Source organism: Streptococcus mitis (assembly GCF_047459985.1).
Taxonomy (GTDB): Bacteria; Bacillota; Bacilli; order Lactobacillales; family Streptococcaceae; genus Streptococcus; species Streptococcus mitis_DZ.
On sequence record NZ_JASHHD010000010.1, the window covers coordinates 1 to 57,671 of the forward strand.

Annotated in this window: 55 protein-coding genes, 1 tRNA gene, 1 other RNA gene and 1 pseudogene (1 of these 58 running past the window's edge); 16 read left to right on the forward strand and 42 right to left on the reverse strand. The window is 40.5% G+C overall.

Translation table 11 applies throughout. From position 1 onward, the window contains the following. Window positions 1-4,585: Spy0128 family protein (locus tag QM959_RS06500; protein WP_414372195.1), on the reverse strand; the 4,585-nt coding region annotated here is incomplete at its 3' end. Between the two features lie 437 nt (window positions 4,586-5,022). Between QM959_RS06500 and QM959_RS06505 the strand changes: the two genes are divergently transcribed. Both QM959_RS06505 and QM959_RS06510 read left to right on the forward strand, forming a co-directional pair. Continuing rightward, complete coding sequence (locus tag QM959_RS06505; protein WP_414372197.1) at window positions 5,023-5,562, forward strand: IS110 family transposase; 540 nt, start codon at window positions 5,023-5,025, stop codon at window positions 5,560-5,562. Window positions 5,563-5,746: 184 nt separating this feature from the next. Continuing rightward, window positions 5,747-5,941, forward strand: coding sequence for a transposase (locus QM959_RS06510; protein WP_414372199.1), 195 nt, complete (start codon window positions 5,747-5,749; stop codon window positions 5,939-5,941). A gap of 343 nt (window positions 5,942-6,284) precedes the next feature. On the opposite strand, the gene QM959_RS06515 is transcribed toward QM959_RS06510, so the two are convergent. Next, window positions 6,285-8,267 carry a peptide ABC transporter substrate-binding protein gene (locus QM959_RS06515; RefSeq protein WP_247934431.1) on the reverse strand — a complete coding sequence of 661 codons (1,983 nt, stop codon included), beginning with the start codon at window positions 8,265-8,267 and terminating at the stop codon, window positions 6,285-6,287. Window positions 8,268-8,436: 169 nt separating this feature from the next. On the opposite strand from QM959_RS06515, the gene QM959_RS06520 reads away from it, so the two are divergent. After that, the gene (locus QM959_RS06520; RefSeq protein ID WP_414372201.1) at window positions 8,437-9,450 is read left to right on the forward strand and encodes a lactonase family protein; all 1,014 of its coding nucleotides are present in this window, start codon (window positions 8,437-8,439) and stop codon (window positions 9,448-9,450) included. 6 nt (window positions 9,451-9,456) lie between these two features. Continuing rightward, entirely contained in the window at window positions 9,457-9,657 is a 201-nt protein-coding gene (locus QM959_RS06525; RefSeq protein WP_414372203.1) for a hypothetical protein, read from the forward strand. Window positions 9,658-9,690: 33 nt separating this feature from the next. Here QM959_RS06525 and QM959_RS06530 read toward each other — a convergent pair whose 3' ends face one another. The 10 genes from QM959_RS06530 to guaA all read right to left on the reverse strand — a co-directional run bounded on the left by QM959_RS06530 (window position 9,691) and on the right by guaA (window position 19,416). Continuing rightward, on the reverse strand, window positions 9,691-10,110 hold the full coding sequence (locus tag QM959_RS06530; RefSeq protein ID WP_414372205.1) for a F0F1 ATP synthase subunit epsilon: 420 nt from the start codon (window positions 10,108-10,110) through the stop codon (window positions 9,691-9,693). A gap of 10 nt (window positions 10,111-10,120) precedes the next feature. Then, window positions 10,121-11,527, reverse strand: a complete 1,407-nt coding sequence (atpD, locus tag QM959_RS06535) for a F0F1 ATP synthase subunit beta (RefSeq protein WP_000094357.1) — start codon at window positions 11,525-11,527, stop codon at window positions 10,121-10,123. 85 nt (window positions 11,528-11,612) lie between these two features. Next, entirely contained in the window at window positions 11,613-12,491 is an 879-nt protein-coding gene (locus QM959_RS06540; protein WP_414372208.1) for a F0F1 ATP synthase subunit gamma, read from the reverse strand. 15 nt (window positions 12,492-12,506) lie between these two features. Continuing rightward, window positions 12,507-14,012, reverse strand: a complete 1,506-nt coding sequence (gene atpA / locus QM959_RS06545; RefSeq protein WP_414372211.1) for a F0F1 ATP synthase subunit alpha — start codon at window positions 14,010-14,012, stop codon at window positions 12,507-12,509. Window positions 14,013-14,026: 14 nt separating this feature from the next. Then, window positions 14,027-14,563: a F0F1 ATP synthase subunit delta gene (locus tag QM959_RS06550; protein ID WP_414372212.1), complete on the reverse strand. Its 537-nt coding sequence runs from the start codon at window positions 14,561-14,563 to the stop codon at window positions 14,027-14,029. Continuing rightward, complete coding sequence (gene atpF, locus QM959_RS06555; protein ID WP_247934437.1) at window positions 14,563-15,057, reverse strand: F0F1 ATP synthase subunit B; 495 nt, start codon at window positions 15,055-15,057, stop codon at window positions 14,563-14,565. The genes QM959_RS06550 and atpF overlap by 1 nt, the downstream gene beginning before the upstream one ends. A gap of 13 nt (window positions 15,058-15,070) precedes the next feature. Continuing rightward, window positions 15,071-15,784 carry a F0F1 ATP synthase subunit A gene (gene atpB / locus QM959_RS06560; protein ID WP_414372213.1) on the reverse strand — a complete coding sequence of 238 codons (714 nt, stop codon included), beginning with the start codon at window positions 15,782-15,784 and terminating at the stop codon, window positions 15,071-15,073. Between the two features lie 32 nt (window positions 15,785-15,816). Continuing rightward, window positions 15,817-16,017 carry a F0F1 ATP synthase subunit C gene (locus QM959_RS06565; RefSeq protein ID WP_247934438.1) on the reverse strand — a complete coding sequence of 67 codons (201 nt, stop codon included), beginning with the start codon at window positions 16,015-16,017 and terminating at the stop codon, window positions 15,817-15,819. 303 nt (window positions 16,018-16,320) lie between these two features. Then, window positions 16,321-17,607 (reverse strand): peptidase U32 family protein, encoded by a 1,287-nt coding sequence (locus QM959_RS06570; protein ID WP_414372216.1) that lies wholly within the window; start codon window positions 17,605-17,607, stop codon window positions 16,321-16,323. A gap of 246 nt (window positions 17,608-17,853) precedes the next feature. Continuing rightward, complete coding sequence (gene guaA, locus QM959_RS06575) at window positions 17,854-19,416, reverse strand: glutamine-hydrolyzing GMP synthase (RefSeq protein WP_414372218.1); 1,563 nt, start codon at window positions 19,414-19,416, stop codon at window positions 17,854-17,856. A 140-nt stretch (window positions 19,417-19,556) separates the two neighbouring features. On the opposite strand from guaA, the gene QM959_RS06580 reads away from it, so the two are divergent. Beyond that, window positions 19,557-20,255, forward strand: coding sequence for a GntR family transcriptional regulator (locus tag QM959_RS06580; RefSeq protein WP_414372220.1), 699 nt, complete (start codon window positions 19,557-19,559; stop codon window positions 20,253-20,255). 45 nt (window positions 20,256-20,300) lie between these two features. Here the strand turns inward: QM959_RS06580 and QM959_RS06585 are convergent, their stop codons facing one another. From QM959_RS06585 to QM959_RS06625, 9 genes are all read right to left on the reverse strand, one after another. Then, window positions 20,301-21,197, reverse strand: a complete 897-nt coding sequence (locus tag QM959_RS06585; RefSeq protein ID WP_414372221.1) for a DMT family transporter — start codon at window positions 21,195-21,197, stop codon at window positions 20,301-20,303. A gap of 8 nt (window positions 21,198-21,205) precedes the next feature. Beyond that, complete coding sequence (locus QM959_RS06590; RefSeq protein WP_414372223.1) at window positions 21,206-22,141, reverse strand: serine hydrolase domain-containing protein; 936 nt, start codon at window positions 22,139-22,141, stop codon at window positions 21,206-21,208. Further along, on the reverse strand, window positions 22,138-22,863 hold the full coding sequence (locus tag QM959_RS06595; RefSeq protein ID WP_414372225.1) for a CppA N-terminal domain-containing protein: 726 nt from the start codon (window positions 22,861-22,863) through the stop codon (window positions 22,138-22,140). The genes QM959_RS06590 and QM959_RS06595 overlap by 4 nt, the downstream gene beginning before the upstream one ends. A gap of 123 nt (window positions 22,864-22,986) precedes the next feature. Continuing rightward, entirely contained in the window at window positions 22,987-23,892 is a 906-nt protein-coding gene (gla, locus tag QM959_RS06600) for an aquaglyceroporin Gla (RefSeq protein ID WP_414309154.1), read from the reverse strand. 268 nt (window positions 23,893-24,160) lie between these two features. Further along, window positions 24,161-25,324, reverse strand: coding sequence for an ATP-grasp domain-containing protein (locus tag QM959_RS06605; protein ID WP_414372227.1), 1,164 nt, complete (start codon window positions 25,322-25,324; stop codon window positions 24,161-24,163). A 12-nt stretch (window positions 25,325-25,336) separates the two neighbouring features. Beyond that, a complete protein-coding gene (locus QM959_RS06610; RefSeq protein WP_414372228.1) occupies window positions 25,337-26,077 on the reverse strand; it encodes an esterase family protein in 741 nt (246 codons plus the stop codon). A gap of 20 nt (window positions 26,078-26,097) precedes the next feature. Next, a complete protein-coding gene (locus tag QM959_RS06615) occupies window positions 26,098-26,922 on the reverse strand; it encodes an alpha/beta hydrolase (protein WP_414372230.1) in 825 nt (274 codons plus the stop codon). A 135-nt stretch (window positions 26,923-27,057) separates the two neighbouring features. Then, entirely contained in the window at window positions 27,058-28,272 is a 1,215-nt protein-coding gene (thiI, locus tag QM959_RS06620; RefSeq protein ID WP_414372232.1) for a tRNA uracil 4-sulfurtransferase ThiI, read from the reverse strand. Window positions 28,273-28,280: 8 nt separating this feature from the next. Further along, window positions 28,281-29,423 (reverse strand): cysteine desulfurase family protein, encoded by a 1,143-nt coding sequence (locus QM959_RS06625; protein WP_414372234.1) that lies wholly within the window; start codon window positions 29,421-29,423, stop codon window positions 28,281-28,283. 138 nt (window positions 29,424-29,561) lie between these two features. On the opposite strand from QM959_RS06625, the gene QM959_RS06630 reads away from it, so the two are divergent. Next, a complete protein-coding gene (locus QM959_RS06630) occupies window positions 29,562-29,990 on the forward strand; it encodes a DUF6556 family protein (RefSeq protein WP_414372236.1) in 429 nt (142 codons plus the stop codon). 196 nt (window positions 29,991-30,186) lie between these two features. Further along, window positions 30,187-30,573: pseudogene (gene tnpA, locus QM959_RS06635) on the forward strand (IS200/IS605 family transposase); the annotation flags it as partial. 264 nt (window positions 30,574-30,837) lie between these two features. On the opposite strand, the gene QM959_RS06640 reads toward tnpA, so the two are convergent. From QM959_RS06640 to QM959_RS06655, 4 genes are all read right to left on the reverse strand, one after another. Beyond that, window positions 30,838-33,144 carry a DNA translocase FtsK gene (locus QM959_RS06640; protein ID WP_414372238.1) on the reverse strand — a complete coding sequence of 769 codons (2,307 nt, stop codon included), beginning with the start codon at window positions 33,142-33,144 and terminating at the stop codon, window positions 30,838-30,840. An 88-nt stretch (window positions 33,145-33,232) separates the two neighbouring features. After that, entirely contained in the window at window positions 33,233-35,185 is a 1,953-nt protein-coding gene (locus tag QM959_RS06645) for a fructose-specific PTS transporter subunit EIIC (RefSeq protein WP_414372240.1), read from the reverse strand. After that, window positions 35,182-36,093 (reverse strand): 1-phosphofructokinase, encoded by a 912-nt coding sequence (pfkB, locus tag QM959_RS06650; protein WP_414372241.1) that lies wholly within the window; start codon window positions 36,091-36,093, stop codon window positions 35,182-35,184. The genes QM959_RS06645 and pfkB overlap by 4 nt, the downstream gene beginning before the upstream one ends. Continuing rightward, on the reverse strand, window positions 36,090-36,830 hold the full coding sequence (locus QM959_RS06655) for a DeoR/GlpR family DNA-binding transcription regulator (RefSeq protein WP_414372243.1): 741 nt from the start codon (window positions 36,828-36,830) through the stop codon (window positions 36,090-36,092). Before QM959_RS06655 ends, pfkB begins: the two co-directional genes overlap by 4 nt. 161 nt (window positions 36,831-36,991) lie before the next feature. Between QM959_RS06655 and QM959_RS06660 the strand changes: the two genes are divergently transcribed. Further along, window positions 36,992-37,079 (forward strand) — tRNA-Ser (locus tag QM959_RS06660). Between the two features lie 79 nt (window positions 37,080-37,158). Here the strand turns inward: QM959_RS06660 and QM959_RS06665 are convergent. The 5 genes from QM959_RS06665 to QM959_RS06685 all read right to left on the reverse strand — a co-directional run bounded on the left by QM959_RS06665 (window position 37,159) and on the right by QM959_RS06685 (window position 42,123). Beyond that, complete coding sequence (locus QM959_RS06665) at window positions 37,159-38,493, reverse strand: Nramp family divalent metal transporter (protein WP_414372244.1); 1,335 nt, start codon at window positions 38,491-38,493, stop codon at window positions 37,159-37,161. Window positions 38,494-38,902: 409 nt separating this feature from the next. Continuing rightward, window positions 38,903-39,250: a transfer-messenger RNA gene (gene ssrA / locus QM959_RS06670) on the reverse strand. Window positions 39,251-39,311: 61 nt separating this feature from the next. Then, on the reverse strand, window positions 39,312-39,947 hold the full coding sequence (locus QM959_RS06675) for an SGNH/GDSL hydrolase family protein (protein ID WP_414372245.1): 636 nt from the start codon (window positions 39,945-39,947) through the stop codon (window positions 39,312-39,314). A gap of 1 nt (window position 39,948) precedes the next feature. After that, window positions 39,949-40,776, reverse strand: a complete 828-nt coding sequence (locus QM959_RS06680) for a Cof-type HAD-IIB family hydrolase (protein ID WP_261075804.1) — start codon at window positions 40,774-40,776, stop codon at window positions 39,949-39,951. A gap of 21 nt (window positions 40,777-40,797) precedes the next feature. After that, window positions 40,798-42,123 carry a CapA family protein gene (locus QM959_RS06685; RefSeq protein WP_414372247.1) on the reverse strand — a complete coding sequence of 442 codons (1,326 nt, stop codon included), beginning with the start codon at window positions 42,121-42,123 and terminating at the stop codon, window positions 40,798-40,800. A 174-nt stretch (window positions 42,124-42,297) separates the two neighbouring features. Between QM959_RS06685 and def the strand changes: the two genes are divergently transcribed. From def to QM959_RS06700, 3 genes are read left to right on the forward strand one after another with little or no spacing between them, the layout of a single operon-like run. Beyond that, window positions 42,298-42,909: a peptide deformylase gene (gene def, locus QM959_RS06690; RefSeq protein ID WP_001272952.1), complete on the forward strand. Its 612-nt coding sequence runs from the start codon at window positions 42,298-42,300 to the stop codon at window positions 42,907-42,909. A 44-nt stretch (window positions 42,910-42,953) separates the two neighbouring features. Further along, the gene (gene rlmB, locus QM959_RS06695) at window positions 42,954-43,682 is read left to right on the forward strand and encodes a 23S rRNA (guanosine(2251)-2'-O)-methyltransferase RlmB (protein ID WP_156012277.1); all 729 of its coding nucleotides are present in this window, start codon (window positions 42,954-42,956) and stop codon (window positions 43,680-43,682) included. A 47-nt stretch (window positions 43,683-43,729) separates the two neighbouring features. Then, entirely contained in the window at window positions 43,730-43,900 is a 171-nt protein-coding gene (locus tag QM959_RS06700; protein ID WP_414372249.1) for a hypothetical protein, read from the forward strand. Window positions 43,901-43,918: 18 nt separating this feature from the next. Here the strand turns inward: QM959_RS06700 and trxB are convergent, their stop codons facing one another. The 7 genes from trxB to QM959_RS06735 form a co-directional block, all read right to left on the reverse strand. Beyond that, window positions 43,919-44,830 carry a thioredoxin-disulfide reductase gene (gene trxB / locus QM959_RS06705; protein ID WP_414372251.1) on the reverse strand — a complete coding sequence of 304 codons (912 nt, stop codon included), beginning with the start codon at window positions 44,828-44,830 and terminating at the stop codon, window positions 43,919-43,921. A 65-nt stretch (window positions 44,831-44,895) separates the two neighbouring features. Beyond that, window positions 44,896-45,120 (reverse strand): DUF4059 family protein, encoded by a 225-nt coding sequence (locus QM959_RS06710; RefSeq protein WP_000926599.1) that lies wholly within the window; start codon window positions 45,118-45,120, stop codon window positions 44,896-44,898. A 77-nt stretch (window positions 45,121-45,197) separates the two neighbouring features. Further along, a complete protein-coding gene (locus QM959_RS06715) occupies window positions 45,198-45,941 on the reverse strand; it encodes an amino acid ABC transporter ATP-binding protein (protein WP_247953167.1) in 744 nt (247 codons plus the stop codon). Further along, the gene (locus tag QM959_RS06720; protein ID WP_049552098.1) at window positions 45,941-46,741 is read right to left on the reverse strand and encodes an amino acid ABC transporter permease; all 801 of its coding nucleotides are present in this window, start codon (window positions 46,739-46,741) and stop codon (window positions 45,941-45,943) included. The genes QM959_RS06715 and QM959_RS06720 overlap by 1 nt, the downstream gene beginning before the upstream one ends. Before the next feature lie 157 nt (window positions 46,742-46,898). Further along, window positions 46,899-47,255 carry an arsenate reductase family protein gene (locus QM959_RS06725; RefSeq protein WP_247934468.1) on the reverse strand — a complete coding sequence of 119 codons (357 nt, stop codon included), beginning with the start codon at window positions 47,253-47,255 and terminating at the stop codon, window positions 46,899-46,901. Between the two features lie 5 nt (window positions 47,256-47,260). Next, on the reverse strand, window positions 47,261-47,779 hold the full coding sequence (locus QM959_RS06730) for a methylated-DNA--[protein]-cysteine S-methyltransferase (RefSeq protein ID WP_414372253.1): 519 nt from the start codon (window positions 47,777-47,779) through the stop codon (window positions 47,261-47,263). Further along, on the reverse strand, window positions 47,779-48,273 hold the full coding sequence (locus QM959_RS06735) for an N-acetyltransferase family protein (RefSeq protein WP_414372255.1): 495 nt from the start codon (window positions 48,271-48,273) through the stop codon (window positions 47,779-47,781). The genes QM959_RS06730 and QM959_RS06735 overlap by 1 nt, the downstream gene beginning before the upstream one ends. 134 nt (window positions 48,274-48,407) lie before the next feature. On the opposite strand from QM959_RS06735, the gene QM959_RS06740 reads away from it, so the two are divergent. Both QM959_RS06740 and trhA read left to right on the forward strand, forming a co-directional pair. Then, entirely contained in the window at window positions 48,408-48,854 is a 447-nt protein-coding gene (locus QM959_RS06740) for a DUF1836 domain-containing protein (RefSeq protein ID WP_414372257.1), read from the forward strand. Continuing rightward, window positions 48,851-49,498 (forward strand): PAQR family membrane homeostasis protein TrhA, encoded by a 648-nt coding sequence (trhA, locus tag QM959_RS06745; protein ID WP_247934472.1) that lies wholly within the window; start codon window positions 48,851-48,853, stop codon window positions 49,496-49,498. The genes QM959_RS06740 and trhA overlap by 4 nt, the downstream gene beginning before the upstream one ends. Window positions 49,499-49,518: 20 nt before the next feature. Here trhA and pdxT read toward each other — a convergent pair whose 3' ends face one another. The 3 genes from pdxT to nox all read right to left on the reverse strand — a co-directional run bounded on the left by pdxT (window position 49,519) and on the right by nox (window position 52,704). After that, complete coding sequence (gene pdxT / locus QM959_RS06750; RefSeq protein ID WP_414372259.1) at window positions 49,519-50,100, reverse strand: pyridoxal 5'-phosphate synthase glutaminase subunit PdxT; 582 nt, start codon at window positions 50,098-50,100, stop codon at window positions 49,519-49,521. Further along, the gene (pdxS, locus tag QM959_RS06755; protein ID WP_115904792.1) at window positions 50,101-50,976 is read right to left on the reverse strand and encodes a pyridoxal 5'-phosphate synthase lyase subunit PdxS; all 876 of its coding nucleotides are present in this window, start codon (window positions 50,974-50,976) and stop codon (window positions 50,101-50,103) included. 348 nt (window positions 50,977-51,324) lie between these two features. Then, window positions 51,325-52,704, reverse strand: a complete 1,380-nt coding sequence (gene nox, locus QM959_RS06760; RefSeq protein ID WP_414372262.1) for a H2O-forming NADH oxidase — start codon at window positions 52,702-52,704, stop codon at window positions 51,325-51,327. A gap of 308 nt (window positions 52,705-53,012) precedes the next feature. Between nox and QM959_RS06765 the strand changes: the two genes are divergently transcribed. Genes QM959_RS06765 through QM959_RS06775 form a run of 3 tightly spaced genes read left to right on the forward strand, consistent with a single transcriptional unit; the run spans window position 53,013 to window position 55,857 of the window. After that, the gene (locus QM959_RS06765; RefSeq protein WP_247934476.1) at window positions 53,013-53,936 is read left to right on the forward strand and encodes an FAD:protein FMN transferase; all 924 of its coding nucleotides are present in this window, start codon (window positions 53,013-53,015) and stop codon (window positions 53,934-53,936) included. Between the two features lie 58 nt (window positions 53,937-53,994). Further along, entirely contained in the window at window positions 53,995-54,600 is a 606-nt protein-coding gene (locus QM959_RS06770; RefSeq protein ID WP_075229439.1) for an NADPH-dependent FMN reductase, read from the forward strand. Window positions 54,601-54,618: 18 nt separating this feature from the next. After that, window positions 54,619-55,857, forward strand: a complete 1,239-nt coding sequence (locus QM959_RS06775; protein ID WP_414372264.1) for an NAD(P)H-dependent oxidoreductase — start codon at window positions 54,619-54,621, stop codon at window positions 55,855-55,857. A 267-nt stretch (window positions 55,858-56,124) separates the two neighbouring features. On the opposite strand, the gene QM959_RS06780 is transcribed toward QM959_RS06775, so the two are convergent. Together QM959_RS06780 and glyS are read right to left on the reverse strand one after the other, a co-directional pair. Continuing rightward, complete coding sequence (locus tag QM959_RS06780; RefSeq protein WP_414372266.1) at window positions 56,125-56,382, reverse strand: DUF896 family protein; 258 nt, start codon at window positions 56,380-56,382, stop codon at window positions 56,125-56,127. A 41-nt stretch (window positions 56,383-56,423) separates the two neighbouring features. After that, window positions 56,424-57,671, reverse strand: the 3' portion of a protein-coding gene (glyS, locus tag QM959_RS06785) for a glycine--tRNA ligase subunit beta (RefSeq protein ID WP_414372268.1). The gene runs 789 nt beyond the window's last position; 1,248 of the gene's 2,037 nt are visible here — the last part of the coding sequence; its start codon lies off the right edge, out of view; its stop codon occupies window positions 56,424-56,426.

A 57,671-nucleotide genomic window follows, 5' to 3' on the forward strand; every position in this document is an offset into this window, starting at 1 on the left:
CGCCACGTTTCACAGTCTTGGTATTCAAGTTTTGTTTTTCGTTGTTAGATGCATCGTCCGCATATGGGTTCGCATTTGTATCTGCGTACTTGTCTGCCAACTCTTTATCATCATCAACGAGCTTGTCACCTGTGATATCGAATTTTTCTTCAGAGACAACGTATTTCTCTGGTTGGAACTTAGGTTCTTCCGGAGGAGTGACACGGTTATTGAACTCTTTATCAGCAGCATCTGTTACGTTAGCAACGATTGCTTTAGCTGTACCATCGTGTGATACTACAACTTTAACAGTAGCAACCATTGTATCGTATTTAACTGTTGCATCTGTACCAGGAGTTTCTTCTACAGTGTAGTTGTATGTCTTACCAAGATCATCACGTCCGAACTCAAGAGTCTTGAAGACAATCTTACCGGCAGCGTCATTCTTAACGCGTTCTACTTCAACACCGTCTTTCTTCAATACGAATTCGAATTCGTTAGCTTGAAGTTCACGACCTTCCAATCGTTTAGTGAAGTTAAGGTCAAGTGGAACCGGAACACTGTTCACACGTTTTTGTGTTGGTTTTTCAGGTTTTTCAACTGTCTTGCTTACTGGGTTGTATACGTGAACTGTTTGGTTGGCTGTATTTTCAATATCAGCACCTGCTTTAACAGATTCTTTCACAGTTGCTGGGATATCAAATTTATAGTAACGTCCAAATGCGAACTTAGTAGTATCGATAACTGGGTTGTTTACTTTATCTTTGATGAATTCTTCTTTAGAAGTTGCAGTGATTGTGCCCTTTTCAACTTTGATGTCGAATTTAGCAGTTACATCTGCACCAGTTTCTGAATCGTATGCTTTGATGTCAGCAGCATTAACGTCCAATTTTTCTGCATCGTATGTATCAGATACACCGACGTATTGGATGTTGTTAGCTTCTGTGAATTTAGTAGTATCAAGCCATACTTGGTAAACCAATTTAGAACCACGTTTAACAGTCTTAGTATTCAAGTTTTCTGGTTCGTTGTTAGTTGTCTTGTCTACATATGGATCTGCATTTGTTTCAGTGTACTCATTTGTCAACTCATTGTCGTCATCCATCAACTTCTTACCAGTGATGTCATATTTCTCTTTAGAAACAACAAATTTTTCTGGTTGGAATTCTGGAGTTTCTGGAGGAGTGACTTTGTTGTTGAATTCTTTATCAGCAGTATCATCAGTAGCGTTACCGTTGGCATCTTTACCACCTGTTGATGTAACGTTTGTAACAGTTGTTAATGAGTGACCGTTCTTAGCAACTTCAACTGTCACTGTAGCTTTCATTTGGTCGTAAGTCATTCCGAATTCTTTGTTTTCAGGAATCACTTCTTCTACAGTATACGTGTGGGTACCAACTTTCGTATTGTCAAATGACAATTCTGAGAAAGTTACGTTACCAGATGCATCGTTTTTAACTGTTTCAACTACTGCACCTGTAGAATCTTTTAATACAAAGCTGAATTCACCTGCTTTAAGTTCACGACCTGCCAATTTCTTAGTGAAGTCAAACTTAGTTACAACTGGAGAAACTACATAGTTATTGAACTCTGTATCTCCTGGCATTGTAACGGCAGCGTTCAAAAGACCTGTTTGAGCGTCTTTTGTGACATTGACAGTCACAACAGCGTTCATTGGATCGTAATCAATGTTTGTATCTGTTCCAGCTTTTTCACGTACAGTGTAAGTATGTGTACCTGCAGCAGCGTATGAGATTGCATCAAATTGGATTGAACCATCCGCTGCGTTTTGTTTAGTTTGGATCACATTGCCGTTTTCAAGCAACTCGAATGTGAAGGCATTTGCTTCAAGAGTCTTACCTTCCAAACGTTTTGTAAAGCGGAATTGTGCTTGTGTTGCAGCTGGTGTGAAGGTGTTATTGAACTCTGTATCTGCTGGAAGTTTATTAGTTGCTTTAAGTACGTGACCTTCTTTAGTAACAGTAATTGTTACTTCAGCTTTCATTGGGTCATATTGCATACCAGCTTCAGAACCTTGAACTTCTTCAACAGTGTACTTATGTGTACCAACCTGTGTATTGTCAAAAGTCAAATCATCAAAGGCTACAACACCATTAGCATTATTAGTCTTAGTTTGAAGAACAGTTCCTTTGGCATCTTTCAATACAAAGCTGAATTCGCCGTCTTTCAATTCACGACCTGCAAGAGCTTTAGTGAAGTCAAAACGAGTCTTAACTGGTGCTACTGCAAAGTTGTTGAAGACTTTATCATCTGCGCTTGAAGCAAAACCGCCAGTCCCACTGTATTCAACAGTTGCTTGTAAATCACCATGAGCATCTTTTGTAACCTTCACAGTCATAGTTACTTCCATAGCATCATAGTCGACATCCTTGTCTCTGCCAGCTAATTCAGTGATAGTATATGTATAAGTACCTTCTTTTGTATATGACAATTCAGAGAAGGTTGCCTTACCTTCTTTATTTGTAACAGTTTCTTCCACACCAGGTGAAGATGAGTTTTCCTTAATCTTGAAGCTGAATTCACCATCTTTAAGGGTACGACCTTCCAATTGTTTTTCTACTTCTGGTTTCACCTTGATAGTTTCTTCTGTCTTATCGTAGTAATAAATTGGTTGTTTATACGGTGTCAAAGAGTTAAGCAAGTCAACGTTTGTACCGATACCACCAACTCCTCGAATCAATTGTTCGTTTGGAGAAAGGTGACCAATGTTATCACCCAAGAATGGAACGAAAACACTCTTCTTAGGTGTGTATCCAGCAGCTCTTTGGAAATCAAATGTAACTTCTTTACCGTTTGGATAATTTACACCTTTCGCATCAGTGAAAGGAATAGTATAAAGTGGAGACTTCTTAACTGCCAAGTCTTCTGTATTTATATTTCCTGGTTTAATCGGCTTCGTTTCTGCTAGCAACATGTAGCCATCAGTACTCAAGGTACCATTAGAACGTTTGCTTTGTTGTTTTGGATCTAGTAAGTAAACGCGAACAACTACAGTTCCATCTTCACCCACGATTTCTTTAATACGCTTAATTCCAGCACGCTCAGCATCCAAAAACCTGGTGCCAACCTTATACGGACGACTGACATATCCAGAAGTCGTATCTGGACCGGCAGTTTGATAGAGCTTGTAAGTTGTCTCTTTGGTAACCCCATTTCCTAGGTCAGTTTTCTTGGTAAACTGACGTTCTCCAGAAGCTGTGAAATTTTGACCCTCCATAGCTTTAAGAGTGTATGAAGCCAAGTTTACTTCATTGCCATTTTCTTTATAATCTTGAACCGTTGCATCCGTTTTATTAGCCTTAAATGTTGGATTATTTTTATCAACTACTTTATAGTAAGTTGTTTTTTCAACGAATGCTGGAATTTTAGCATTAGTATCAGTAATTGTACGACCGTTATAACGTGGTTCTACAACGTTGATAATATCTGTTGATGTACGAGCAGCATAAACAGCATCGTATAATTTTTTCTCATCCGGAGTAAGGTTATGTCCTGGAGCTACTAAAGCTTGGATACTTGCCCCAACTTCATAACCAAATTGAATAAATGGTTGGTCCGTTTTACCAGGTCCAGTTCCTAAACCTTTGTCGTAATCTACTTGATAAGTTAACTCTCCTCTAGATGCAGTTGTAGTAGTCGTGAATTTTTGAATACCACTAGAGGCAGTAATTGTTCTTGTTTCAACTACAGCACCAGTATTTTTGTTGATCAATTCAACAGTCGTATCTGTTGAAGCATCAAATCTCTTATAGGCACGTGTATAGTAGTTTGTATTGTATCGTTCGTTGAAGCGAGTGAGGTCTACGATACTGTATGTATAGACATCACCTTCTTTAGCTTGATAACCTGATGGTACTGTTTGTGAACGAACACTTGCACCATTCGGATCTGTCATGTCAGGTGTAGCAACTTCACCATCTTTTAGATAAGTTGTTACAGAAACCGGCTCGTTATTGTGATCAGTAGTATCCCGGCGACTACGGCGACGGCCACCATCTGTAGCCAAAGCCCCTGCATTTACAGTGTTTTCCGCTGCTAAGGCAAGGGTTGCTTTATCAACGAGCGGTTTTGCATCAACCTTATCTACACTAGCATTTGTATCAAGGCTAGTTGCCTCAGCTACAGCTGAAAGTTCTACTTTAGACTCAGCTTTTGCTTCGACCTTAGAATCAGCCACAGTTTCTACTGCTTTTGAATCAGTTGCTGCTGGTTTAGCAGAGTCAGTCTTCACTTCAGAACTAGGATCTTTTGATTCCTCAGATTTAGCTTGAATAGTTGTAGGTTTAGCTTCTTCAGAGGTAACTCCAGTTGATTCTGATTTTACATCTTCAGTTTTTAAAGATTCTACTTTATTTTCTGAAGTTTTCTCGGCAATAGCCTTATCTGTATCAAGAAGCTCTTCTTTAGGCTTATCTTTATCCACAAGTCCGGTATTTTCTCCAGGATTTGACTGGGAAATAATATCAGATGCTTTTACAGCACCACCGTTAGCCATTAAAAAGCTAAGGGTTGTTCCTAAGAAAACTGATGCGACCCCAACTTTATATTTTCTTAAAGAAAATCGTTGTTGCTCTCTTCTTATCATGTGATAAGTTCTCCTTTTTTACATTTTAACTAATAATATGTAAGAATAGTTGGAATTTTCAGAAAATAAAACACCATCCTCCACACTATAGTAACGCTAATAGTATATCATATACGCCTTATTATATCAAGAATAATGAGTTCTATGAAACTACTTTTAAAATACATAATTTATACGTAATTTATATTTAAGAGTAATATTTAACCACAAAAAAATCTAAGCAGGCATATCCTGCTAACCCATGACAGAAAACGAAGTTTATCCTATAATTACGCTGAATAATACAAATCCGTGGTGTTTAATAGGGCTTTTCCTAGCCTGTACAAAAAACTGGATGAACAAGAGTCATGAGATAACTCGAATATGCCTTGAGCATGAAAATATCTTACTGGTAGCCTCTTGTTCAATTGTTCAATAATTAACAGGAGTTTTTTATAATGGAAGTCATGATTGAAACTTCTTGTGGTATTGATGTACACCAAAAATCCATTGTTTGTTGTATTCTAGATGGTCCACTAGATACCAACAAGCCAAAGAAAATTCAGAAGAAATTTGGGACAACTACTGTAGCTCTTCGCAATGCCTTAGATTGGATGGTAGAAAACCATGTCACACATGTCTTTTTTGAAAGTACTGGGCAATATTGGCTCCCTCTCTTTAATATCTTTTCAGATTCTGATCTCGTCTTAGTACTTGCCAATCCTCTACATATCAAGAATGTACCTGATCGTAAGACAGACGTGAAGGACGCTGAATGGATTGCTCAACTCGGCCGTTGCGGATTAATTGAACCTTCCTATATCCCTGCCCCTGAAGTGGTACAGCTTCATTTACTGACACGTCGCATGCGTTCTTACAAGTACCGTCAAACTCAAGTCAAAAATGAAATTCACAATCTCTTACAACGGGCCAATATCAAGCTAACCAGTTATCTTTCTGATATTTTTTCTAAGACGGGGCAAGGACTTTTAAAATGATTCATTAACGGAGAAATAATTAATGTAGAATCGGTTTTCCCATGTATCCAGAAGCGAGTGAAAGCAAGTCCAGAAGAACTCGTTGAAGCGATGGAAGGAAAGTTGTCACTAGAAGATCGCTTTCTCTTAGACCAGAGCTTAGAGGAATGTCAGATGTATCAGGAACTCATTGAAAAACTGACCGATGAGATTCAACACTACATCGAAAAGGAGTTTCCCTGAGGAAAATAGGATACTTCAAACCATTCCAGGTGTGAATGAAAACTGTGCTGCCACTATTCTAGCTGAGATTGGACCCACTGTTATAGCCTTTCCATCCGATGCACACTTAGCATCATGGGCTGGACTCTGCCCAGGGTCTTATGAAAGTGCTGCATAAAAAAATCCTCACATATCACGCAAGGAAATCGCTATATCAAACAGGCTTTGACCATGTCGGGATTGATTGCAGCACATTCTAAGGATCCAGCTTTTTCTTCTTTTTACAATCGAATTTCCCAAAGAGGAAGCAAGATGAAGGCGGTTATTGCTTGTGCTCATAAGATTCTCAGAATCATTTACAAACTACTCTCAACCAAGCAGATTTATCAAAAAGAAAAGGCGCTAGGACTGAGGAAACAGGTCTAACGCCCAAACTAAAAAAATTTCAATTACAGTATAGCACAGGAAGCGATTTTTTACTGTTTTTTTCAAATAAAATCCCCTCAAAAGAGGAGATTCAATTATTCTTGAATATGACGGTCTAAGTTCTTCTGATAATCAGCATTTGATTTGGCTTTTTCATCAGCAAATTTCTTGCGGAACTCATCCATTTCTTTAGTAGTGACGATCTTATCTTGGAGTTTAAGATATTTATAGCTGTGTTCACTGGTCTTATCACCTACCCAGCCACCTGCACCGCTACCTGGAACTTTCTTAGTTATCAGCATTTGGGCACCGTCTGAGTGTACAGGAATAACCAAGGCACTATCTGTTAACCAAGCTTGAGCCTTAGCATATTTAGAATAACGTTTTTCAAGATCTGTTTTCTCACCACTAGCATCCGTAATTAACTCTTTAAACTTATCTAACCCAACAGCTTTGATTGCCGGATTATCTGTACCTGGTGCTACACCTAAGGAACCAAGAAGATTTGGTCCAGATGTTGGATCAAATATATCTAGATAAGTTGAAGGATCTGCGTAATCAGGCCCCCATCCACTATTTGCATTAATATCCCAGTCTGTATTTGTATTGGAAGTAGCTAGAACAGTCATACTTGCCAATTCATCGTCAGAAACTTGTTGAATATCAACTACAACATTATCTGAGCCAAGAGCTTCCTCGACGGATTGTTTATAAGATTGAGCTTGACGCACAAATTCTGGACGAGTAGAAGATACTGGAATATCTAAATGAATAGGGAACTGTACTCCATCAGCTTGAAGAGTTTTCTTGGCAGCTTCAAATTTAGTCTTAGCCTTATCTACATTATGAAGTGAATCCTGGGCATCATCAAGACTGACATCTTTCCATACACCATCTAATTTATCCAATTCTGCCTTAGCTACTTGCCCAAATGACTGCTCTCCTACTTGTACAAATGTTGGAGGGGTTAAACTTGTACGTAATTTACGCGGTCCTACTTCGTCCCCAAATACTTGAGAGATCCCTGCTTTACGATCTGTAGCAAAAGCCAAGGATTGACGGAAATCTTTGTTCAGCAAAGCCTTCTTAGTAGATGATTTTTCTGCATCACTTGTTTTAGCGGTGTGATTGTAGGCAACACGGTCAATATTCGTCGAAATATAGAAAGTAGTTCCTTGTTGTTGACTATAAATAATGTTATCTTTGTATTTTTCTTTTAGCCGTTCATAGTTAGCAGAGTTTTTAAAGAGAGGTGCTGCAGGATAATTTCCTTCATCAAAACCACGTCCAAGAGAGTCTGCATCCTGACCATCAAAGTAAGATAACTTAATATCATCAATAAAGACATTTTGTTTATCCCAATAGTTTTGGTTTTTAGTCATTTCAATAGAAGATTTAGATGTAAGACCTTTTAAAAGATAAGCCCCATTGTATAGAATGCTTGTTATATCAGTCGCCTTACCAAAGTCATCTCCTTTAGAAACTAAAAAGTCTTCGCTAACAGGAGCAAGAATACCCATTGTTGTCTTCGAATTCCAGAAAGATTCTGGATGGTTTAAAGTATAGACTACAGTATAATCGTCTGTTGCTTTTACACCAACAGTAGAAAAATCCGTTGTTTTCCCATTTACATAGTCATCTAATCCTTTAATAGAATCCTGTACAAGATAAAGTCCTTCTGATTTCTTGTCAGCTGCGTGTTTTAGACCAGTCACAAAATCCTGAGCCTTAACTTCTCCATATTCTTCGCCTTCATTGGTATACCACTTGATACCCTTACGAATTTTATAGGTATAGGTCAAACCATCTTTGGAAACAGTCCAATCTTCTGCAACTGATGGTACTAGATTCCCGTATTGATCATTTTCCAGTAATCCATCAATGACATTACCAGTAATCTGTTTTGTAGACTTTTGCCCCGAAACCGTATAATCCAGAGTCGCAGGATCTGATGAAAATACATAGGCATAAGTAACTGGTTTAGTTGCTTCTTTATTCCCATTACCAGATGAACAAGCTGCTAGAACAGCTGCCGAGAGGACAGCAACTCCTGCTGCTAAGAAAACACGTTTTTTCATATTCAAACTCCTTTGATAATTTGATAGATTTATTATAGCACTTTTCAAAAGGAAATCAACAATAAAAATAAAATATTATCATATTTTATAGTTTGTTTGTACCTACTAAGTACTGCTTCAACTCTATTTTTGTGATATAATAGTCTTATCTTTATATAGAGGTAAAGTTATGAAAGAAACTGTTTATTTTGGTACTTATACACGTCGTACTTCCCAAGGGATTTACAAGGCAGACTTTGATACAGAAACTGGTCAGCTTTCAAATCTAGAACTTTTTGCTCCTGAACCAAGTCCAACCTACCTTGCCTTTGACCAACACCAACATTTATACACTGTTGGTAGCCAAGACGATAAGGGGGGGATTGCAGCCTATCAAACTGATGGAACCTTATTAAATCATGTCGTTGAAGAAGGAGCTCCCCACTGTTATGTTGCCGTTGATGAAAAGCGTAATTTGGTGTACGCAGCAAACTACCACAAGGGACAGGTCCTTGTTTATAAACGCAAGGAAGATGGGAGTCTTCTACTTAGTGATGTAGATCAACATAGTGGCCAAGGTCCACATGAAAATCAAGCTTCGCCCCATGTTCACTACACAGACTTAACACCTGACCACTTTCTAGTGACCTGTGATTTAGGTACTGACCAAGTCATCACTTATGACCTTGATCAAGAAGGGAAATTATCTAAGCTCTATACCTATCACAGCCAGCCAGGAGCAGGTTCACGTCACATCATTTTCCATAACCACTATAAAATCGCTTATCTGATTTGTGAACTCAATAGCACTATAGAAGTTTTAATCTACGATGGTGTTGGCGAATTTGAACGCATGCAAGTCATTTCAACTTTACCAGAAGGTTATGAAGGTTTTAATGGAACCGCTGCTATTCGTCTCTCTAAAGACGGTAAATACCTCTACGCTTCCAACCGTGGTCATGATTCTATCGCAGTATATACAATCCTTGCGGATGGTAGCTTAGAGTTATTAGAAATCGTTCCGACACATGGTCAGACTCCACGTGATTTTGATTTGACACCAGACCAAGAATTTGTTATTGCTGTCCATCAAGACTCTGACAATGCAACCGTCTTTAAACGTAATCCTGAAACTGGTCGTCTAGCAGAACTTTCTAACGACTTCCATGTTCCTGAAGCGGTCTGTATCCGTTTTGCACCTTAATACTCAATGAAAATCAAAAAGCAAACTAGGAAGCTAGCCGCAGGTTGCTCAAAACACTGTTTTGAGGTTGTAGATAAGACTGACGAAGTCAGCTCAAAACACGGTTTTGAGGTTGTAGATAAGACTGACGAAGTCAGTAACCATACCTACGGCAAGGTGAAGCTGACGTGGTTTGAAGAGATTTTCGAAGAGTATAAGAATACATAAAAAATGAACTTGTTAACTCAAGTTCATTTTTTCTTATAGTCTATTTCCGACATTAATACGATTAATAGCACGTTGCAAAGCAATCTTAGCACGACGCTCTTGATCAATCAGGTGTTTTTCATGGGCTTCTTCGATTTCGCGCTCCGCACGAAGCTTAGCACGTTCTGCACGGCTAACATCGATATCACGAGCACGTTCTGCAGAGTCAGCAACGATTGTGATGATATCATTGGCAATTTCAATAACGCCTCCGTTTACTGCAATCCAGTTCACGTGATCTTCATCATCAATACGTTTTACCTTTACTTCATCAACTGCTAGAACCGCAATCATATTTTCATGTCGTGGCAAGATCCCCATCTCACCATCCAGAGTTCGAACCGATACATAGCTGGCATGGTGATCATAGACGAGACCATCTGGTGTCACGATCTGGACAGTTAACTGAGCCATAGATCACCTCTTAAAATCCCATTTTTTCAGCTTTTGCAATCACATCTTCGATAGAACCTACACCACGGAAGGCATCTTCTGGCAAGTGGTCATGTTTACCATCAAGGATTTCCTTAAATCCACGTACAGTTTCAGCAACTGGAACATAAGAACCTGGCTGACCAGTAAATTGTTCCGCAACGTTGAAGTTTTGTGACAGGAAGAACTGGATACGACGGGCACGAGCAACCAAGGTCTTTTCTTCATCAGAAAGCTCATCCATACCAAGGATAGCAATGATATCTTGCAATTCATGGTAACGTTGAAGGACTCGTTTTACTTCAGCAGCAACTGCATAGTGCTCTTCTCCAACAATTTCAGGTGCCAAGGCACGTGAGCTTGAAGCAAGTGGGTCAACGGCTGGGTAGATACCCAATTGTACCAACTTACGTTCCAAGTTTGTTGTAGAATCCAAGTGAGCGAAGGCTGTTGCTGGCGCTGGGTCAGTATAGTCATCCGCTGGCACATAGATAGCCTGGATAGAGGTTACAGAACCCTTCTTGGTTGATGTGATACGCTCTTGCAATTGCCCCATTTCCGTAGCAAGTGTTGGTTGGTAACCAACGGCTGATGGCATACGACCCAAAAGGGCAGATACTTCAGAACCAGCCTGAGTGAAACGGAAGATATTATCGATAAAGAGAAGAACGTCTTGGCCTTCTACATCACGGAAGTATTCAGCGATTGTCAAACCAGTAAGGGCAACACGCATACGTGCTCCTGGTGGCTCATTCATCTGACCAAATACCATGGCTGTTTTCTCGATAACGCCTGATTCTTTCATTTCCCAGTAAAGGTCATTCCCCTCACGAGTACGTTCCCCAACACCAGTAAATACTGAGATACCACCGTGTTCTTGGGCAATGTTGTGAATCAATTCTTGGATTAAGACGGTTTTACCAACTCCGGCACCACCGAAAAGTCCAACCTTACCACCTTTAAGATAAGGGGCAAGAAGGTCAATAACCTTAATCCCTGTTTCAAGGATTTCAGAAGAGGTAGACAACTCATCAAAAGTTGGAGCTTTTTTATGAATTGGCTGACGCTCTGCATCTTCTGTAAAAGGAGCTTCCAAGTCAATGGTATCTCCCAAAACATTGAAGACACGTCCCAAAGTTTCTTTACCTACTGGTACAGAGATTGGACGACCTGTGTCCAATACTTCCATTCCACGAGTCAAACCATCGGTTGATTCCATGGCGATAGTACGGACCATACCATCTCCCAACTCCAAGGCTACTTCAAGGACGATTTTTGTTTTTCTTTCGTCATTTTTGTAGACGACAAGTGCATTGTTAATCTCAGGAAGTTTTTCCCCTGCTGCAAACAAGACGTCTACAACGGGACCGATAACCTGAGCAATTTTACCTGAACTCATCTCCTTCTCCTATTCTATATAAGATACTGTCGGTCCCTAGCTTAACTAGGTCCTAAGTTCATTTTCATACGAGCTGGACTAGAGCCTATTCTAAGGCACTAGCTCCTGCTACAATTTCTGTAATTTCTTGTGTAATCGCCGCCTGTCTGGCACGGTTATACTGAATTGTCAAATCATTAATGACTTTCTTAGCATTATCTGTCGCTGTTTGCATGGCTGTCATACCAGCAGCATTTTCAGCTGTCTTGGCATCGATAATAGCCCCGTAAATCATACTTTCTGCAAACTGAGGCAACAACTGCTCCAAAATTTCTTCTCGGCTGGTTTCCAATTCAAAAGTCAAGCTGTACTCTTCATCCGCTTCATTGGGATCCAAGTCAACAATCGGAAGCATTTGTTCCACACGCATTTGACTGGTTAGCGTATTGACATGGTGGTTGTAGCAGACATAGAGCTCATCAAAAAGTTCATTTTGGTACATTTCAACAGTTTTTGAAATAATCTTACGAACTTCATCAAAGCTAGGCTGATCCGCCAAGCCACGTAGTTCATAAAGTGGTTGAATACCGCGAGCCTTAAAGAAATCAGCTCCCATTCCACCGATACAGATCATTTCAAAACCTTTACCGTCTGGATGGTATTCTTCTTTCAACTCCATAACAGCTTTCAGAATAGAGGAATTATAACCTCCAACCAAACCTCGGTCTGAAGTAATGACGATATAGCCTGTCTTCTTCACTGGACGACTAATCAACATCGGATTGGTTGAGCCACCAGATCCATTACCATGAAGGATATCTGTCAAGAGCTTGCGAACTTTCCGAGCATAAACTTGGAAGTTGCGAGCAGCTTCTTCAGAACGACCTAGCTTGGCAGCCGAAACCATTTGCATGGCATTAGTGATTTGACTCGTATTTTTTGTTGAGGCGATTTTTGTTTTAATATCATTTAGAGATACTGCCATCTGACACCTCTATTCTTATTGGAAGCTGGTTTGATTGAGAAACTCTGTAATCGCAGCATCCAAGACTGCTTCTTCTGGCAAGTCTTTTGTATCACGAATGGTTTCTAAAATCTCTGGGTGTTGAGCGTCAAAGAAGGCATGGAACTCTTCCTCAAAACGAACAATGTCATCTACTGGAACAGTATCCAAGAAACCATGTGTCAAAGCATAAAGAATGGTTACTTGTTTCTCAACAGGTAATGGTTTGTGAACAGGTTGTTTCAAGACCTCAACGGTACGACGTCCACGGTTCAATTTAGCCTGTGTTGCCGCATCCAAGTCAGAACCAAACTTAGTGAAGGCTTCCAACTCACGGTATGAAGCAAGGTCGATACGAAGTGTACCAGCAACCTTCTTCATGGCTTTGATTTGTGCAGAACCACCTACACGAGATACAGATGAACCCGCATCGATGGCTGGACGAATACCCGCATTGAAAAGACCATCACCAAGGAAGATTTGTCCATCAGTGATTGAAATCACGTTGGTTGCGATATAGGCAGAGATATCTCCTGCTTGTGTCTCGATAAATGGTAGGGCTGTAATTGATCCACCACCAAGTTCATCAGAAACTTTAGCTGAGCGCTCAAGCAAACGGCTGTGGAGATAGAAAACATCTCCTGGGAAGGCTTCACGACCTGGAGGACGACGAAGCAAGAGAGACAGTTCACGATAAGCGACCGCTTGTTTTGATAAATCATCATAAACAATCAAAACATGCTTACCTTGGTACATAAATTCTTCCGCCATGGCAACACCAGCATAAGGAGCTAGGAAGAGCAATGGAGATGGTTGTGAAGCAGAAGCTGTCACAACGATTGTGTAGTCCAAGGCACCGTACTGACGGAGTGTTTCTACTTGCGTACGGACTGTTGATTCTTTTTGTCCAATCGCAACATAGATACAGATCATATCTTGACCTTTTTGGTTCAAGATTGTATCAATCGCAATGGTTGTTTTCCCTGTCTGACGGTCACCGATAATCAACTCACGTTGACCACGACCAATCGGTACAAGGGCATCAATAGCTTTCAAACCAGTTTGCAATGGTTCTGATACAGACTTACGTTGCATAACACCAGGAGCTGACGCTTCTACTGGACGAGTTTTATCAGTGTGGATTTCACCAAGACCGTCAACTGGACGACCAAGCGGGTCAACAACACGACCAATGAGACTCTCACCTACTGGAACTTCCATGATTTTTCCTGTACGGCGGATTGTATCGCCCTCACGGATATCTGTAAAGTCACCTAGGATGATAATACCGACGTCTGTTGACTCCAAGTTTTGGGCCATCCCATAAGAGCCGTTTTCAAAGATCAACAACTCTCCACTCATGGCATTTTCAAGGCCGTGAGCACGCGCGATACCGTCCCCGATATAGGTTACAACACCTGTTTCAGTCACATCAAAATTGGGTTTGAAATTTTCAATTTGTTGCTTAATTAAAGCGCTGATTTCTTGTGCGTTAATTGCCAAAAGAACACCACTTTCTATTTCAAATTTTCTTTAACAACTTTAAGTTGTTGTTTAATACTCACATCAATTGTCTTGTGATTGGCAAAAATAACAAAACCACCAATGAGACTTTCATCGATTTGTTCTTTTACACTCCTTACTTTCAGAGACATTTTTTTCTCAATCAAAGGGAGCAAGCGACTCTTCTGTTCAACTGTTAAAGGATGAGCTGAAGTAATCGTCACTTCAAATCGATTTGTTTCTTTTTCAAGTCGGTTCAAGCAATCTACAAGCACATCATAAAAAAGATTTGCTCTGTGATTGTAGATAAGAACCTGGATAAAGTTTTGCAATAAAGGTGACACTGAGTCTTGGAAGAAAGCAATCGTTTTTTCCTTGTCAGACTCGTCTACTGCCACTTTTTTTAAAAAAGAAGGTAAACCTGTTTCTTCAGCAACTTGCTTGATTTGAGTCAAGTCTGAAAAAATAAGGTCTTCTTCTCCTTTTTCAAGTACCAATTGGACAAAAGGCATGCTGTATTTTTCAATTACCTTTACTGTTTTCTTGTCCATTAAGCTTCTCCTAGCTGATCGATATACTGATCAATGAGTTCTTTATGGGCATGACCATCAAGGTTTTGTGAGATGATTTTACCAGCCAAGCTGATTGTCAAATCTGCTACCTCACCCTTAACGCTTTGTAAAGCTTCAGCTTTGTTTTGAGCAATTTCTTGATTTGCTTTTTCTTTTAAGCGTCCTGCTTCTAGTTTAGCATCTGCTAAAATACTAGCTTTACTTTTCTCAGCTGTTTCTTTCGCATTCTCAATGATTGTCTTAGCTTCTTTACGGCTACCAGCCAATTCATCTTCGCGTTTTTGAGCCAACACTTCTGCTTTTTGACGCGCTTCTTCAGCTCTGTCAATATCTGAAGCAATTTTTTCAGCTCTTTCTTCGAAAATGCCTGTAATATTAGACCATGCAAATTTTTTAATCAAGACTAGCAAAAGGATAAAAGAGCCAGCGATTAAAATAAAATTACCAATTAATTCACCTACTGTTATGTGCATCAGTTACTCCTTTCTACTCTTCATCATTAATTTTATTTCCTAGGTACATAGAGGATAATAGTGTAAAGACATAGGCTTGTACACAAGAAATGAACACGGAAAATGCAGTCCAAACTAAGTTTGCCCCAAATGCAACTGGATACCAAAAAATAGCCTGATGTGAAAGTAAGATAAGCAAGCTTGTCATTACTTCACCTGCAAAGATATTCCCAAAAATCCGCAAAGCAAGAGAAAGGAAATTCGTGAATTCTTCAAGTAGATTCATCGGTGTCATAAATGCAGGAGTTACAAAACCTTTTATGTATTGTTTAATCCCACGACGACGAATCCCCTCAATGTGCGCCATCACAATAATACAGAACGACAAGACAAGGTCAAATGAAAGATTTGCAGTTGGCGATGTCCAAAGGTTTGTCCCATCTGTTGTTTGAAGTTTAGCCATCAAACCAAGATTATTGGCGATGACCATAAAAAGAAATAAACATAAGTAAAAGAGTGAGTAATCTTTTATGTAGTGGGAACCAAGGTTAGGTTCTGTAAATCCAATTACAAAATCATAGAGAAACTCTAATACATTTTGTTTACCTTTGGGTCTCAACGTCATATTACGACTTGCCCAATAGATAAATGCAAAAATCAGAAACACAGACAGCAAAGTCAAGGCTGTCAAAGTTAAATCAAAGGTAACAGGACCAATATTGATGGTTGGATTGATACTTTCTTCCATCTAACATTCTCCCTTCTCCAATTTATATTTTGTTATTTAATAATAAATGAGAAGACAAGAGTTATGAAGAAAGTCCCTTCAATAAAGGCAACCCCTAAAAACATCAGACTACGAAACTCAGCGATAATATCTGGTTGGCGAGCTACTGATTTCAACAAACCATTCATCAACAACCCCTCACCAAGAGACACACCCATACAGGCAAGACATAGACCGAAAAATGTTAAATTCATGACGAATTCTCCTTTTAATTAAAATTTACTTACTTAGTTTAGTCCTAAAAATTGGATTTGTCAACTTTTTACTTACGTTGAAAGCGTTTAATGAAAATTATTTCCAATTTTACTATTTTTGAGTCTATTATATAGAAAACTTTAGAAAAAACTTGAAATAAATCCGTCCATTATCTAGGTCTTTCTGAAAAATAATGAAAAAAATCCGAGATGAAATCTCGGATGGAAATTGATATATTTTTAACCTAATGCTCTTTTAGATAGGTAGAATTTAAAGGAAAGCTTTCGTTTTCTGCTTACTTATTAAGCACGAACTGTGACGCTAGTTCCATCTTCCTTATAAAGATTGATAAGACCTTCTTTGAGAGCACGAACCATGTCTCCTGCTTGAACAGGTTGTGGAACCTTGATTGTCAATAGTTCCATTGGATTTGGAGCGCGGTCGATTTTATTTCCTTTTGCATCGTGCAAATCTTCGATATAAGTTTCAAAATGACGGAAACCTGGGCCATAAAACTCAACTTGGTCGCCTTCGTTAATGACATTCCGTTGGCGAATGGTCGCTGTTTGTGTCGCATCATCATAAGAAACCACTTCGGCGACAAACTTATACTCAGGGATTTTACGACGAGCACCAAACAACTGCTCATTTTCAGATGGTGTACCATAGTAGAAACCTGTTGCCAATTCACGTTGAGCAACCTTCCACATCTCATCAATCAAATCTTGTTTGATAGCTTCAAACTTCTCTGGGCTTTCTAGATAAGCATCAACAGCTGCCTTGTAGCAGTTGGTAACTGTTGAAACATAGTGAATAGACTTCATACGTCCTTCGATTTTTAGACTGTCCACACCATTTTCAATCATATCTGGGATATGGTCAATCATAGACATATCAACGGCTGACATTGAAAATTCTTCAGGAATTTCGCCTTTCAAGCTCTTGCGTTCTTGTCCAAATGGCATATCGTAAAGGTCGTACTTCCAGCGGCATGACTGAGAGCATCCACCACGGTTAGCATCACGCATACTCATGTGGTTTGAAAGAGTACAACGACCAGAGTAAGAAATACACATAGCTCCGTGTACAAAGGCTTCAATCTCAACATCTGTACGTTTGCGAATTTCTGCCAATTCTTCCATTGAAACCTCACGCGCCAATACGACACGAGTCAAGCCCAGTTCTTTCCAGAACTCCAGCGTTTCATAGTTAGTCGCACTAGCTTGGGTAGAGAGGTGGATTTCAAGACCTGGTGCCTCTGTCGCTGCAATCATAATCAAGGCTGGGTCTGACACAATAACTGCTGCAATCCCGATATCACGCAGTTTACGGAACCACTCACCAGCTCCCTCTTCATTTCCTTCGTGCATAACCATGTTGGCAGCTACATAGACCTTAGCCCCATACTTAGCCGCAAACTGGACACCTTCTTCCATCTGTTCAAAGGTAAAGTTTCCAGCACGGCTACGAAGACCATAGGCCTGACCACCGATAAAGACAGCATCTGCTCCATACTGAACAGCTACTTTTAGCTTCTCTAAAGTCCCTGCAGGTGATAAAACCTCAGGACGTTTTAATGTTTTTGTCATGTTTTCTCCTATTTGCAATATAAAAGTTTGACGTTTTTCCTTCTCATTTTATAGTAAATAAGTGATAAAATCAAGCCTAGACGGATTGTTTTGACAATTCTAATCTTTTAAGCTTTGCATAATACTTGTTAAACTATCGATTATAAACCAAATTTTAACAAGTACTCGAAAGTCTAGAAAAGTAAAAACCAGTATCCAAAGATACTGGCTCGTTAAACTACATAAAATAAGATAAGCCTCAGATGACTATTCCCACTCTACTGTTGCAGGTGGTTTACTTGTAATATCGTAGACGATACGGTTAACATGGTCTACTTCATTTACGATACGGACTGAGATTTTTTGAAGCACTTCCCATGGAATTTTGGCAAAATCAGCAGTCATACCATCGATAGAGGTAATCGCACGAATGGCAATCGTGTAGTCATAAGTACGACCGTCACCCATAACACCTACTGAACGAACGCCAGTGTTAACAGTGAAGTACTGCCAGATATCGCGGTCAAGACCAGCTTTGGCGATTTCTTCACGAAGGATGGCATCAGACTCACGAACGGTTTCCAATTTTTCTTCTGTGATTTCACCCATAACACGGATCGCAAGACCTGGACCTGGGAATGGTTGGCGCCATACGATGTGGTCTGGCATGCCAAGTTCTGTACCAAGAGCACGAACTTCATCCTTGTAAAGAGTGTTAAGTGGCTCGATGAGTTCAAACTGCATATCTTCTGGAAGTCCACCAACGTTGTGGTGAGACTTGATAGTTTGGGCAGTATCAGTACCTGATTCGATAACGTCTGTGTAAAGTGTTCCTTGAGCCAAGAATTTCACATCTGTTAGCTTGCTTGCTTCGTCATCAAAGACATAAACAAATTCATTACCGATAATCTTACGTTTTTGTTCAGGGTCAGATACACCGGCCAATTTATCAAGGAAACGTTTGGCAGCATCTGCCTTAACGATGTTCAACCCAAACTTACCACCAAGCATATCCATAACTTGATCAGCTTCCCCTTTACGAAGAAGACCGTGGTCTACAAAAATACAGATCAATTGATCTCCAATTGCTTTTTGGAGAAGGACTCCGACGACAGAAGAGTCAACACCACCAGAGAGACCAAGTAGGACACGTTTGTCACCGACTGTTTCACGGATTTTTTGAATCTGCATGTCGATGAAGTTATCCATTGTCCAGTCGCCTTTAGCCTTACAAATGTTAAGCGCAAAGTTACGAAGGATATCATTACCGTATACAGAATGGCGAACTTCTGGGTGGAATTGGATACCGTAAATGTGTTTATCTGGGTTTTCGATGGCTGCGTATGGGCAGTCAGCTGATGTACCTGTACGAACAAAGTCAGCAGGAATTTCAGTAACCGCATCACCATGGCTCATCAAAACAGTCTGTTCATCAGGTGTTGATTCAAAAAGAGCTGAAGGTGTGTGTGTGAGGGTTGATTGACCGTATTCACGATTTCCAGCATCACCTGCAGGAACAACTTTTCCTCCAAGTTTGTGGGTCAATAACTGCATACCATAACAGATTCCCAAAATAGGAATTCCAAGTTCGAAGATTTCTGGGTCAATATCGAATGAACCATCTTCGTATACAGAGTTTGGACCACCTGAAAGGATGATTCCTACAGGATTGATTTCACGAACTTCAGCAGCTGAAATTTTATGGCTCTTTAGTTCTGAAAAAACACCAATCTCACGGATACGGCGTGAAATCAGCTGGTTATATTGGCTACCATAGTCCAATACGATGATTTTTTCTACATCTTGCAAATCAGTTGAAATGTTGCTCATCTTTTTCCTTTCTCAAAAGAAATATCTTTTTCCAATATTCTATCACAAATAAGGTCGAATTACCAACTAAACAAGGCGAAGATTGACTTTTTCTTGTTTATTAGGGTACAATAGAGAAAAGATAGAAATGAAGTGAAAATATGCTACCAGCTTATATGAAAATCCATGATCAAATTAAAAAGGATATTGACGAGCACCGTTGGGCTATTGGAGAAAGACTCCCTAGTGAACGAGATTTAGCTGAGCAGTTTGCAGTCAGTCGCATGACCCTCCGCCAAGCTGTCTCTCTTTTGGTCGAAGAAGGCGTCTTGGAACGCAGGGTAGGGAGCGGAACCTTTGTTGCAAGCACCAGGGTACAAGAAAAGATGCGAGGGACAACCAGTTTTACTGAAATTGTTAAATCCCAAGGCAAAGTTCCCTCTAGCCAACTCATTTCCTACAGAAAAACCATTCCCAATGAGCAGGAAGTTGCCAAGTTAGGAATTTCTCCAACTGAAAATATTATCCGAATGGAACGTGTTCGCTATGCCGACAATGTTCCTCTGGTTTATGAAGTTGCTTCTATTCCTGAAAAATTTATCAAGAACTTTAAAAAAGAAGAAATCACCAGTCATTTCTTCCAAACCTTACAAAAATACGGCTATCGTATTGGTAAATCACAGCAGACTATTTATGCTCGTCTCGCTAAGGAAAAGATTGCCCACTATTTGGAAGTTGAAAAAGGGCATGCTATTCTTGGACTAACTCAGGTTTCCTACCTAGAAGATGGTACTGCTTTTGAATATGTAAAAAGTCAGTATGTAGGCGAACGTTTTGAATTTTATCTTGAAAATAATTAGATTACTAGGCAAAAACTCTCTGTCACCGACGACAAAGAGTCTTTTTTATTTTTCTAAGAGTAAATCTTTCAAAGAAATCAGAGTTACAGCAACTAATATCATTGCCATACCAAGAAAATCAATGGGATAAAATTGTTCATTCATGATCAGGAAGGCAAAGAAAACTGCCGAGATTGGCTCAATTGAAGCCAACAAACTTGACTTGACCGGTCCAATCAGACTGGCTCCTTTTAGGAAGGCTGTATAGGCAAAGACAGTCCCAATAAGAATAATGCCCGCAAAAGCAAGGAGAAAATCAAGACTAGTTGGGATAGCAGTCTGTAGAACTCCTGTAAAAGGAAGGGCGACCAAACCTGCTATGACCATTCCCACACCTATTACCAAGCTACTCCCCCACTTCTTAATCAAGGCTATAGGCAAAATTATATAAAGTGCATAAGTTAGGGCAGAAAAGAGACCCCAGAACAGACCTGCAGGTGTCATGGATAACTGGTCCAACTGCCCATGAGTTGCGATCAGGAAGGTTCCTCCGATGGCTAATATGATTGAGACAATCTCTCCCAGTGTCGGTGCTACCTTATCCTTGATACAACTATAAATCAAAATCCCGACAGGGCAAACATACTGAAGCACTGTCGCAGTACCTGCATTGGTCTCCTGAATAGCAGACAGATAGGCGAATTGGTTGAGAAAAAGACCAATCAGAGCAAAAATAAGAAGAGGCAGCAGACTCTTTCTATCCTTTAAAAAGGCCAGCATTTTATCCTTTGCAGTAGCATAAGCTAAGAGCATGAGAATTCCACCGGCGATTAAAAGACGTAAGTTGGTCAAGACCAGAGCCGAAATTCCGTGTGCCATCAGGTATTGACCACTCGTTCCTGACAAGCCCCAAGCAATACCAGCCACAACTGTTAGTAGAGTCCCTTTTAAAATATTTGACATATTTCTCCTTACTCTTCTTTGCGAATCAAGTCCATTACTTGATTGCGGTCTAATATCCATTGAGCCCTCTCATCCTTTTCATAGGTACGATTCGATAAGAAAATAGCTGCTTCTTGCTTCTGACGATTCCACATGATAAAGGTACCTGTATAGCCCGTATGGTCTAGCCAATTTCCTTCCAAATTCCATGCCAAAGAACGTTCCTTGTCATCCAAAGGAGAAAAATTTTGACTCAAATCTCTTGCAAAATCATCTGCTAAATAGTGTTCTAAAAAGATTTGTAAATCCTTTACTGTCGAAAATAAACCAGCACTACCAGCGTGTCTGCCCAAAAGGCGAGCCTTGGGATCATGTACCATGCCTGCCTCTACACCTCTGACTGTTGGAACAGCAATCTCAACAGGGCCAAACTTGGTTTCCTTCATTCCCCAAGGATTCCAAACTTGTTCTTGTAAAATCACATCCAGGTCTTGATTAAAGATTCTTTCCAAAATAAAACCTAAAAGCAAAAAATGAACATCTGAATAAAGAAAGGCTGGCTGACTTCGTCTCTTGAGATGAAACATGGCTTCCTTTAATTCTGAGGCTGTTAAACGATCACGATTGGGAATAAAAGGATCAAGATTTGTAGCGTGGGTCAAGAGCTGACGAATAGTGATGTCTGGATAATCACACTCAGCTAAAAAATCTGTTACCGGTCTATCAATATCTAATTTGCCTTTTTCCCACAAAAAGGTAAAAACCGTACCAACCCCAACCACCTTACTGACACTGGCTAGGTCATAAACTAGACCTGCCTCTGTCTGCAAGCCATGCTCTGGGTCACTCTGGCCTAAATAGAACTCCGTCCATTGATTGTCCTTAAAATACGCAAAAGAGGCTCCGGGATAAATCCCTGCCTCGATTTGTTCTTCTATTTTTTTAATAATCTTGGTCCACTTCATAGTTCTTCAAACCACAATTCAACATTATTTCGATCTTTTCCAAGGAAGAATTTTTCAGACTTAGGAATAAAATATTCGGTAGATTCAAACCTCTTGCGCAGACTTGCTATATCTAGTTCATTGACCAAGAACTTGAGCATAGATAAGTCCCAAGTAACCGTATTGTCCACAGTCAAATCTTGCCCCTGTGCTGGGATAAAATCAAGTGATGCCCCAACTTCAGATACCTCCAAGAAACTTTCGATATCAGTTGGGAGATGTAATTCCATAGAAATCTCAAATTTACTCAAAGAAATTGATTCCAAATCTGTTTGAAATTCAGGCTTTTCTTCCACTTCTACTAGACTTGCTCTATCATCTTCCGCATGAATCAAAATCAAATCATCTTCTGGTGAGAAAATTTCAAAAGCGTAGCCATTTTGACCTTTGTATAATTGATGAATCGAATCTGTTTTAGATAAGAGTCCTTCGATTTCCAAGGGATTTTCCACCTTGACAATCAATCTAGCTAGTTTTTTTCTTCCCTCTACCTTACGAGTACGCATGCTGGGAGCTTCTTCTAAAACCAGCTTCTCTAAGCCTGTTTGATCACCTAGTGACAGAAAGGCAGACTCTTCTAACAAGGCCTTCATGCCAAGGGTTTCAATATAAAATGTTTCATTTAATTTTCTATTATTAACTTTTAAAGTAGGAATAATCCGTACAATTTGATTTACATTCATAAATTCCTCCAACTCTTTTATTTTAAAGGATTTTGGAATTTTTTACAAGATATTATGCTCAGATTTACCGATTTTTCGTAAAATTTCACCTAAAAAACCGAGGATTTCCCCGGTTTAAATTTCTTATAGGTAAAGGAATTTGAAGATAGCTACTGCCGCAATTGCTGCTGCGATAGGCGCTACTACTGGTACCCAAGAATACCACCATTTTGAGTCACCTTTGTGCTCACCAAGAACTGATTTTGGAAGGAAAGCATGAAGGAGACGTGGTCCCAAGTCACGGGCTGGGTTCAAGGCAGGTCCTGTAGGTCCACCAAGTGATGTTACCAAGGCCATAACAAGGAATCCAAGTGCCAAATGAGCAATTCCAAGACCAGATGTCATAAATGGTGCTACTTGTTCTTTAGCTTGGTCAAGTGCTGCTGTTACTTGCTCTTGAGGAATTGTTTGACCTTGAGTAGTTGCTTGTGCAACTTGAGCATTAATAGCTGCTTGTGCTTTTGATACTAGTTCAGCACCAAAGAAGTTTTTAGTCATTCCAAGCGCTGCAAAGAAAAGAACAAATGAACCAACAAACTCGTTTACAAAACCATTAACAGTTGCTGCAAAGCGTGATTCTTTTGTACCTTGATCCAAACTTGAAATTGTTGAGAAAGTTCCCAAGATGTTGTTAGGATTTTCAGTTTTCAAGTAATATGGGCGGTGTGTTGCCACGACCAAGGCTTGACCAAAGATAGCACCCAAAACTTGTGCAATGATATAAGGAGCTACTTGTGCCCAAGGGAAGAGACCGCTGATTGCAAGTCCAAGAGTGAAGGCTGGGTTGATGTGGTTCCCAGATACGTTACCAAACATCAAGGCTGGGATCATAACCCCCATACCATAACCAACAGCGATAACGAGCCAGCCACTTTGGTGACCTTTCGTACCTTTAAGTTCAACGTTAGCAACTGCACCATTACCAAGAATGATCAAAATAGCAGTAGCCAAAAATTCAGTGGCATATTTAATTGCCCATGTGAAATCCATTTGATAGATTCTCCTTAAAATTTTTTAGACAATCCTTATTCTATCAATTTTTATATCTTTTAGCAACAAGTTTTCTAAAAGAATATATAAGAAAGCGGTTTCGTTTATTATAATACTCAATGAAAATCAAAGAGCAAACTAGGAAGCTAGCCGCAGGCTGTACTTGAGTACGGTAAGGCGACGCTGACGTAGTTTGAATTTGATTTTCGAAGAGTATAAAAAAGCAAAAGGATTAAGGGAGTGAATTTCCTTAATCCGAGAGTTCTTATTATTGACGTTGTCCGAAATCTGCAATCATCTGCTCCATTTCTTGTCGACTCGGAGTTGTCAGCATATACAGGTAATCTCCTTGAAGTTCCGCAAAGGCCGCTGGCATGATTTTCTTAACCTTGAATTGATGGCTGTATTTGGCAAGCAAGTCCTCCTCAGAATAAACATAGTGAGCATTTGCACGGCGAGAAGTAGCTAAACAAAACTGAGGTTCAAAGTCTGACGCTGGGAACTCTTCACCTGCGACAATGGCTGCATAGCCACGATAAAGGTCCAAGGAATGAGCAAAGTTATAAACATCAATGGTAAAGCCACCTGCAGGACGGTTATTGTACTCAATGGCAATGTAATCGTCCCCTTCGCGGAAAAACTCGATATGGAAGAACCGTTCTTTCATACCAAATTCTTTGACAATTGCTTCCCCATACTTGCGCAGTTTGGGATCCATATCCTTGAGAACGTAATAAGAATTGTCCATCTTATAAATCATGAGATCAAGCGGTGTATAGGCGTAGTCAAATGTTATTGAAAAGACGATTTTTCCATCCTTGTCCACTAGTCCATCAAAGGTGCAAATTTCACTGGAAGTGACAAATTTCTCAAAGAAATAAACGGTCGAATGGTCCCACTCAGCCTTGAAATGATTGATATCGTCTTCGGTTTCAAGTTTAAAGGTTGCGGTTGCTCCCACTCCATTATCAGGTTTGGCAATCATTGGAAGGCCGATTTCTTTTACTGCTTTATCAACATCTGTTTCCGTCTTGATAACAGCTCCAGGTACCACAGGAACACCTGCTTTTTTGAAAAGTTTCTTCATTTCAGACTTATATTTTGTCTTTTTGAGATCCTCTGGTTTGGCACCAAAAACGTTAAATTGTTCTCTGAGTGCTGCGTCCAGCTCCAGCCAATATTCATTGTGGGACTCGATGCGATCAATTGGGCCATGTTTATAAAAGAGAAAGGCAACTGCACGTTTGACTTCATCTATGTTCTCAAGATTATCAACACGAAAATACTCGGTCAAGCTATTGCGCAAGGGCTCATCCAATTGCTCGTAAGGTTCTTGGCCAATTCCCAAGACTGTGATGCCTTTATTGGCTAGTTCAATAGTAAACTGCTGAAAGTTTTGTGGATAATAGGGAGAAATAACAAGGTAATTCATAGGCTACTCCTTTTATAAATAGAGATTTCCAAGGAAATAAGGCATTTGTTTGCGCCACCATTCCCAGTCGTGGGCGACATCGTGTCCCCATTCAGCAAACCAAGCTGGAATTTGTTTCTGGTCAAAGGCTTCTTTGAGCTTGTAGAAAGATGGTAGACCGTCTTGTTCCCAAGCACCAAGCCCCGTACAAAGCACAATCTCTGCCTGACGGTAACGGTCGATAAACCAGCTGTCGTTCTGATTCCAGATGTAATCTACTGGCGAGTTTTGGTAAATGGCATCATCATTGTAGTAATCGCCGACAAAGAAACGTGCATCGTAAACTCCACTAAGAGCAATCACTTTGGTAAAGACATCTGGATGCTGGAGGAAAAAGTTGACTGCATGGTAGGCGCCCATGGAGCAACCTGTCGTCATCATGCCATCAAACCAACCTGTCTTATGTTTGATAAAAGGAATAGCCTCTTCAATCACATAACGTTCGTAGGCACGGTGCATCTCTGCTTGGTCGTGACCATTTTTCCAAGTGGCCAACCAGCTCTCACTGTCTACACTGGATAGGGTAAAGAACTGAACACGGCCTTCCTCTATAAAGGAAGCACAGGCATCAATCATGCCAAAATCAAAGTATTCGTTGTGACTACCACCTGATGAAGCAAAGACCACAACTGGAATCCCAGCATGTCCATAACGATTAAGGTACATTTCACGGTTAAGATGACCACTCCAGTGGCTAAGGTTTTCAATATGCATCGGTTTTCTCCTTTTCTAACTTACCATTTTTCTGCAAAAAATCTCAAACAATCTGGTAAATTTTCCGACCAAGGAATTTCACTATGGATAGCACCAGACTGAACTTTCAAGACAAGATTATCCAGATAAACTCCCCCTGCTATCAAATCATGGTGATAGCGAAGCGACGAGTCGATATAGGCTTGTTTGATATTGCCAGCCATCAAGGTCTTGTCTGTATCATCTGCTTCTTCTGTTCCTACATAGATAAATATTCGCTGGTCAGGCGATAGATTCTTGCGCTCGATGTAGCGATTAAAAGCTTCTTGGTGGAGCCAATTAGCAGATGAAAAGACTCCTAGACATCCAATTTGGTCTTGGAATTCCAAACCGATAAACTGGGTAATATTGCCTCCTAATGAGGAACCAATCATAGCCGTATGCTGGCGGTCTGCTTTTGTACGGTAGGTCTCATCGATAAAAGGCTTGACCACTTCCATGACAAACTCGGCATACTCCACACCTTTTCCACCAAACTGCTGACCCGGGATAGGAGATTCTTGGAACTTCCAAGCCGCATACTCATTCATCCGCCCCATGCCATCATTGTCAATAGCAACGACAATCATGCGACTGATATCGGGATTTCGTTTAATTGCTGGGATAATCTTCCATGAATGACCAATAAAAGATTCCTTACTATAAAAGACATTTTGCCCGTCATGAAAGTAAACCACAGGATAGGAACGGTCTGTATCTTTCTCATAATCTTTGGGAAGAAGAACACGTACACGGCGCTCCTTACCAGTATAAGGAACCTTGAGTTTGTGTTCTTTCATTTTTAAATAAAAGTAGGATTGATTCATTGTCAGAAAACTCTCTATATTCAAAATTTTATCTCATTATATCATAAAAATAGAAAAAAAGTCAGTTTTGCTTCCATTTTTGGATTAAAAACTAACTTTTTAATTTATTTTTCTAAATTCTTTTGGATTTTCTGATTAAAGGAGATTGTCAATCAAGTCATCTACTTCATCTTTTTCAGCTTGAGGTGTAATTTCAGTAATCATGATTCCAGCCACTGCTCGCTCAACTAAGCCTTCAACATCCATACGCGCTTCGTACTGTTCCGCATTCTTAATCTTAGGATTTGTTTTTGGACGATCTGGCGCAAAAATGGTACAACAGTCTTCAAACGGTTGGATTGAAATGTCAAAGGTATCGATTTCTTGTGCAATATCGATGATTTCCAACTTATCCATGGTCACAACTGGACGAATGATGGGAGTGTTGGTAACGGCATTGATAGCCTGCATGCTTTCGAGGGTTTGGCTAGCTACTTGACCAAGACTTTCCCCATTGATAATAACCAAACCATTTCGTACCTCACGAATACGGTCGGTGATTCGCATCATAAAACGACGCGTCAAGGTCATGAGGTAAGCTTCTGGCGCTTTGGCCTTAATTTCCTCTTGAATCTCTGTGAAAGGTACTTCGATAAACTGAATATTGCCCCCAAATCTGGTTAATTTACGAGTCAAATCTTGAGCTTTTTTAAGGGCACCAGGACTCGTGTAAGGTGGGCTAGCAAAGTGAACTGCCTCAATATCAACCCCTCGTTTAAGAGCTAGATAACCCGCAACAGGTGAATCAATTCCTCCTGACAACATGAGCATGCCTTTACCAGAACTTCCCACAGGTAATCCTCCTGCTCCACGAAAGGTTTCATAGGAAATATAAGCCGCTTCCTCACGAATCTCCACCTGAAGATTGATATCAGGACTTTTCATTTGAGCTTGTACGTTTGGAATGGCTTCGAATACAGCCCCTCCAAGTGTTTGGTTGAGTTCACGACTATCCAACTCAAAGTTGTGGTCGCTACGTTTACTAGAAATTTTAAAGGTCATCCCTTCCTTGTAGATATCTTTCATAATCTCTTGGACAGCAGACTTCAGAACTTCCACAGACTTTTCGACTTTATAAACGGGAGAAAAGTTTTGAATCCCGAATACTTGTTTGAGGGATTCTGCTACTGCGGTGTAATCAGCTCCATTGAGGTAAGCATGGGCACGGTCGCGATCTGCGGTTACCTTAACTTGGGGATAGATAGACAAAACGTCTGAAATATTATTACGAAGTTTATTGATGAAACGCATACGATTTTTGTGTTTGGTTGACAATTCTCCATAGCGAATCATAATTTCTGAATACTGCATAAATGCTCCTATCTTACTTTTCTAGTTTGATTGTAAATTAATTTTAGCTTGGTCAAAAACTGCTCGACCTGACTCATATCATTTTCAAGGTCTAGGCTTAAACGCACAGCTGACTGGGCCTTATCCTTGTCCACTCCCATGGCAATCAAGGTTCCTGCAGGCTTCCCAGCTTTAGATGAACAAGCAGAGGTCGTTGAGATGAAAATATCATAGTCTTCAAAGGCGTGAACGATGACTTCACCACGAACACCCTTGATTCCAAAAGTCAGGATATGAGGGGCAAAGTCTTCGTCATCTGAGAAGACAAAAATATCTGGATAGTCCAAAAGGGCTTGGCGAATAACTGATTTCATTTGCCCAGTCTTACTAGTAAAGAAATCTAGCTTTTCCATAGCTAAACGGAGAGCCTTGGCTGTCGCTGCAATCCCTGCCACATTTTCAGTTGTTGAACGATAATCACGCTCCTGACCACCACCTGTTAAAAGAGGCGTAATCTTCTTGCCAGACTTGATATAGACAAAGCCAACACCACGAACACCGTGGAACTTATGACTGGAGAAGGTCGCGAAATCCACTCGATCTGTCAAATATTTTTCAGTTGGAATCTTGGCAAGTGCCTGAACCGCATCAACGTGGAAGGAAATAGTCGGCTTATCTGCTAAAAGTTCTGAGATAGCTTCAATAGGTTGGATTGATCCAATTTCATTGTTAACAGCCATGATGGAAACGAGGGTTGTATCAGGTCGTATTAAACCCGCTAGCGCTTCAACATCCACAAATCCTTTCTCATTAACTGGAGCAAAATCCACTTCAAATCCTTGACTTTTCAGCCAAAGAGCTGACTCCTTGACTGCCGGATGTTCAATGGCTGATACGATGATGTGCTTGCCAAACTGGGCTTTTTCAAAGGCCACACCCTTGATGACCCAGTTATCCCCTTCTGTTCCACCAGCAGTAAAGAAAATCTCATCGCTTTTCTTACCGATTAAATCTGCAATCTGTTGGCGAGAAGCATCTAAGATTCGTGTTGATTGGTCTCCCAAACGATGGAGACTAGATGGATTTCCTAAAATTTTTGAAGCAACCTGCATATAGGTTTCAAGGGCTTCAGGATAAGGCTTGGTCGTCGCCGAATTATCAAAGTAAATCATGTTTTCTCACACTTTCTAAAATCACTCCTTCTATTGTATCATGAAACGGAGCTTGCGACAAGAAAGGGCAATTCCTCTTTTTTTAAGATTTTTTTAAAGAAATGCGGTATAATAAATTTTAATTAAAGGAGAGAATGCATGTCTAATTATCGTAGAACTTCAAAACCAAAAACAGAACACATCAAAAAAGGCTTTACGGTCTTTCAAAAAACCGTTGCTACTATCGGTAGTATCCTAGGTTTGATTACCGCGAGTATCACTATCATGAACGCCTTGGATAATAACAAAAATACTAAAAAAGAGCCTACGACAACCCAGACGACAACCATTGTCAAAGAAATTCAAAAGGAATCCCCTCAGGAAAACACTAGTCCCAATAAGGAAAATAACACTTCTCAAGAAAAAACACAACAAGAAGAAACGCCAAAATCCAGCATCAAGGAAGAGAAAAAAGAAGAGCAGAAAACAGCAACTCAGGACTCTACTACACCTGCTCCAACTAAACCTACCACTGAAAATGAAAAACAGCCCAATACTCCAACATCAGAAAATAAAAGCAATCAATAGCCAGAAAAATAGCTTCTTTCCAATCTTGGAAAGAAGCTATTTTTTATTATGCGACTTTCAGTCCGTCTCGCTCCGTTAGGTGCGAGACAAATAAACCACCCGCTATGCGGGTACGCGTCGAAGGTTATACTAAAAAAACTCCGAACGCGATACAATAAAGGTGTTCAAGCCAATTGTAAAGCGAAAGGAGAAAAATATGGCACAAAAGGCACATAGTTTATCACACACAAAGTGGATGTGTAAATATCACATTGTGTTCACCCCTAAGTATAGACGAAGAGTCATCTATAATCAATATAGAAGTAGTTTAGGCGAGATATTTCATCGATTGTGTAGTTATAAAGGAGTTGAAATTATCAAAGGACACTTGATGCCAGACCATGTACATATGTTAGTCAGTATTCCACCGAGGATAAGTGTTTCGAGTTTCATGGGTTATTTAAAAGGGAAAAGTGCACTCATGATGTTTGACAAACACGCCAATCTCAAATACAAGTTTGGGAATCGGCATTTCTGGGCGGAAGGTTATTATGTGAGTACGGTTGGACTCAATGAAGCTATAATTAAGAAATATATTCAAGATTAAAGAAATTATCCAGTGGATGATTTCTTCACGAGTATGAAAATTTGAGAACGAGTAAAGCATGATATAGCACTAGATAAATTAAGTGTAAAAGAATATGAGGATCCCTTTAGGGATAGTGGTAAGTAATACCAAAGCCTCTTTGAGAGGCAAGTGACGAGTCAAGAGCAATAAGGCTTGAACAAAGTGAAAGCCAGCGTCTTTAGGCGCTGGCTGGTAATTTGGGCTTATAGCCCTGGTACAAACCACCCGTTAGACGGGTGGTCATGATTGTTGTAAAACTTTTCTTGGTTTAGTCCCCTCAGCTGGACCGATGACACCTGCCATCTCAAGTTCTTCCATAAGACGGGTCGCACGGTTAAAGCCAACAGACAAACGGCGCTGAATCATGGATGCGCTGGCTTTCTGAGTTTCAATTACCAAAGCCTTGGCCTCTTCGAAGAGCGGATCTCCACCGGCATCTCCATCTGAAAATTCACCTTCATTTTCAGAAACTTCTCCCGGATCAAAACTCTCATCGTAGTCTGCATCTGCCTGAGCCTTGATATAGTTTACAATGCGTTCGACATCATCATCCGAGATAAAAGATCCTTGGAGACGAACAGGATGATTTTCATCGATAGGTTTAAAGAGCATGTCTCCTCGACCAAGCAGTTTTTCTGCTCCATTTTCATCCAAAATCGTACGGGAATCTGTTCCTGATGAAACCGCAAAAGCCACTCGAGATGGGACATTGGCCTTGATCAGACCAGAAATGACGTCAACGGATGGACGCTGAGTCGCAAGAATCATGTGGATACCAGCAGCACGCGCCTTCTGCCCTAGACGGATGATAGCATCTTCTACTTCCTTGCTGGCCACCATCATAAGGTCAGCCAACTCATCCACAATCACAACAATGAATGGTAGCGGAATCTGCTTGTATTCAGACTGGGCATTAAACTCTTCTACCTTGGCATTAAAGCCTGCAATATTCCGAACTCCCACCTTGGCAAAGAGTTCATAACGATTTTCCATTTCATCCACAACCTTTTGCAGGGCCTTGCTGGCTTTGCGTGGATTGGTCACAACTGGAATCAAGAGATGGGGAATATCATTGTAAACAGACAACTCAACCATCTTGGGATCGACCATCATAAATTTAACTTGATCGGGTCTCGCCTTCATGAGAATGCTAGCGATAATGCCGTTAACTGCTACCGACTTCCCTGAACCCGTTGAACCTGCGACTAGCAAGTGGGGCATTTTAGAAAGGTCAAAGGCTCTTGCGGTGCCATTAACAGCCTTACCTAAAGGAATTTCCAAGAGATTTTCTGCTTTCGTTTGAGATTGTTCCCAAAGTTCACGGAAAGATACAGTGGCAATCTCGGAGTTGGGAACTTCGATTCCGACTAGAGATTTCCCTGGGATAGGTGCTTCGATTCGGACATCCTTGGCTGCCAAGGCTAGAGCGAGGTCATCTGCGAGATTGGAAATACGGTTAACCCTTACACCAACGGCCGGCTTGACTTCATACTTGGTCACTGATGGTCCAATTTCGGCCCGTTCAACTGTTACCTTGATACCAAAGCTAGCAAAGGTTTCTTCTAGGATTTTGATGTTTTCTCGGACGATTTTCTTCTCTTTAGACTGATCCTTTGGTTTATCAGGAGCAAAGAGTTGTAAACTTGGAAGTTTGTATTCAAGGGCTTCCTTGGCTGAAAAATCGACCTGAACATCTTCATCGTCAGAGCCATCTTCCTGTTCAGGGAATTCCAGCTCAGGTTGAGGTAGGATGATTTCTGGTTCCACCCAGTCCTCTTCTGGAACAGGTGGAAGATCCTGAACAGCCTCTTCTGTCAGAATTTCACCCGTTTCCATATCAACAGGAGGCAAATCGAGTAAAGCTTTTTCAGCCTCCTCTTGTTCTAATCTAGCCTCTTGCTCAGCCTTTTGGCGAGCTTTTTCTTCTTGTTTAACAAAGCGTTCCTCTTTTCGACGCTCATGCCCTTCTCGCCATTTAGCAAAGCCGCTACTGAAAAATTCCGCAATATCGTAAACAGACCAAGGACTGACTAGGAGAGCGCCTGCTAAAATCAAGATAGAACCGATAAAGTAAGTACCGATATTTGAGAAGAGAAAGGCGGTTGGCATATAAAGAGCAACTCCAATCAAGCCACCTCCAGCAAAACTGGTCGTTCGAAAACCAGTTAAATCCGTCACGACCTGAGCCATGGTCCCTTTTAATACCGACTTATCTAAACCATATTTCCAAACCAAGTAGGCCTCAAAAATCAAGAGCAAGCCAGCAAATATGGTGAAAAAGCCAGATAAGAGCCCCTCCTGTTTTCGTATCCACTTGAAAAAGAAGAGATAGAGCAGGATGCCGAATATTGCCAGATAAGCTAAGCTTCCTACCAGCAAGCGTATTAAATTGTAAAGGGTAATACCTGCAGCCCCTAATTTAAAGGCTGCGAAAATCAATAAAATCGCGATTCCCAACGAAATCAACATTCGTTGAATCGCTTCTTTTCTTTCGAGTTCTGCTTTAGACGGTCTCCGTCTTGTTTTACTTGTATTCTTGTTTGCCATTCTTCTATTATACCATATTTCACAAGCATTTCGGAAAGAGAAAAAGACTGCACCAAATGGTCCAATCTTTTCATTTTATATCTAAGTTTTATGCTTGTGGTTTACGAAGGTAACCATAAACTACACCACTAACAAGTGCTCCAATCAAGACAAAGACAAGGTAAAGAAGGGCATTTGTTGTAAGGGCAATGACGAAGATTCCTCCGTGTGGTGCCATGAGTTTGATACCAGTAAGACCAACGAGGCCACCTGCTACTGCTGAACCAAGGATAAAGCTTGGGATTGCACGAGCTGGGTCAGCGGCACCAAATGGAATTGCTCCCTCGGTGATAAATGACAAGCCCATGATAATGTTTGTCAAACCAGAGTTGCGTTCTTCCTTAGTAAATTTATCTTTAAAAAGAAGAGTTGCGACAAAGATGGCAAGCGGTGGAACCATTCCTCCAGCCATAACTGCTGCCATAGCTACTGAACCACCTGAAGAAACAGATGCTGCTAGTGTACCTGTACCAAAGACATAAGCCGCTTTGTTAACTGGTCCACCCATGTCGACAGCCATCATTCCACCAAGGACGATACCAAGAAGGACAGCTGAACCTCCTCCAAGACCTCCAAGGAAATCATTCATAGCAGTGTTAATTGCTGCCATCGGGATGTTAACAGCTAACATGACAAATCCTGTCAAGATTGTTCCAAGAAGTGGCAAGAGAAGGATTGATTTAGCACCTTCAAGTGAACGAGGAACTTTAACGTATTTCTTGATAGCAAGAACCAAAGCACCTGCGATAAATCCACCAACAAGGGCACCTAGGAAACCAGATGAGACACCTGCAAGAGTTGAAGTTGCTTCACCACCTGCTGCATAAGGGATTTTCCCAAAGGCAAAACCTTCTTTGGCAATAGCACCAGCCACGAAACCTGCTACCAAACCTGGTTTTTCAGCGATAGAGTAGGCAACATAACCTGCAAAGACTGGGAGCATCAAGCCAAAGGCTGCACCACCAATTTTCATGAACATAGAAGCTAACTCATGGTAGGAACCAAGATTGCCAAGATTTTCATTTGGAACACCCAAAGCCCCATCAATCAAGAAGGCAAGGGCAATCATGATACCACCACCGATAACGAATGGCAACATTTGAGATACACCACTCATCAAGTGTTTGTAGAAGGCACCACCAAGGCTTTGTTTTTCATTGCTTGCGGTTGCAGCTTTTACTCCATTAGCAGCACGGTAAACTTCAGCATCCCCAGAAAGAGCCAAGTTAATCAATTCTTCTGTCTTACGGATCCCGTCAGCAACCGGACGATTAATCAATGGTTTACCATCGAAACGATCCATTTCAACTGCCTTGTCTGCTGCGATGATAACAGTTTTAGCCTTGAGGATGTCTTCTGCTGTCAATTGGTTCCCAACACCGCTAGCACCATTGGTTTCAACCTTGATCCCAACACCCATTTCAGCAGCCACTTTTTGAAGGGCTTCTTGAGCCATGTATGTGTGGGCGATACCTGTTGTACAAGCTGTAACTGCTACGATAAAGTCTCCAGATTCATTAGCAGAAGCCTGAGCTGGTTCCTCAGCTTTTTCTGAAGCTTGGTCAAAAAGTTCGATGACTTGATCAGCTGATGTCGCTTGACGAAGTTTGTCAGCAAATCCGTCTTTCATCAAGTATTGAGACAATTCTGCCAAGGCAGCCAAGTGAGTATCATTGGCACCTTCTGGAGCAGCAATCATAAAGAAGAGGTCAGTTGGTTGGCCATCTAAACTTTCGTAGTCAACACCCTTATTTGACTTAGCAAAGAGAACAGTTGCTTCCTTTACAGCAGCATTTTTGCTGTGTGGCATAGCGATACCATCACCCAAACCTGTAGAAGTCAAAGCTTCACGCGCTAAGATTCCTTCTTTAAAAGTTTCAAAATCTGTCACGTATCCGTGTTCTACCAAGCTATGAATCATTTCTTCGATAGCTGCTGTTTTTTCAGTTGCTTGCAAATCAAGCAACATGACATCTTTTCTCAATAGGTCTTGAATTTTCATCGTTTTTCTACCTCAACTTTTTCATATGTTTCTTTAATAAATACTACAGTTGCTAAATCATCTGAGAATGTGGTTGCTGTTCCACATGCCACTCCCCACTTGAAGGCTTCTACTGCATCTTTTGATTTGACAAATTCACCAGTAAATCCAGCAACCATCGAGTCACCAGCACCAACTGAGTTTTTAACGGTTCCCTTGATAGGTTTAGCAAAGTATGCTCCCTCTGATGTTACCAAAAGGGCTCCATCGCCAGCCATAGAAATAATCACGTTTTGAGCACCTTTAGCCAGCAACTCTCGAGCATATTTCTCTATTTCATCTAAGCTTTCGAGTTTCACTCCAAAGATAGCTCCAAGTTCATGATTGTTTGGTTTAACTAAAAGTGGTTGATAATCCAAACTATCGATTAAGGTCTGACCTTCAAAGTCACAAACCACTTGAGCACCTGTTTGACGAGTCAAGGCAATCAAATCCTTGTAGATGACATTGCCTAAGTTTTTAGCACTAGACCCCGCAAAAACAACTGTATCTTCTGCTGTTAAACTCGAAAGAATGGCTTTCAACTCTTCAAGTTTCTCTGGTTCAACACTAGGACCCATTCCGTTAATTTCTGTTTCTTGCTCTGCTTTAATCTTGACATTGATACGCGTATCTTCTGCCACTTGGACAAATCGTGTCTCAATTTGCTCTTCAGCCAAAGTGTCTGTAATAAATTTACCAGTAAAACCTCCGATAAATCCAGTTGCCGTATTAGGAATACCCAACCGTTTCAAGACACGGCTAACATTGATACCTTTACCACCAGCAAATTTATCATCACTGTCCATACGATTGACACTACCAACTTGGACTTGATCCAAACGAACGATATAGTCAATGGATGGATTGAGTGTGACTGTATAAATCATACTTCTATTACCTCCGTTTTCTCCTTAATAACCTGCAAGAGCTCATGCCCTTGACTTGTGATAACAATAGCTCGTTTGAGTGGTGCCACCTTGGCAAAGCAAGTTTGTCCAATTTTAGACGAATCCACCAAGACATAGGTCTGTTTGGCATTCTCTAAAATAGCACGCTTAACAGCTCCCTCCTCCATATCAGGAGTCGTATAATAACCATCGTCCACACCATTCATCCCGATAAAGGCACGGTCAAAGTGCAATTGATTAATCTGGTTGAGAGCAACGCCACCGATGCTCGCATCAGTTGTCATCTTGACTCCACCACCAATAATGACTGTTGGGATTTGCTTATCCACTAATTGAACCGCATGGTGAATGGAATTGGTTACCACTGTAATGTCTTTTCGCTCTAATTCCTTAATGAGAAAGGCTGTCGTACTTCCTGCATCCACAAAGATAACATCTTTTTCTTTGATGAGGGAAGATGCTCTTTGAGCAATCAACTTTTTCTCTTGAAGGTTTTTGACAGATTTTTCTTGAATGGTTTCTTCTTCTTGCAAGGAGTGAGGCAACTCTGCTCCTCCATGCACTCGACGAAGTTTATTTTCAGACTCCAATTCATCTAAATCACGTCTGACCGTTGATTCTGAAGTATCTAACAAACCTACTAATTTCTCAAGTGAGACGATTTTATGCTGTTTCAATTCTTCTAAAATCACCTGTTTTCGTTCACTTTTTAGCATGAACCCACCTCCTGTTAACGATTACATTATTCATTCTATCATAAAAAAAATCAAAGTCAAGCATTTTTTATCACTTTCTTTCATTTTCTATCACTGGCTCCTCAACTTTAAATAAATTTGCAAGAAAGAAGGCTTTATGGTAGACTAGGTTAGTAAACAATGGAAGATTACTCAAGAGGCTTAAGAGGCCGTGTTGGAAACGCGGTAGGCGTGTTAAAGCGTGCGTGGGTTCGAATCCCATGTCTTCCGTTTATTTTCAAAAAAGATACCCAAGATTTCTTGGGTATCTTTTTTCTTATATGCTTGTTTTCTAACTTGGGTGAATTTCTTAGAAAATATCAAATAACAATTTCACATTTAGAATTGTTAAGATAATGGAAACAATATAACCAAGGATGGTATTCCATTTGGCATTGGTAAATTCGCCCATCAGTGATTTCTTAGAAGTTAGATAAATCAAAGGGAAGATTGAAAACGGAAGAGCGATTGAAAGAAAGACCTGCGAATAGACCAATAACTGATCCAAGGTTTTTTCCTGATGACCAAACACAACCGCTACAATCATGACAGGCAACAAGGCAAAGAGACGAGTTGCCAAACGAATGAACCACTGAGGCAATCGCATATGCAAGAATCCTTCCATAACGATTTGTCCTGTCAAGGTACCTGTGATAGTCGAATTTTGACCACTGGCTAATAAAGCCAAGGCAAACAAGGTTGATAAGGTCGAGCTAGCTATAGCTCCTGCAATAGTAGAATCCTGCAAGGCATTATACATTTGAGAGAAGGCAGAAATCTCAGATGCATGGCCGAAAAAGAGAGCCGCCCCGAGAATTAATAGAAGGGAGTTAACCACAAAGGCCAAGGATAATTGGAGATTTGAATCCCAGGTCATAAAGCGCACGGCTTTTCGAACATCATTCTTGTCCTTGTGATTGATTTTCCGAGTTTGAGACAAGGAAGAATGCAAATAGAGGTTATGGGGCATAACCGTTGCTCCCACGATCCCTAGTGCCAAGGTTAATTGACTTTCATGTCCTGGCAAAGGACTCTCAAATAAGGTCGAATTGGGTAAATAACCCTCAGCAATTCCTTGGAAACTTGGATTTGATAAAGCTACCAGATAAGTAAAGATTGCTAAAATCGTTAAAATCAGTGTTGTCACAATAGCTTCTATCTTCTTAAAGCCAAATTTCATCAAAAGCAATAAGAGAAAGACATCTAGAACCGTCAAAAGGATGGCTATCATAATCGGAATCTTAAAGAGAAGATTGAGAGCAATGGCTGAACCTAGAACTTCTGCCAGGTCTGTCGCCATCAAGGCCAACTCCAAAATCACCCATAGACTATAACGAAGCCATTTTGGTGAGTGATGAGCTGTTGCTTGAGCCAGGTCCATCTGGGTTACAATCCCTAGCTTTCCTGCCATCTGCTGAAGTTGCATGGCAATGAGAGATGAAATCAAGATAACAAACAAGAGACTATACTTATAGGAAGCACCACCGACTACACTGGTAATCCAGTTTCCTGGATCCATATAACCAACTGCGACAAGAGCACCCGGACCTAAAAAGGCCTTTAAATTTTGCCAGAAATGATTGTTATTTGGAGTATCGATAGATTGATTAATCTCAGAGAGTGACACTTTTTTATGAGAAGACATAGATACTTACCTCTTTCTAAACCTACTTTTTCATTATTTTCTATTAGAGAAAAATAAGATTGACTTTAAACTATTAAAACAATGAAAACTATATGAAAAACATTTAGTTTTTTCATTATTTTTCTTAAGGCACCTTAATATTTTTCTTAAGGCACCTTAATTATAACACAAACAATGAAAACTATATGAAAAACATTTAGTTTTTTTCATTATTTTTCTTAAGGCACCTTAATTATAACAGAAAATATGATAAAAACTTAAGAAAATTCAGGACTTGATTTAATATTTAGGATACAACTGAAAATTGTATCCTTTTTGTATAAAAGAATACCAAGGAATACTAAAGAATAAAACAAAAAACGTTGTAAAAACAACGTTTTAGAAAGATTTACAAAACAATGTAAATTATTAATGGAGCCGGTGGGAGTCGAACCCACGTCCAAACACCTGCTAACATATTTGTCTACAACCATAGGTTATGTATTGTTTTAACAGCTCCTCGACACATAACTCAAGCCTAGGAACTGCGAGTCTATCAATCTCTTATCAAACTGCTAGACAAAGTTTGATCGTATCTCGCTAATAATAAGACCTATCATCAGACACGAGCAATCCGAATCGGGTCACGCCTGCTGGTTTTTAGGCAGCTAGAGCGTAAGAAGTGTTATTTTTTGCAGTTATATTTAACTGAGCGTTTACGTCGCCACACGAGTCGCAAAATATGCCTCATAATGCCTGTCGAATCCGTAACGACCCCAAAAGACAATAAAACCATTATACCTTATCTAACTCAAAAATGCAAAAAGGAAATCAACTAACTACAAAAGATAGTCTTTCAAAGCTTTGGTCAAAACTTGATAACCAGCAACACTGAGGTGCAACCCATCAGTAGTATATTCTTTTTTTAGTTGGCCTGCCTGGTCTGTCAAACTATCAAAAACTGGCACAAATTCTACCTGCATATAGGCAGAAGCAAGTTCTTGATAGGCTTGATTCCATTTCTGAATTTTTTCATTTGTGCGGATATAGACTGTCTGCTTGTACTCCTCTCCTTCATTGACTGGCAAAATAGAAAGCAATTTTATCTCAGTTAATGGATAATCGCGAGCAATGGATTGTATGATAGCTTCGAAATTATTGAGAGCCTCATTCACAGGTACATCTTTTCCGATATCATTTGTCCCAATCAGAAGGACAATTTTATCTACCGCTCCACCGTAAAGATGCGCATCTAGATTCTCTCGTAACAGCCTTGTCTGATAACCTCGAATGCCTCGATTGACAATTGTCTTTGAAGTCCCAAATAATTCCTGTAGAGGATAATATTCGACAATAGAGTCCCCAATAAAAAGAATGTCGGGCTCTAGAACAGAAACCTGATTTAAGTGACGGTACTTGGTTTGAATTTTTCCTTGTTCCTTTAGGAGCCAATTTTCTAATAACTGTACTGCCACTTCATTCTCCTTTTTCTAACCAGTTTTCCAAAACTTGATAAACTCCTCCTTGGCTGTTGGCTGGGGCTAGAGCAGTCGCCACAGCTTTGGCCTTGTCATCAGCATTTTCCATCGCATAGGCAATTCCAGCCATTTCAAGCATTTCAACATCATTTTCACTGTCACCAAAAGCCATAATTTGTTGGGGGTTCAATTCCCAACGCTTGAGTAATTCTTCCAAGCCCCATGCTTTATGAATCCCAGCTTGAAGGATATCAATGCAACCATAGCCGCTCGATACAGCCCGAACACGGCCATCAAAGAGATCATTGATTTCTTCCAAGACCGAATTCAACCGTTCCTCACCAACAACCATACTCATCTTGAGCACACCACCAAAGAGGTCAGAGGTTAACTCATCCACAAACTGCATCCGTTGATAGAATTTTTCAATCATTTCTGGAGTCATAAAACTTTCAAGATCTGTAAAAATGGTACCTTCTTTGACGAAACCACCCTTCATCCCCGTTACAACAAACTGGTCCTGACACGCTCGATCCTTGAAATGAGCCAAAGCCTTGTCGACAATAGCATCATCCCAAGTCTGGGCCTGAATCAGTTCATTGTTTTCAAAAATACGAGCACCATTAGCAACAACCAAAATCACTCGATCCACCAAGTGCTCCAGTAGTTGCCTCATGCGGTGAATTTCATTCCCAGTCGCGATGACAAAACGAATACCCCTTTGATCCAACTGATCTAAAATCTTTTCCAAGCGTGGAATATCAAGCTGGCCTCTGGCATCCAGCAAGGTCCCATCCATATCTGTCGCAATTACTTTAATCGTCATTTTCTTTCCTCTGGATTCAAGCTAGTCCCACTTCAATCCTACATGTTCGTTCATTTCTTTATAGGCTGTATCAATTCGTTCCTTAGTTGCTTCATCTAACTGGTCACGATGACTACCACCCTCGATAAAATCTTCTAAGATATAGGTTTGGTAAAGGAAGAGTGGATAACCTTCTGGAGAATAGGTTCCTTTCGGTGTACGGTTTACCCAAGAAGGATGCGCTTTGGCAGTTTCGATTGTCGTCTTACCTGCTTTTTTCTTAATGGTCACATCCATGAGCACGCCACGCTCTGTCCACTTAGCATTCTCTTCGTCTTGCATGGTTTCAATTCGTTGATTGGAAATGAAGTTCCCCATTGAATAGATAATGAGTTTCTTATCCCCATCTTTTTCAACTGTTTCAGATGGTTCTACAACGTGAGGATGCCCTCCAAAGATAATATCCGCTCCCCAATCAATCATCTTGTGATAAAGAGCCTTTTGTTCTTCAGTTGGCTCCAAGCGATACTCCACACCCATTTGAGGCATAATAATGGTAATATCCGCTTCCTTCTCTGCTCGTTCAATTTCAGCCTTCATCTTGTCTTCATTTAAATCTGAAAGATAGCGGTTATAGTCTTCTTGAGAAATACTTTGCTCAATTCCATTAAATCCATAAGAATAGGCCAAAAGTGCAACCTTGATGCCGTTCACTTCCTTGATAACCAGTGGAGCTTGATCACGGGACTCATGCGTATACACTCCAATAGGTGTCATTCCTGCCTTCTCAATAGCATCTGCTGTTGAAACCACACCTTCTATTTGTGAATCTAGGATATGGTTATGCGCCAAGTCTAGCACTTGATAACCGGCATCCTTGATAGCATCCATGACTTCTCCAGGTGCATTAAAGAGAGGATAACCTGCCAAATAGTGGTCCTTGTTAACAGTACCTTCAAAATCGCCTATAATCAGATCTGCTTGTTTGAGCCATGGTTTCACATAATCAAAATTTTCATGAAAATCATAGGTCCCATCTTCTTTTAAAGCAGAACGATAGATGGGAATATGATAGAGGAGGTCCCCGTTGGCCATAATTCTAGCAGTTTTTTCCTCTTCCTGATCTTTGGAATTTTGATTCGTCTTATTAGCTTCTTGAGAAATAGTATCCTTTTTCTGACTAGTCAAGGGAATTCCTTGAAAACTTTCAAATAATAAGACCAAGCCCATTGATAAAGCAACTGCTAGCAAGAGTATCGCCACAAATCCCTTATTACTCCACTTACGATAACTCCTAAAAAAGTTTACAAACCCCCTCATAAAACGAAAAGCTGAACCACGCTGATTTCTATCTTGTCTTCTTTGCATCTTCATTCTCCCTACTTTCTTATGCAAGCCTTTTCTTTTTATTATATCACAGATAAGAAATTCTTTCACAACTGAATCGAACCTGCTAGGCATTTTCTATATAAGCTCGATGCCGTAATACTTTCAATCCTTGACATTTTGTGATATCATGTAGAGGTAATGAAAGGAGAGAAAATGTCTGCAATAGAACGTATTACAAAAGCTGCTCACTTAATTGATATGAACGATATTATCCGCGAGGGGAACCCAACTCTACGCGCAGTTGCTGAGGAAGTTACTTTCCCCCTATCTGATCAGGAAATCATCCTTGGTGAAAAGATGATGCAATTCCTTAAACATTCCCAAGATCCTGTCATGGCTGAAAAATTGGGACTCCGCGGTGGGGTTGGACTGGCTGCTCCTCAATTGGATATCTCAAAACGCATTATCGCTGTTTTGGTACCTAATATTGTCGAAGAAGGCGAAACTCCACAAGAAGCCTACGACTTGCAAGCCATTATGTACAATCCCAAAATCGTCTCTCACTCTGTTCAAGACGCTGCTCTTGGTGAAGGAGAAGGTTGCCTATCTGTTGACCGTAACGTGCCTGGCTATGTTGTTCGCCATGCCCGCGTTACTGTTGACTACTTTGACAAAGATGGGGAAAAACACCGTATCAAACTTAAAGGTTATAACTCCATTGTTGTTCAGCATGAAATTGACCACATAAACGGCATCATGTTTTACGATCGTATCAATGAAAAAGACCCATTTGCAGTTAAAGATGGTTTACTGATTCTAGAATAAAGAAAATCCCGTTGCATGACGGGGTTTTGTGTTATAATAGAGGCATGAAAACAAATGATATTGTCTATGGCGTCCACGCCGTTACCGAAGCCCTCCTTGCAAATACTGGCAACAAACTCTACCTCCAAGAAGACCTACGAGGTAAGAATCTTGAGAAAGTCAAGGAACTGGCTACAGAAAAGAAGGTGTCCATTTCTTGGACTTCAAAAAAATCCCTCTCTGAGATGACTGAAGGTGCTGTTCACCAAGGTTTTGTTCTACGAGTGTCTGAATTTGCCTATAGCGAATTAGAACACATCCTAGCAAAAACACGTCAAGAAGAAAATCCACTTCTATTAATTCTGGACGGGTTAACCGACCCTCACAACTTAGGTTCCATCTTAAGAACCGCCGATGCGACCAATGTTTCAGGTGTTATCATTCCCAAGCACCGTGCTGTCGGTGTTACTCCTGTCGTTGCCAAAACGGCCACAGGTGCTATTGAGCACGTTCCCATCGCTCGAGTAACCAATCTAAGCCAAACTCTAGATAAACTCAAGGATGAAGGATTCTGGACCTTTGGAACAGATATGAATGGGACTCCTTGCCACAAGTGGAATACAAAAGGGAAAATCGCCCTCATCATCGGAAATGAAGGAAAAGGCATCTCTAGCAACATCAAAAAACAGGTCGATGAAATGATTACCATTCCTATGAATGGACATGTTCAAAGCCTCAATGCCAGTGTTGCTGCAGCCATTCTCATGTACGAAGTTTTCCGAAATAGACTATAAAAAAGTTTCCAGTCATCTGATTGGAAACTTTTTTATGATTATACTCAATGAAAATCAAAGAACAAACTAAGAAACTAGCCGCAGGTTGCTCAAAGCACTGCTTTGAGGTTGTAGATAAGACTGACGAAGTCAGCTCAAAACACTGTTTTGAGGTTGCAGATAAAACTGACGAAGTCAGTTACCTATATCTACGACAAGGCGAAGTTGACGTGGTTTGAAGAGATTTTCGAAGAGTATTAACTATGTTCGGTGATAAACTTGTAAGCTTCTTGACCAGCGATAGCTCCATCTCCAACTGCTGTTGTCACTTGACGAAGGTCTTTCAAGCGAACATCACCAACTGCAAAGATACCGTCAACTGCAGTTTTCATGTGGTTATCTGTCACAATCCAGCCTGCTTGATCTTGGATATTCAATTCTTTAACAAAATCGCTAAGAGGGTCCAATCCAACATAGATAAAGACACCACCGAAGGCTTGCTCTGTCACTTGACCTGTTTTCACATTTTCAAATACGACAGATTCTACTCGGTTTTCACCCTTGATTTCTTTCACTACAGAATCCCAGATAAAACTGATCTTCTCATTCGCAAAGGCGCGGTCTTGTAAAACCTTTTGGGCACGAAGTTGGTCACGACGGTGAACAATGGTAACAGTCTTAGCAAAGCGAGTCAAGAAGAGGGCTTCTTCAACAGCTGAATCTCCACCACCGACTACCAACAAATCTTGGTCACGGAAGAAAGCACCATCGCACACGGCACAGTAAGAAACACCACGACTGTTCAGTTCTTCTTCTCCAGGTACTCCCAAAGGACGGTGTTTAGAACCAGTTGCTACGATAACTATACGTGTTTCATATGTTTGATCATCAGTCATCACTTTCTTAAAATCACCATGGTCTTCGACATTTTCAACATAGCCATAAATGTGCTCAACACCAAGGTTTTCAAGTGGTTCAAACATCTTTTCTGCCAATTCTGGCCCACTAATATTAGCGTATCCTGGGTAATTTTCGATATCCGATGTATTGTTCATCTGACCACCTGGTAGACCACCTTCAATCAAGGCTACTTTCAAATTACTTCGAGCAGCGTACAAGGCCGCAGTCATCCCTGCAGGTCCAGCACCGATAATAATAGTATCGTACATATAGTTTCCTTCTTTCTTGTTGTAACTATCTTTATTCTAACTCTTTCTTGTCAATCACGCAAGGATTATGCCTTAAAAACAAGAATTAAACTCATAACCGCAAAGGATAATACTGGAACAACCAAGACTCCAATCATAATCATATCATAGAGATGGGCTTGGCGAGCCTTGGCTGTCTTATCAACTCCCGACATGGCTCTCAATCCAATCCAAATCCCTAAAAAAATCAGGACAAGGATGGTAGTCAAGATCAAACTCTCGAAATATAAAGAAAATAGTTGCAGTAGCATGATTTCTCTCATTTCTATCTTTTTTAAAGAGTAAACTCAGCTAGTCCAGCTAACTGAGTTTTTCTTTATCTATTATATCAAATATAAGTCCGTTTGTAACTAGCAAAGAATTCTTTTGTCCGCTCTTCTTTAGGATGGTGGATAATCTCATCCGGTGTTCCAGACTCAATGATTTTTCCCTTATCTAAGAAGAGAATCTTATCAGCCACTTGAGCTACAAAGGACATGTCATGGCTGACTAAAATCATGGTTTGACCTGACTTAGCAGCATCTGCAATAGACTTCTCTACTTCGCCGACTAATTCTGGGTCAAGGGCTGAAGTTGGTTCGTCTAAGAGCAAGACATCTGGTTTCATAGCAAGCGCACGCGCTAGGGCAACCCGTTGCTTTTGTCCACCTGATAAATGGCGAGGATAATGGTTTTCACGATCAGAAAGCCCAACCTTAGCCAACTCTTCCTTGGCAATCTTAGTCGCTTCTTGGTCAGATAATTTCTTGACAACAACCAAGCCTTCTTTCACATTATCAAGTGCTGTACGGCGTTCAAACAAATTAAACTGTTGGAAAACCATAGACAGCTTACGACGTAGGGCAAGGATCTCTTCTTGAGTGATTTTAGAAAAATCAACTGAGAAATCATCAATCTGAATAGAGCCACTGTCAGGTGTTTCAAGATAATTGAGACTGCGAAGGAAGGTTGATTTTCCAGCTCCTGAAGAACCAATCAAGGCGACAACTTCCCCTTTTTGAATATCCAAGTCCAGATGATTCAAGACAGTCTGTCCTGAAAAGGATTTGCTTAAATTCGAAATCTTAATCATTAACGAAGGTCTCCTTTCACATCTGTTTGCACTGTATCTGGTGCAGAAATAGCCATTTTCCTCTCGATGAAACGACCGAGGCTTTCAATTCCAATATTGACTACCCAATAAACAAGGGCAACGGAGATAAAGCGTTCAAAATAGCGGTAATCAGCTCCACCTAAAATCTGAGCTTGGGCAAAGACTTCCACAACACCCGCACTAAAGGCTAGGGATGTTCCCTTGGTCAAGCCGATTAAGGAATTGATCAAGGTTGGTGTCGCCACAACAGCTGCATTTGGAATAATCACTCGACGATAAACTTGTGCTCGAGTCATACCCAGACTGCGTGCCGCCTCAATCTCACCAGGATTGACTGAGAGAATGGCTGCACGAATGGTTTCACTAGCATAAGCCGCTTCATTAAAAGCAAAGGCGACAATCGCAAAAGCAGCAGCTGGAATAGCATTGATATTGAGACCAGTTCCCCATTGTTGATTGAGGGCTTTCAAAGCCAAAGGGATTCCGTAGTAGGTCAACATGAGTTGCACCAAAATTGGTGTCCCTTTTAAAAAGCTAACAAAGAAGGCCTGTAAGGGATATAAAATCTTGACACGATTAATTTTCACAATGGCAAAAAGAAGTGCTAAAACCAAGCCAAAAAGGGCACCACCAATTGTCAACATAATCGTTATTGGAAGTTGTTGGACAATTCTAGGGATTCCATCAAAGACCGAACGCAAGCTAAAAAGCTTGCCATCCGGAATCAATTGCATCAAGTTTTGGTACCAATCTGATGCTAAAATCGTTGTAACATTCATAAAAACATCCTCTCCTGATAATGATTCATTCTACCATACTTCTGCCGTCAATGAAATTATTTGCTATGGTCAGATACGAACTTTGTCTATCTACTAGTTTATCATACTTTGAAACAGGGAGGTTATATATTTTATCTATCAAAGAGATAAGTAAAAACTATTTCAATCCCAATTCTTCATAAGGTTTTCGATAACCGATTTGTTTAACAGTTCCATTCTCCACTAAAATGGGGCGTTTTAACAACATACCGTCACTTGCTAGCAACTCAGCTGCTTCTTGGTTTGACAGACTTCCTACCTTATCTTTCAGCCCTAATTCACGGTATTTGATTCCACTGGTGTTGAAAAATTGCTTCAACTCAAAACCTGAGGTTTCTAACCAGTTTAAAATAACTTCTTGGCTTGGTGTTTCTTCCACGATATGAACAGCTTTATAGTCCACACTGAGTTGGTTTAATTCTTGTTTTGCTTTTTTACAAGTTGAACATTTTGGGTATTCGATAAATTCTAACATGTCTTTCACTTTCTATTGTTTATGTCTTTAAAATCTGCACCTTCATGCTCCAAGAGCCAGGCTTTCTTTTCCATTCCTGCCGCATAACCTGTCAGACGCTTGCCTGCGCCCAGCACACGATGACAAGGTACTAAGATAGACCAAGGATTGCGTCCCACTGCTCCACCAATAGCTTGAGCAGAATCCACTTGCAGTTCTTGGGCTATTTGTCCATAGGTCACTGTCTGACCATAAGGAATTCCCTGTAAGTAGGACCAAACTCGCTTTTCAAAATTCGTTCCGATTGGAGCCAAGGGCAAGTCGGATAACTCTTGAGACTTGCCTTTAAAGTAAGCATCTAAGCAAGCAATAACTGGGTCTAAAATAGGATGACTAACAACTTCTTCGATCGTTTCATCTCCTAGTCCCCTCTCAAAATTCTTCTGCTCCTGCACCCAAATTCCATACAAATAATGGTCATCAGCTACCAGTGATAGAATACCAATTGGCGAAGAGTAGAGAATTTTTGCGTACTTCTTTTGCATTATTTCTTCAATTTTTGATAGGCCAAGCGTTCCCCATCAACCGGCACCTTACCGACCTGTTTAAAACCCAGTTTTTCAAAAATATGTTGCATAACCTTGTTTTCAGAGTGCGTATCTGAGCGAAAATCTAGATAATCAAAGCCTTCAATCAAGCCCTCTAAAAAGGTTTGAGCAACTCCCTGTCTCTGTACAGCTGCTGCCACAGCAATACGGTGAAAGATTAGATACTCTGACTCTCCAGCTTGCCATTTTCCTTCATAAATGGCTTCATAGGCTGCCTCTGGACTCTTGGTCACAGCAGCATAAGCTAGTAGTTCTCCCTCTTCTAAGGCTACGTAGGCCTGGCCTGAGATAATATCCTCAATAACAACATCAGCATTTGGATAACCATTTTGCCACTGGTCACTACCAGCATCTGCTAAACATTTTTTAGCATCCTCCATCACCTGCATGATGGCATCTACTTCATTTGGAAAAGCTAAACGAATCTCCATCTTTTCTCCTCATTTCTGACTAGTTTCTCCCATCATAGCATAATTTAAGCCTTTTCACAAGCAGTTAAAACTTGACTTTCTGTTTTTATTTTCTTATAATCTAGTTATTAAAACTAGATAAAAATGAGTTGAAAATGAAAACTACCTTTTCCTACCCAAAATGGGCAGAAATTCCAAACATTGACCTCTATCTAGATCAGGTTTTGCTTTATGTCAATCAGGTCTGCGCTCCTATCTCTCCTGATAAAGAAAAGGGCCTGACAGCATCTATGGTCAATAATTATGTGAAACATGGTTACCTGACAAAGCCTGATAAGAAAAAATACCAACGCCAACAGATTGCACGTTTGATTGCTATCACAACCCTCAAGTCTGTATTTTCTATTCAAGAAATAGCCCAGACACTTAATACTCTACAAAGTCAAGCAAATTCAGATCAACTCTACGATGCTTTTGTGGACTACATGAACCAAGGAATTGACCCAGCTAACCCTATTATCCAAACTAGCTGCCAAACCGTTAAACTCTATCATCAAACTCTAGCCTTAATCCACCATACTGAAGAGGAGATAATCCAATGAACACTAGCCTTAAACTCAGCAAACAACTCAGTTTTGGAGAGGAGATCGCTAATAGCGTGACCCATGCTGTGGGTGCAGTCATCATGCTGATCTTACTCCCTATTTCGTCCACCTATAGTTATGAGACACATGGATTTTTATCATCTATCGGCGTTTCCATTTTCGTCATCAGTCTCTTTCTCATGTTTCTATCATCCACCATTTATCACTCTATGGCCTATGGTTCGACCCATAAATATGTCTTGAGAATCATTGACCATTCTATGATTTACGTTGCCATTGCTGGATCTTACACGCCCGTCGTATTAACCTTAATGAATAACTGGTTTGGCTATCTGATTATTACCATCCAGTGGGGAACGACCATCTTTGGTATTCTCTATAAAATCTTTGCTAAAAAAGTCAATGAGAAATTTAGCCTTGCTCTTTACCTGATTATGGGCTGGTTGGTTCTGGCTATCATTCCTGCCATTATTAGTCAAACGACACCAATTTTCTGGAGTCTCATGGTAACTGGCGGACTCTCTTATACAGTTGGGGCTGGATTTTACGCCAAGAAAAAACCTTATTTCCACATGATTTGGCATCTCTTTATCCTAGCTGCGTCCGCACTCCAATACATCGCCATTGTTTATTATATGTAAAAAAGTTGAGAAATTCAATCTCAACTTTTTTCTTTACACATATTGATAAAATACTGGTGCAAGCGCACATCATCAGTCAATTCTGGATGAAAAGAAGTTACCAACATATTTTTTTCTTGGGCTGCAACGATTTGATTATCAACTGTTGCTAGAATTTCTACACCCTCTCCAACACTACTGATAATCGGACCACGAATAAAGGTCATTGGAATTTGACCAACTCCCTTACATTCTGCTTCCGTATAGAAACTCCCTAGTTGGCGCCCATAGGCATTGCGCTCGACCACCATATCCATAGTTCCAAGATGACTCTCGTCCTGAGAAGTAATTTCCTTAGCTAGCAAAATTAAACCTGCACAGGTCCCAAACACTGGTAATCCAGATAGAATGGTTTCTCGAATGGGAATCAGCATGTCCTGGTCACGTAAAAGCTTGCCCATGGTTGTAGACTCACCACCGGGTAAAATCAAACCTGACAAGTCACTCTGATGTTGTTGAAAATCTTCAAGATTTCGCAATTCAATACTTTCAACTCCTAGTTCAGCAAGCACTTTTTCATGTTCTACAAAGGCTCCCTGCAAGGCTAATATTCCGATTTTCATCTATTTTCCTCGCTCAGCCATGAGAATTTGGATTTCATTTTCATTAATACCAACCATGGCTTCTCCTAAATCTTCAGAGATTTGAGCTAGGATTTGAGGATTTTGGAAGTTAGTCACAGCCTTAACAATAGCACTCGCTCGTTTAACAGGATCGCCTGACTTGAAAATTCCTGAGCCAACAAAGACGCCTTCAGCACCAAGTTGCATCATCAGCGCAGCATCTGCTGGCGTTGCAACGCCTCCAGCTGCGAAGTTTACAACTGGCAATTTCCCATGTTCATGGACATATTGAACCAATTCTACAGGTACTTGCAAGTCCTTCGCAGCAACATAAAGTTCGTCCTCGCGTAGATTTTGAATGCGGCGAATTTCCTGATTCATCATACGCATATGACGAACGGCTTGGACGATATCCCCCGTACCCGGTTCTCCTTTTGTACGAATCATAGAAGCACCTTCAGCGATACGACGCAAGGCTTCCCCCAAGTCCTTCGCCCCACAGACAAAAGGAACTTGAAATTCTTTCTTGTCCACATGGAAACGGTCATCGGCTGGAGATAGAACTTCACTCTCATCGATATAGTCAATTTCAATAGCCTCTAAAATCTGAGCTTCAACAAAATGGCCAATTCTGACCTTGGCCATCACTGGAATGCTAACCGCTTCTTGGATTTCCTTAATCATCTTTGGGTCACTCATGCGGGAAACCCCACCAGCTGCACGAATATCAGCTGGAATCCGCTCCAAGGCCATAACAGCTGCCGCACCAGCAGCCTCTGCAATACGGGCCTGTTCAGGATTTTGCACATCCATGATAACCCCACCCTTGAGCATCTGCGCCAAGTTTTTATTTAGTTCATAACGATTTTCAGTCATTTGTTTTATCCTCATCATTTGTATTGGTAGCTACCATTTCATTTTAAGTTAGATTAGAATGAAGTACAAGATAAAAAAATCGTAATTGTATGGGTACAGATTAACTAATACTCTTCGAGAATCTCTTCAAACCACGTCAGCTTCACCTTGGATTATATATGTGACTGACTTCGTCAGTTCTATCTGCAACCTCAAAACAGTGTTTTGAGCTGACTTCGTCAGTTCTATCGACAACCTCAAAGCTGTGCTTTGAGCAACCTGTGGCTAGCTTCCCAGTTTGCTTTTTGATTTTCATTGAGTATAAAAAACTATCCGACCTTAACTTAAGGCCAGATAGCTCATTTATTTTTATTTTTCTGCTGTAAGTGCAGCCATTGTGATGTAGTTGTAAGGTTTATTAAAGTGTGGCAAGAAGAATAGGTCTGTCAATGCCAATTTATCAATTGTAACGTGTTCTTGGATAGCAAGTGAGAACATGTGGATTCCCATGCTGATAGCTGAATCACGTGATACCATTTGAGCGCCAAGAATTTCGCGGCTGTCTTTATCAAAGACAATCTTGATAGCTACTTCATAGTTGTCATGCTTCATAAATTCTGGTTTTTGAAGATCGTTGAATCCAGTTTCAGTTGCATTGTAACCTGCAGCTTTTGCTTTTTCAAGTGTCAAACCAGTTGAAACCATGTGAAGACCATAGATTGAGATACCGTTTGATCCTTGAACACCGATTCCTTCAAGTTCATGTCCACAAGCGTTGTAGGCACCTACGATACCGGTACGAACAGCGTTTGAAGCAAGCGCGATGTAGCTAGTGTCTTTACGAGCGTTGTCATAAACAGTCGCACAGTCACCCACTGCATAAACACCTGGAATTGATGTTTCTTGTTTCTTGTCAACAAGGAAGGCTCCGTTACGGAAGAGTTCAATCTTACCGTCAGCAAGAGCTGTGTTTGGACGGAATCCAACTGCAAGAACAACCATATCCACATCAAATGTTTCTTTGTCAGTAATCAAGCGTTCAACTTTACCATCACCTTCGATAGCTTTAACAGTTTGTCCAAGAGCCAAACGGATGTTGTGGTCTTCCAAGTTTTTAGCCATCATTTGTGTGAAGTCTTTGTCATAGTATCCGTTCAATACTGTGTCAACGATATCAACAAGGACAACTTCTTTTCCAAGACGTTCGAAAGCCTCAGCAAGCTCAACACCAATGTAACCACCACCAACTACAGCGATACGTTCAAGGTGTTTGCTCTTATCAGCAAGTTTGTTGATAACTTCTTCAGCATTTTGATACAATTTAACGAATTGTACGTTTTCAAGAGTTGCTTTGAACTCACGGTTACCTTTAACAATTTCAACACCTTCAATTGGAGGCAAAATTGGTGTAGAACCAGTAGCAAAGATCAACTTATCGTATGATTCTTTGTGTTCTTTTCCTTCAACTTCTGCAGTAACAACTTTGTTATCGTAGTCGATTGAAAGTACAGGTGAGTTCATGTAAATTTTCGCACCTTTAGCTTCAAGCATTTCTTTATCAGAGTAGAACAAGCCTTCAGGACCGTCGATTTGCTCACCAATCCAAAGGGCCATTCCACATCCTAGGAAAGAGATGTTAGAGTTTTGGTCAAATACAACGATTTCGTTCTCATTTCCAAAATTATCCAACATAGTATTAATACATGCTGTACCAGCGTGGTTAGCACCAACTACAACGATTTTACTCATAGAAAAATTCCTACCTTCAATTTTATATTTACTCTTCTAGTATAACATTTACTGTTAGCGTTTACAAGAGTTTTGCTGATTTTCCTGATTTTTTTGTAAAAAAATGTAAATAATCTGTATTTTACCATCCTTTCTTACAATTATTCTTTATTTTCTGAGCATATTTCTTGACAACTTTACAAATTTTATTTGTGAAAACGCTGACTTTATGGTATGCTAGTATCATGGAAAGAAAATGTAAGGGGTTAAATTTAATATAAACTCAACATATTTCAGCCTTCTTTTCATAAGAGAAAGGAGTTGGTAGCTTGCCTCTTAGTTCACATTCCGAACGACTAATGGGGACCACTATCACTATTTCATTAGTGGATGAGCGAGCCGATAACTTGCTCCAAAAATCCTTTAATTTGCTCAAAGAGCTTGAATACCGCTTCAATGCCAATAGCCAAGAATCTGAGTTGATGGAAATCAATCATCAAGCTGGAATAGCTCCAGTAAAGGTTCATCCAAACCTGTTTGAGCTAATTTCACTTGGATTAGAACATAGCCTAGCACCCTCTAGCCATCTCAACATCAGTATTGGTCCCTTGATTCAAACCTGGCGCATCGGTTTTTCAGATGCCAAAGTTGCCCAGCCTCAAGAGATTGAATCGGTGCTACCTTTAATCAATCCTCATTATATCGAGTTAGATTCTTCCACTTCCACTGTGTTTTTAAAACAGAAAGGAATGAAGATTGATCTTGGTTGTTTAGCCAAGGGTTATAGTGCGGATAAGGTTGCCCAATTTCTTAGAGAAGAGGGAGTGACTTCTGCCTTGATCAATCTGGGAGGGAATATCCTGACCATTGGAAAAAATCGGGCAAGAGGGGATCAGCCTTGGCAAATCGGGATTCAAGACCCAGCCAATCCGAGGGGAAATCACTTAATGACCATCCCCGTTGTCAATAAATCTGTCGTGACTTCAGGCATTTATGAACGTCACCTGACAGTCGATGGAAAAGATTACCATCATATTTTTGACAGCCAAACAGGATATCCTGTTGAAACGGAACTAGCTAGTCTAACCATCATCTCTGATAAGTCAGTCGATGGCGAAATCTGGACAACTCGTTTATTTGGAGAAAGACCTGCTTCTATCCTCTGGCAAGTCGAAAGTTTGGAGGGCATCGAAGCTATCCTCATCGATAAAGAAGGTCACCTAAGCTGTTCTTCAGGAATTCCTACTCTATAGAAATAGATGTTTCAATGGAGTTTTAAATCGTATTATGTAAAAAGAGAAAGGAAATCTCATGTTAAAACTTATTGCTATTGTAGGAACTAACTCAAAACGTTCCACAAACCGTCAACTGCTTCAATATATGCAAAAACACTTTGCTGATAAAGCAGAAATCGAATTAGTAGAAATTAAAGATCTTCCAGTCTTCAATAAACCAGCCGACAAACAAATTCCGGCTGAAGCTATGGAAATCGTAGCTAAAATCGAAGCAGCTGATGGTGTTATCATCGGTACACCAGAATACGACCACTCAATTCCAGCTGTTCTTATGAGCGCCCTAGCTTGGATTTCTTACGGAGTATTCCCACTTTTGAATAAACCTGTTATGATTACTGGTGCTTCATATGGCACACTTGGTTCTTCACGTGCTCAATTGCAACTTCGTCAAATTTTGAATGCTCCTGAGATTAAAGCAACAGTTCTTCCTGATGAATTCTTACTTTCTCACTCTCTTCAAGCATTTGATAAGAATGGTGACTTGGTAGATCTTGATGTCATCAATAAATTGGATGCCATCTTTGATGACTTCCGTATCTTTGTCAAGATTACTGAGAAATTGCGTAGCGCTCAAGAATTGCTTCGTAAAGATGCAGAAGAATTTGACTGGGAAAATTTGTAAGATAGGAGACAAAATAGAATGAAATTTGTTGGACTTGTTGGATCAAACTACGATCAATCATATAACCGCAAACTCTTGGAATTCATCCGCCGTCAGTTTAAAATTAAATTTGAACTAGAGGTTTTGGAAATCGATGAAGTTCCAATGTTTAACCAAGATGAAAAATGGGACGACAGCTTCCAGTTGCGCCTACTTTACAATAAAATTACTCGTGCAGATGGTGTCATTATTGCAACTCCTGAGCACAACCACACTATTTCTGCTTCACTTAAGTCAGTTCTTGAATGGCTTTCATTTGAAGTACATCCGTTTGAAAACAAACCAGCCATGATTGTGGGTGCTTCATACTATGACCAAGGAACTTCACGTGCTCAAGTTCACCTTCGTAAGATTCTTGACGCACCAGGAGTGAATGCCTACACATTACCAGGTAATGAATTCCTCCTTGGAAAAGCTAAAGAAGCTTTTGATGCGAACGGAAATATTATTAACGAAGGAACTGTTAAATTCCTTGAAACTTGCTTAGATAACTTTGTCAAATACGTAGGAGTCGTTTCTAAATTGAAAAAACCAAAACCAATTGAACCAGAAGACTTGGATTGTGGAAAACCAATCGCTACAACGATTACAGATGTTGACCCTGATGACCCAGAATGGGTAGAAAAAGTTGCAGAAATTACAGGTGCTGTATCCGGTGATACATACGTTAAACTTGACCATGGTATCCTTACAGTTAACCAAATTGATATGTTCTTGAAAGCTATGCCTTTTGAATTGACATATGCTGACGATAACAACCAATTCCTCTACTACAACAACGCTCACCAAGACCCTGATACAATGTTTGCAAAACGTGTACCATCTCAATCTGGTAGCCGTATGTCAACAGTTCACGGTTCACTTCCACCAGCACGTATGAAAAACGTTGAGTGGGTTATCGGAACACTTCGTAATGGTAATCAAGATTACGTACGTACAATTGTTCCTGGTTCACCTGCTGGTGTCATTAATACTCACAACTACCAAGCTATGTACTATCCTGATGGTTCATATGCTGGTATTAACGAGATTGTCTTCAACTTCCAACCATGGCTTGACTGGTACTTGAAAGAAACTGGGCAACGTCTAGTTGGTGGAAATGCTGCAGCTCCTGCTGGAGGACATGGCGGAGCAGATGCCACATCTGGAGCTTCTGATGCAGGTGATGCTGGAGGTCACGGTGGTGGCGCAGACGCTACATCTGGTGCAAGTAACTAATAATAGATTTAGGAACCATCCCGGTTCCTTTTTTAGTGATAAAAAGACTAGCAACACAAACTGCTAGTCTTTTGGTTATTATACTCTTCAAAAATCTCTTCAAACCACGTCAGCTTCGTCTTGCCGTAGGTATGATTACTGACTTTGTCAGTCTTATCTACAACCTCAAAGCAGTGCTTTGAGCAACCTGCGGCTCGCTTCCTAGTTTGCTCTTTGATTTTCATTGAGTATTATTTTATCTATCCTTGTTAAAAGGAATAATGCTTATTATGAATGTGGGTCATCGAGACTACGACCGTGTAATCCTTTTTCGCGTTGCACTTGACGAAGTTTTTCAGGAGTCACGTCATTTCCTTCCTCATCCACGATTTTAATACCTTCAACATGGTGACGAACTGCACGACGATAACCTTCGATGTACTCCTCACGTAGTTTGGCTTGTTCCACTTTTTCAGCTGGTGTTAAGCCTTCTGTTTTTTTCTTTTTAGCAAGCTCATTGATACGAGCAATTTTTTTCGGATCCATTTCTTCTCCTTTGTGATAAGATAAAGTCCGTTTATCAAATTTTATTTAGTATTAATTTGGTTAAAACGAGCAAGCTTAGCTGCTTTTTGAGTTAAATGAGACAAGATAGCCAAGCGATTTTGACGGACAGCCTGATCTTCTGCCATTACCATGGTATTCTCAAAGAAAGCATCAATAACTGGGCTAAGCGCAAAGAGCTGTTTCAATTGCTGACTTGCAAATCCTGATAAAACAAGTGTTTCTACTGCTTCTGCCAAAGCTTTTTCTTGGTCATTTTCAAAGAGTGCTGAATCAACTGTAGCAATTCCTTCTGCCTTCTCAGCCAAATTAAAGGCCCGAGAAAGTGATTCAACAGATGGTTTAAAGTCTTCTTCCTTGCTTGCTTCTACGAGAGCACTTGCTGCTTCCAACATATCTGCCACGACAAAGTTTGATCCTGCAAGAACGGCTTCCTTGATATCTTTTGGAGTAGAACCCATCATCTTATCAACACGAGCCTTAATAAAGTCCATAACTTCTGCTTTATTTTCATAAGTCAAGCTCTCAAATTTCAATGCATAAAGGCTCTCAATCAGCTCATCCATAGCAATGTGCCAACCAAAAGCATCCAAGATACGAACCACACCTTGAGTTGCACGACGAAGGGCGTAAGGGTCATTAGAACCTGATGGAATCAAGCCTACTGAGAAGAAACTCAAAATCGTATCCAATTTGTCTGCAATGGCTAGAACTGCGCCAACCTTGCTCTCTGGAAGTTTTCCTTCAGCTGATGTAGGCATGTAGTGTTCACGAATAGCAGCTGCCACTGCTGGAGTTTCACCAGCAAGAAGGGCATATTTCTCACCCATAATTCCTTGGAGCTCGTCAAATTCACCAACCATACCTGTCAACAAGTCAAACTTGTAAATGGCTGCTGCACGGGCTAGGTCAACTGTTTCATCCACTGACAAGCCAGCTTTTTCTGCCAAAAGTACCGCGATTTGCCCCGTACGAATCATGTGTTCACGAAGAGAACCAATCTTCTCATGGAAGGTTACATTGTTTAATTTTTCAACAAGATCTGAAATCACCAATTTTTGGTCTTCACGCCAGAAGAATTCTCCATCTTCCAAGCGGGCTACCAAGACTTTCTCATTTCCTTTGATGACATTTTCCAAATGCTCTGCGTTTCCATTACGAACTGAAATGAAGTTTGGCAAGAGTTTACCATCTTGATCACGGACAACAAAGTAACGTTGGTGTTCTTTCATCGAAGTCACCAAAACTTCTTCTGGAACGTCAAGGTATTT

Coding starts and splice junctions, on each gene's coding strand:
- QM959_RS06510 (WP_414372199.1), top strand. CDS start 5,747: ATGAGATTCAACACTACATCGAAAAGGAGTTTCCCTGAGGAAAATAGG.
- QM959_RS06605 (WP_414372227.1), bottom strand. CDS start 25,324: ATGAATTACCTTGTTATTTCTCCCTATTATCCACAAAACTTTCAGCAG.
- QM959_RS06610 (WP_414372228.1), bottom strand. CDS start 26,077: ATGCATATTGAAAACCTTAGCCACTGGAGTGGTCATCTTAACCGTGAA.
- QM959_RS06725 (WP_247934468.1), bottom strand. CDS start 47,255: ATGTTAGAATTTATCGAATACCCAAAATGTTCAACTTGTAAAAAAGCA.
- QM959_RS06645 (WP_414372240.1), bottom strand. CDS start 35,185: ATGAAAATTCAAGACCTATTGAGAAAAGATGTCATGTTGCTTGATTTG.
- pdxT (WP_414372259.1), bottom strand. CDS start 50,100: ATGAAAATCGGAATATTAGCCTTGCAGGGAGCCTTTGTAGAACATGAA.
- nox (WP_414372262.1), bottom strand. CDS start 52,704: ATGAGTAAAATCGTTGTAGTTGGTGCTAACCACGCTGGTACAGCATGT.
- QM959_RS06585 (WP_414372221.1), bottom strand. CDS start 21,197: ATGTCAAATATTTTAAAAGGGACTCTACTAACAGTTGTGGCTGGTATT.
- QM959_RS06520 (WP_414372201.1), top strand. CDS start 8,437: ATGAAAGAAACTGTTTATTTTGGTACTTATACACGTCGTACTTCCCAA.
- QM959_RS06540 (WP_414372208.1), bottom strand. CDS start 12,491: ATGGCAGTATCTCTAAATGATATTAAAACAAAAATCGCCTCAACAAAA.
- atpB (WP_414372213.1), bottom strand. CDS start 15,784: ATGGAAGAAAGTATCAATCCAACCATCAATATTGGTCCTGTTACCTTT.
- thiI (WP_414372232.1), bottom strand. CDS start 28,272: ATGCAGTATTCAGAAATTATGATTCGCTATGGAGAATTGTCAACCAAA.
- gla (WP_414309154.1), bottom strand. CDS start 23,892: ATGGATTTCACATGGGCAATTAAATATGCCACTGAATTTTTGGCTACT.
- QM959_RS06680 (WP_261075804.1), bottom strand. CDS start 40,776: ATGACGATTAAAGTAATTGCGACAGATATGGATGGGACCTTGCTGGAT.
- QM959_RS06595 (WP_414372225.1), bottom strand. CDS start 22,863: ATGAATGTAAATCAAATTGTACGGATTATTCCTACTTTAAAAGTTAAT.
- guaA (WP_414372218.1), bottom strand. CDS start 19,416: ATGAGCAACATTTCAACTGATTTGCAAGATGTAGAAAAAATCATCGTA.
- QM959_RS06770 (WP_075229439.1), top strand. CDS start 53,995: ATGTTAAAACTTATTGCTATTGTAGGAACTAACTCAAAACGTTCCACA.
- QM959_RS06730 (WP_414372253.1), bottom strand. CDS start 47,779: ATGCAAAAGAAGTACGCAAAAATTCTCTACTCTTCGCCAATTGGTATT.
- QM959_RS06580 (WP_414372220.1), top strand. CDS start 19,557: ATGCTACCAGCTTATATGAAAATCCATGATCAAATTAAAAAGGATATT.
- QM959_RS06615 (WP_414372230.1), bottom strand. CDS start 26,922: ATGAATCAATCCTACTTTTATTTAAAAATGAAAGAACACAAACTCAAG.
- QM959_RS06530 (WP_414372205.1), bottom strand. CDS start 10,110: ATGGCTCAGTTAACTGTCCAGATCGTGACACCAGATGGTCTCGTCTAT.
- QM959_RS06665 (WP_414372244.1), bottom strand. CDS start 38,493: ATGTCTTCTCATAAAAAAGTGTCACTCTCTGAGATTAATCAATCTATC.
- trxB (WP_414372251.1), bottom strand. CDS start 44,830: ATGTACGATACTATTATTATCGGTGCTGGACCTGCAGGGATGACTGCG.
- def (WP_001272952.1), top strand. CDS start 42,298: ATGTCTGCAATAGAACGTATTACAAAAGCTGCTCACTTAATTGATATG.
- QM959_RS06515 (WP_247934431.1), bottom strand. CDS start 8,267: ATGAAAAAACGTGTTTTCTTAGCAGCAGGAGTTGCTGTCCTCTCGGCA.
- QM959_RS06655 (WP_414372243.1), bottom strand. CDS start 36,830: ATGCTAAAAAGTGAACGAAAACAGGTGATTTTAGAAGAATTGAAACAG.
- QM959_RS06505 (WP_414372197.1), top strand. CDS start 5,023: ATGGAAGTCATGATTGAAACTTCTTGTGGTATTGATGTACACCAAAAA.
- rlmB (WP_156012277.1), top strand. CDS start 42,954: ATGAAAACAAATGATATTGTCTATGGCGTCCACGCCGTTACCGAAGCC.
- QM959_RS06550 (WP_414372212.1), bottom strand. CDS start 14,563: ATGGACAAGAAAACAGTAAAGGTAATTGAAAAATACAGCATGCCTTTT.
- QM959_RS06685 (WP_414372247.1), bottom strand. CDS start 42,123: ATGCAAAGAAGACAAGATAGAAATCAGCGTGGTTCAGCTTTTCGTTTT.
- QM959_RS06525 (WP_414372203.1), top strand. CDS start 9,457: ATGAAAATCAAAAAGCAAACTAGGAAGCTAGCCGCAGGTTGCTCAAAA.
- QM959_RS06720 (WP_049552098.1), bottom strand. CDS start 46,741: ATGAATGTTACAACGATTTTAGCATCAGATTGGTACCAAAACTTGATG.
- QM959_RS06570 (WP_414372216.1), bottom strand. CDS start 17,607: ATGACAAAAACATTAAAACGTCCTGAGGTTTTATCACCTGCAGGGACT.
- QM959_RS06565 (WP_247934438.1), bottom strand. CDS start 16,017: ATGAATTTAACATTTTTCGGTCTATGTCTTGCCTGTATGGGTGTGTCT.
- trhA (WP_247934472.1), top strand. CDS start 48,851: ATGAACACTAGCCTTAAACTCAGCAAACAACTCAGTTTTGGAGAGGAG.
- QM959_RS06715 (WP_247953167.1), bottom strand. CDS start 45,941: ATGATTAAGATTTCGAATTTAAGCAAATCCTTTTCAGGACAGACTGTC.
- QM959_RS06775 (WP_414372264.1), top strand. CDS start 54,619: ATGAAATTTGTTGGACTTGTTGGATCAAACTACGATCAATCATATAAC.
- atpF (WP_247934437.1), bottom strand. CDS start 15,057: ATGCACATAACAGTAGGTGAATTAATTGGTAATTTTATTTTAATCGCT.
- QM959_RS06630 (WP_414372236.1), top strand. CDS start 29,562: ATGTCTAATTATCGTAGAACTTCAAAACCAAAAACAGAACACATCAAA.
- pdxS (WP_115904792.1), bottom strand. CDS start 50,976: ATGACTGAAAATCGTTATGAACTAAATAAAAACTTGGCGCAGATGCTC.
- pfkB (WP_414372241.1), bottom strand. CDS start 36,093: ATGATTTATACAGTCACACTCAATCCATCCATTGACTATATCGTTCGT.
- atpD (WP_000094357.1), bottom strand. CDS start 11,527: ATGAGTTCAGGTAAAATTGCTCAGGTTATCGGTCCCGTTGTAGACGTC.
- QM959_RS06700 (WP_414372249.1), top strand. CDS start 43,730: ATGAAAATCAAAGAACAAACTAAGAAACTAGCCGCAGGTTGCTCAAAG.
- QM959_RS06640 (WP_414372238.1), bottom strand. CDS start 33,144: ATGGCAAACAAGAATACAAGTAAAACAAGACGGAGACCGTCTAAAGCA.
- QM959_RS06735 (WP_414372255.1), bottom strand. CDS start 48,273: ATGGAGATTCGTTTAGCTTTTCCAAATGAAGTAGATGCCATCATGCAG.
- QM959_RS06590 (WP_414372223.1), bottom strand. CDS start 22,141: ATGAAGTGGACCAAGATTATTAAAAAAATAGAAGAACAAATCGAGGCA.
- QM959_RS06780 (WP_414372266.1), bottom strand. CDS start 56,382: ATGGATCCGAAAAAAATTGCTCGTATCAATGAGCTTGCTAAAAAGAAA.
- QM959_RS06710 (WP_000926599.1), bottom strand. CDS start 45,120: ATGCTACTGCAACTATTTTCTTTATATTTCGAGAGTTTGATCTTGACT.
- QM959_RS06740 (WP_414372257.1), top strand. CDS start 48,408: ATGAAAACTACCTTTTCCTACCCAAAATGGGCAGAAATTCCAAACATT.
- QM959_RS06625 (WP_414372234.1), bottom strand. CDS start 29,423: ATGATTTACTTTGATAATTCGGCGACGACCAAGCCTTATCCTGAAGCC.